Raw genomic sequence first — 57671 nt, forward strand, 5'->3', positions numbered from 1 at the left:
CAACCCGACGCAGACCTGAAAATAATGCTCGCCGATGCATCTGAATCGCCGCCGGAAGAAACTGAAAACTGATAAGGGGGCTTGTCCTATACAAAAAGTTAGCCCAACTTCTATATTTCAAGAAGTTGGACTCGACTTTTTATGGTTTAGCGGACAGTAATAATTTTGAAAGGCGTTTGCGAAGTTCCTCAAGTTCTTTATCCTTCTTTTTGAGCATCCGCTCAAGAGATTGAATTTTCCTGAGTTGAGCCTGTCCGTTCCGGTTAATCTGACATATTGTCGCATGCTGAGAGTCGATGGTTTTCTGCATCGACTCAATCTGGGCGGATAATCCGCGCAGCACTTCTGTTATGTCATTAACCGGCTGTTTCACAGATACAAAGATACAAAACTTATTTGACTTTACCAAATAAAATTGCAGCTAATTACTATAAAATCAGCAGGTTGAATTTACTTATAATGGTGATGTCTATTCCACATTATCGCCTTAGCGTGTCCGCTGAATAGTTACTAAATCAGCCGCTCATGCGAGTGATGCCTGTGCAGTGGCGGATACCTGCGGATGCCCATGCAGGGGTGACCGATTTATCCACTTTATCCACTGAAATAAAAAACTTTTGTTTCTTTTTAAACTTATGAAACTTTTGTATCCCCTTTTATAACTTTTGTTTCTTATTGAGCTTATGAAACTTTTGTATCTCCTCGGTTGTCTCTGAGGCAATTCGTTATTCTTAACTCTATTTATTTTACTTGTTGATTAAAAATTAGTAATTTTGCATTCTTGAACTATTGATACATTTTTCCGATGGACAAGGATTCTAAGATTTATGTGGCCGGTCATCGTGGTATGGTTGGATCGGCTATTGTAAGAGAACTTAAACGACAGGGCTATAACAATATCATCACTCGCACTCATGCCGAGCTTGATCTGGTGTCGCAGCAGGCGGTCAATGAGTTCTTTGAGAAGGAGAAACCCGAATATGTGTTTCTTGCCGCTGCAAAGGTTGGCGGTATCATTGCCAACTCGACGGCCCTGGCCGATTTTATGTATGACAATATGATGCTTGAGATGAATGTAATCAATGCTGCATGGCGCAATGGTTGCAAGAAGCTCGAGTTTCTCGGTTCGTCGTGTATCTATCCCCGTCTGGCACCTCAGCCTATGCCTGAGAGCTGTCTGCTGACCTCTGAACTTGAGAAGACCAACGAGGCTTATGCCTTGGCCAAGATTTCGGGTCTGAAGTATTGCGAGTATCTTAACAAGCAGTATGGCACAGACTATATATCGGTGATGCCTACCAACCTTTACGGCCCCAATGACAATTATCATCCCGAGCACTCACACGTGTTGCCGGCCTTGATACGCCGTTTTCACGAGGCCAAGGAGCAGGGTTTGACCGAGGTGACATGCTGGGGTGACGGAAGTCCGCTCAGAGAGTTTCTCTATGTCGACGATCTGGCCAACCTGTGTGTATTTCTCATGAATAATTATTCGGGTGACGAGACTGTCAATGCCGGTACCGGCAAGGAACTCACCATCAAGGCTCTCACCGAGCTTGTGGCAAAGGTGGTGGGTTACGAGGGCAAAATCCTGTGGGACACCACACGCCCCAACGGCACACCCCGCAAGCTGCTTGATGTGTCAAAGGCGGCCGCTTTGGGTTGGACTTACCGCACGGAGCTTGAGGACGGCATCAGACTTGCCTATGAGGATTTTCTCAATAATCCCATGCGAGCCGAACGTTAAAATACGATATTCAAAACCTTCTTATCCGGCTGATTCTTTATATGCCCACTACACCTTCTCACCCTCATAAGACTCCCGAAGCCACGCCCAGGCCTGAGAACAAACCTAAACCGAAGCGTAAACATCGCGGCCTGATAGCTACGATGTGGACCGTGTTTGTGCTTGGTGTTGTCGGTCTGTTCTTCTTTCTGTTTCTCGTCTATAACGGTGTGATTGGCTACATGCCGCCCGTAGAGGAACTGAAAAATCCCACCGACCGTTTTGCATCGGTGCTCTATTCGTCAGACGGCAAGGAAATAGGCCGCTATTTCTACGGCATGGGCAATAGAGTGTATGCTGATTTTGACGAGGTGTCGCAGCACGTCATCGACGCGTTGATTTCGACCGAAGATGTACGCTTTGAGGAACATTCGGGTATCGATATGCGCGGACTGGGCCGTGTGCTGTTCAAGACGGTGCTTATGGGCAACAAGAATGCCGGCGGAGGCTCTACGCTCACCCAGCAGTTGGCCAAGCAGCTTTACTCGCCTCAGAGTTCGGGACTGCTCACGCGTGCCATGCAGAAGCCTATCGAATGGATGATAGCCGTCAAGCTCGAGAGATATTACTCCAAAGAGGAGATTATAAAGATGTATCTCAACCAGTTTGACTTTCTCTACAATGCCGTGGGCATCAAGAGCGCGGCTAACATCTATTTCGGCAAAGCCCCCAAAGACCTGACTGTCGAGGAGGCCGCCACGCTTGTCGGCATGGTGAAAAATCCCTCCTATTATAATCCCGTGCGTCAGAACGAGCGCACCCGCCAGCGTCGCAACGTGGTGCTCGCCCAGATGCACAAGGCCGGCAAACTCACCGACGCCGAGCTCGACTCGCTGTCAGCACTGCCGCTGACCCTTAATTTCCACCGTGTGGATGTCAAGGACGGCATAGCTCCATATTTCCGTGAGGAATTGCGCCGCATGCTCCGGGCCAAGCGTCCCGAGCGGGCCAACTATCGAGGCTGGGAGGGGCAGAAATTCATTGACGACTCCATTGCCTGGGAGACCAATCCGCTGTATGGCTGGATTGAAAAAAATCCCAAGCCCGACGGCTCGAAGTATGACATATATAACGACGGACTGAAAATCTACACCACCATCGACTCGCGCATGCAGCAGTATGCCGAGGAGGCTGTGGCCGAGCATCTCGGCGGAGACTTGCAGAAAGCGTTCTTCCGCGAGAAACGCGGCACCAAGGGTGCGCCCTACACCACCGACCGTGCCGAGCTCTCGGAGATACGCCGCAACCATCTGATACGTAACGCGATGAAAAACACCGACAGGTATCGTGAGATGGTCAAGGCGGGGGCCTCGCGCGAGGAGATAGACCGTGCTTTCAACACTCCGCGCGAGATGAAGGTGTTTGCCTACGGAGGCTCGGTCGACACGGTGATGACACCGCTCGACTCCGTGCTCTATCACAAACACTTCCTGCGCACGGGATTCATGGCCATGAATCCGCTCAACGGTCATATCAAGGCCTATGTCGGCGGTCCCGACTTCAGCTACTTCCAGTATGACATGGTGTCGACCGGACGGCGTCAGATCGGTTCGACAGTCAAGCCGTTTCTCTATACTTACGCGATGGAGGAAGGCTTTACGCCATGTGACGAGTTTTCCAACACCCAGCCAGTGCTCACCGACGAGACCGGCCGAGTGTGGGCACCACGCAATGCCGGCAGTGCAAGGGTAGGCGAGATGGTCGATCTGCGCTGGGCACTCACCAACTCCAACAACTGGATATCGGCACGTCTCATATCGCAGCTCTCTCCCGCGTCGCTTGTCAGGACAATGCACAACTTTGGTATCACAGCCAATCTTCCGGCCGTGATGTCGCTGTGTCTCGGTCCGGCCGACGTGTCGGTCAAGGAGATGGTGACGGCCTACTCGGCCTTTGCCAACAACGGCATGCGCGTCGACCCGATGTTTGTCACAGCCATAGCCGACAACAACGGCAACATCATTTCGGAATTTTCGCCACGCCACACCGAGGTCATCTCGGAGAAAGCCTATTACCGCATCCTCTCCATGCTGCTCAACGTAGTCAACGAGGGTACGGCCCACAGGGTAAGGTCGCGCTTCGGCCTCACTGCCGAGATGGGCGGCAAGACGGGTACCACCAACTACAACGCCGACGGATGGTTTATGGGCTTCACGCCCGAGCTTGTGGCCGGTACATGGGTGGGCGGTGACGAGCGTAACATCCACTTCAACACGATGGCCTACGGACAGGGCGCGTCGATGGCTCTCCCAATTTACGGCCGCTTCATGCGCAAGGTCTACAACGACCCGTCACTCAAATATTCCCAGTCGACCCGTTTTAGCTTCCCTCCCGGCGTGGATCTCTGCGAAAAGGAGTTTTACGGGCTGTATGACGACGAGCCCGACGCCGACACAGACGCCGAAGAGTCGTCGATGGAGGGAGTGTTTGACTGAAAAAAGCCATAAGACGTTATTTCTCAGTGAAAATGACGGCCCGTCACAGCCGTCATTTCACTTATTTTCACGACTGATAGTTGTAATATATCTTAAAATATATTAATTTTGTGACATAATGTGCGGTATGATTGTTATTCATACGTATAAAGCTATAAAATTATCCTTTCAAGTCATCAATTCATGACTCTAAGTCACATGCGTTTCAACAATTTATTATTAGCTGTTTCCATTCTGTTAGCGATGGCAGTCGCTTCGTGCTCCACACCCAAGGATGTGGCATATTTCCAGGAAATGGCCATTCAGACGCCATCGCAGGTAGATGTGAAAAGCGTCGTCATCAAACCTAATGACAAGCTGTCTATCATCGTCAACTCGCGAGACCCGATGGTGGCCAATATGTTCAATCTGCCCTACACCAACCGTCTGCTCGGACAGACCTCGGTGTTGGCCAACAGTAACACATCACAGGGAGTAAGTGCCTACACAGTCAATCAGGACGGAGACATCGACTTCCCGGAGCTTGGCACGGTCCACGTCGAAGGGCTCACCCGCATGGAGGCGGCCGGAGTCATCAAGGGTATGCTTATAGGGCGCGACCTCGTGAAAGATGCAGTCGTGACCGTGGAGCTTGTCAATGCCCAGGCCTCGGTGCTCGGCGAAGTCAATAAGCCCGGCCGTTATCCGATAGACCGCGACGACATGACCATCCTCGACCTGCTCGGAAGTGCCGGCGACCTTACCATCTATGGTATGCGCGACAACATCAAGCTCATACGTACGGTCGACGGACAGCAGACCACCTATCAGGTAAGTCTCCTCTCGGGCAACGACCTCACGTCGTCACCGGCCTATTACATACAGCAGGACGATGTGGTGTATGTTGAGCCTAATCCCACACGCAAGCGTCAGTCACAGCTCAACGCCAATACGGTCCAGTCGACCTCGTTCTGGGTGTCGATAGCTTCGCTCGCGGTGACCATCACAGCTATAATTGTACGTTAAAAGTCAAAAAGTCCACTCTACATGCAGAACAATACACAGCAGCCTCTCTCTCAGCAGATGCCGGTCTATCAGGCAGCCCCTGTAGTGTCCGAAGAAGAGGATTCGATTAACATAAGCGACTTCCTGTCATTGTGTGTGCGGTGCTGGAAATGGTTTGCCTTTTCCGTAGCAGCCTGTCTTATCATAGGAGCACTGTATGTGCTCACCTCGCCTAAAATCTACACACGCACGGCCCAGGTCGTGGTGCAGGATGACGAGGCTGGTTCCAGTTCCCAGAGCATAACCTCGGCATTGAGCGATATGGGACTCTTCACCACATCGACCAATGTGGCCAACGAGCTTCTTGCTTTCCAGTCGCCGGCCCTCATAGGTGATGTGATAGAGCGTCTCGGGCTCAGAGCCAACTATGTATATAAGAAACGCCTCCGCCCAGTGTCGCTCTATGGCGACTCAATGGTGCTGTCGGTGTCATTGCCCGACATCTCGGTCAACCGTGGCCTGAGGATGAGGATGACGATACTCGAGGACGGCAAGGTGGAGGTGAGCGACATGTACGACCATCTCGGCAACGAGCTCGACGTCATGACCGTCACTCTCGGCGACACTGTCAGTACTTCTTTCGGACGTATGGTTATCTCGGCCGGCCCCAACTTCTCGCCCGATTTTGACCACGACATACGGTTTTCCTACTGGCCTATGCCTACAGCCATAAGCAAGTATCAGGCCAAGCTCACCGAGACCCTCTCCAACGAAGACGCCTCGGTCATAGACTTTGCCATCAAAGATGACAATGTGCAGCGTGGCGATGACTTCCTGTCGGCCCTCATAGACATATATAATGAAAAGTGGGTTGAGCAGAAAGCCCAGATGGCCGTGGCCACATCGGAGTTTATCAACGAACGTCTCAACGTCATCGAGAAAGAACTCGGCCATGTCGACGATAACATAGCCACCTTCAAGGGCGAACATCTGGTGCCTGACGTAGCCGCCGCCTCCGAGATGTATATGGCTAATGCCAACGAGAACACCAAGCAGCAGCTCGGAGTGATGACCCAGATGGAAATCACACGCTTTCTCATCGACTACATGCAGTCGCCCGCCAACAAGGGCAAGCTCCTACCCGGCAATCTCGGCATAGAGAACCAGGGTATCGTGGCTCAGATAACCGAATACAACAATCTTCAGCTCGAGCGTGACCAGCTCCTGTCGACCACCGGCGAGAACAGCCCGCTGGTCAAGGACCGCGACAACTCGCTTGCCAGCATCAGGGCCGCGCTCGCCTCTTCGCTCAACACTCAGTTGCGCATGCTCGGCACCCAGCTCGCAGCCCTTGAGCGCAGCGACCGCAAGACCAATGCCAAGATAGCCTCGTCGCCATCCCAGGCCAAGTATCTGCTGTCGGTAGAGCGTCAGCAGAAGGTCAAAGAGTCGCTCTATCTCTTCCTGCTCCAGAAGCGTGAGGAGAATGAGCTGTCGCTCGCCTTCACACCCTACAACACCCGCGTCATAACACCCCCGATGGGCTCGCTTAAACCATCGTCGCCCGTCACACGCAACATCATGCTTGTGGCACTGGTGATAGGTCTGCTCATCCCGGCCATCATACTCTTCCTCTCGGAGACACTCAACAACCGCCTGCGTAGCCGTGCCGACCTCGAGGGCGTCAAGGCTCCGTTTATCGGCGAAATACCCGAGGAAGTGACGAGCAAAAACCGCATCAACCGCTGGCGTCGCCGCTGGCGTGACACCATCGGCAAGGAATCGCGCATCGAGGAAGCCCCGACGCTCATTGTCAAGCCCCACGGCCACAGTCTGCTCAACGAATCGTTCCGCATGGTGCGTTCCAATCTCGAGTTCATGACCCGCGGAGGCAAAAACAAGATTGCCATGATTACATCGTTCAATCCCGGCTCGGGCAAATCGTTCGTGACTCTCAATCTCGGAGCCACCATGGCCATCAAGCACAAGGATGTGAAGGTGCTCATAATCGACATGGACCTGCGCAGAGCCTCGCTCTCCAAGGTGGTCGGCAACTATGCCCCCGGCGTCTCCGACTATCTGTCCGAGGCTACCGACGACATAAGGAAACTCATACGTCCCACCTCTCAGGAAGGTCTCTACATGATACCCGTGGGCACCATTCCCCCCAATCCCACCGAGCTCCTCTACTCGACCCGTATGCAGGAGATGCTCGACAAACTGCGTGAAGAGTATGACCTGATATTGCTCGACTGTCCGCCCGCCGACATCGTGGCCGACTCGACCATCATCACTCCGCTTGCCGACATGACAATATTCATCCTGCGTGCCGGACTGCTTGACCGCCGCTTGCTGCCCGAACTCAACAAGATGTATGACAACCATCGTTTCAACAATCTGATGGTCGTGCTCAACGGCACCACTTCGGTAGCTACGCCTTACCGCAGGTATGCCTACCGCAATAAGTATGTAACCGAGGATTAATCCCTTGATTATAAGAGGGTGTTTAATAACAAATGTTAAAGCCAAAGTCCATTGTCATGAGTCGTGTTTCGTCATGGAAAGAGGGAGCATAGCTGTAGCTATGTGACCGATTGACAGGGCGGAACACGGCCATGACAATGGATGCAAACAAGGTATTTTTATTATTACTTAATATGTATTATATTAAGGATTTATTAAGGCTTTACCACTCATGGGCGTCTTTTCATTTAACTTGTCCCTAATCATCGGTCACATAGCTACAGCTATGCTCCCTCTGATTATGAACAATTTAAATGAAAATACACCCACTTTGGCTTAACATTTGTTATGAAACACCCTCTAAAATAAACAGGAGTATCATAACGTTTGTTATGATACTCCCTCCTTATTAAAATCTAATAACCCCAAACACCAATCATCAAAAGGACCAAGCAATGGATCAAGAGCTTAAGAAAAAACTTTCCTACGACCCCGACGGCCTGCTGACGTATGAGTATATAGCCAATCACATAGGCCTGTGTGACGATATCATGGACGAACTCATTGACAATATGATACTTGTCGACGGTTCGGGCCAGTTTGTCGTATCGGCTGCGCGTTATCTACATGCCATTGACAGCGAGCGTTATGCCTCGGTGATTGACCGCCTTGTGGTCGCATCGATCGAGAAAGACCGCGAACACCGCTATCTGCCCGCGCTCATCGAGAGCCTCTACGGAGCCGACTATGCCGAGCGTGCCGCTGAGCTTTCGGCTACCGACAATAACTTCCGCCGCATCTACAAGCGGTTGCAACCGTCGGCCGAAGGGCTTTAGGACGGTCTCGCACAGTCATGAAGATATTGCAGATTATCCCCGGCAAGATATGGGGCGGAGCTGAGCAATATATCGTCGACCTTGGCCGGGAGCTTGAAGCACGCGGCCACGAGGTGACATATCTTGCCTATGACCGTGAGGCTGTGACCGCTCAACTGGAGCGTCGCGCCATTCCCTATCGGACACTCCCTTTCAGATGGTCGCTCGACCGCACCAGCATCAACGAACTGGCCGCAATGCTGCGCGCCACGCATTATGATGTGATACATGTCCACAGCACCCGCTTTGTGCCGATAGCCCAACTGGCCGTGGCTCGTGCCGGCTGTGACACACGTGTGGTCATGACCCGTCATGAGGCCCACCGCACCGGGGTCAACATCTTTTTGCGTCCTCTATTCCGACGCCTTCACCGCATCATATTTGTGTCAGACCTCGTGAAGCGTCGTTACCGCGGGGCCAACGGGTGGATTAGCGACGATATGTGCAGGGTGATACATAACAGCATCCCGCCCTATCCCCACAAGGATGTCGAGTCGCTGCGCGCGCTCTACGACATACCCTCCTCGGCACCCCTGCTGATGTTTGCCGGACGCGTCAAGAAGTCAAAAGGTTGCAGCGTCATACTCAAAGCCCTGTCGAGAATAGCCCACAAACCGTTTCACATAGTGTTTGTCGGCGCGCTCAAGTCGGAGAAATACCGCCGTCAACTCATGGACATAGCCGCAGCCGGAGGCATAGAGGAGCGCGTGCATTTCTATGGTTTTACTCCCGACGCCCGCCAGTTCATGCGTCAGGCCGACATAGCCATAGCCCCCTCGGTGACGCTCGACTCGTGCCCGCTGACCAATATCGAATATCTCCAGTTGGGCAAATGTGAGGTGTCGACCAACAACGGCGGCCAGGCCGAATATCTCGAGGACGGCCGCACGGCACTCCTTGTAGGTCCGGGCGACGACATGGCACTTGCCGATGCCATAGGCCGTGTGATCGACGACCGCGACCTGCGCGAGCGTCTCGCCAAGGCCGGGCGCGAGCATTTCGAGCAGCATATGTCCTACTCACAGTTTGTCGACAAAGTGCTTGAGGCCTACAGCAATACATAACCGACAATCAATATCATGAAACAATGAAAAAAGCATTATTAATAACCGTGCTCGTATTGCTCGCAGTGGCAATCGGCATATATGCGTATAACACTAAAAACTCACAAATGACACAGTTATCCGAGACTCCCGAGGCTCTTGACCCTCAGGCCGAAGCCGACACCATCTCACCCGACGACGTCAAGGTGCTCCTTCACACTTCGCTCGGCGACATCACCATCCTTCTCTACGGCGACACACCCCGCCACCGCGACAATTTCATCAAGCGTGTGGAGAAAGGTGACTATAACGGAGTGCTCTTTCACCGCGTAATCGACAACTTCATGGTGCAGACGGGCGATCCCGAATCGAAAAACGCACCCAAGGGCAAAATGCTCGGCGCAGGCGACTCGGGCACCGAGATAGAGGCCGAATTTGTATTTCCCAAGCATTTCCATCACCGCGGAGCCATCGCGGCCGCACGTCAGGGCGACGCTGTTAACCCCGAGAAGAAATCGTCGGGTTCGCAGTTCTATATCGTCACAGGCAAGAAATACACCGCAGGCCAGCTCGATCAGATGGAGCGTCGCGCCGTGATGCAGTATAAGCAGGATATGTTCAACTCGCTCGCCGCACAACACCGCGACAGCATCATGGCCCTGCGCCGCAACCGCGACACCGCCGGGCTGCAGGCTCTCCAGGACTCGCTCGCGCAGGAGACCGAGCGTCTTACTGCCGACCACAACACCATATATACTCCTAAGATGCGCCAGGTCTATATGACCGAGGGTGGCACTCCCCATCTCGACGGAGCCTACACCGTGTATGGCCGCGTGCTCGAGGGCATGGATGTGGTTGAGAAAATCGAGGCCGCCGAGACCGATGCCAACGACCGTCCCATTGAGGATATACGCATCATATCCGCCTCTGTCTTGTAGTTTAAAGAGTTAACAGAGTTTATAAAAACAAAAGGCAGGAGTCCCGGGGAGTTTAACTTCCGGACTCCTGTCTTTTGTTTTGAGGGGGAGAAACGAAACAGGCTGCGCCATCGGTGAGAGGACGCAGCCTGTTGAATTGATTTATCTGAATATTGTCGCTCCGTGGTCGGTTGATTAGGGGTTCTGCTTCTTTCATCCTAAGCCCTGCCCGTCATCATCCGTTGGCGGAGAGTGTCGGGAGGCGTTTACTGCTGGCTTTCGTCAAGAGTACAGATGGATACGCGGTTCCAGCTTTCCTCCTTGAACATGTGACCGATACCCTGGCCTTCAGCCTTGATGCGGCTGGCCTTGATACCATATTTCTTGATGAGAGCGTTCTTGACTGACTCGGCGCGGGCGGCGGCAAGACGTTCGTTGAGCTCCTTGGGACCATCCTGTGAGGCGTAACCCTTGATGATGACGGTCGATGAAGGATTGTGCTTCATATAGTCGGCGATCATCTCCACGTTAGGCATCTGGTCGGCAGTGATAGTGCTCTTGCCAATCTTGAAGAATACGAAGCGCACACTGCTGAAAGTGGTGTCGGACACAACCTTGGGAGCCTGGTTCTGGGCGGCGGCGAGGGCAGCAGCGAGAGCGGCGTTCTCGGCCTGAGAGGCTGCGAGGTCATCGGCAGCGGCCACTACGCCTGCACGCAGGGTGTTGACCTCGTCATTGAGGGCTGCAACCTGTGACGAATAGTCGGGAGGACATGTCACACACTGGAAGCCGGGGCCGAAATTGTAGTTGAAGCCGACCATGAGGTCAAAGTTGGCACGGTTGGCGTTGAACTGAGCCTTTTCGCCTTCGCCCGAGAGATTCCACGTCACGTCAGGCTTGACAGAGATAGAGAAGTTGTCGGTGACACCAAAGTTGAAGGCAAGGCCGGTCTTTGCGGCGATGTAATTGTCATCATGTGCGCCGGGATAGAAATTGTGGCCCCATCCCAAGCCTACTTTAGCGTCAATCCAGAATTTGCGCGGTTCGCACTGGAATCCGCCAAACAGATTGTTGAGATTCATCGTACCGTATGCTCCCACATACTGGGTGTCGAATGCGGTGCGGCTTGATGTGGTGTTGACACCCCATGCACCTTCTACGCCTATGCCAACGAGCGGAGTGAGCTGCTTTTCGATGTGCAGACCATAGTTCCCTCTCATGTTCTGGAAGAATGAATGTCCCTTGAGCGGAGTAGTGACTCCGGCGTCAAGTCCGATGGACCAGTTGTCGCGTAAGGTGGGTCGTTCGATGACGTTCTGCGCGCCGGCGGTAAGAGCACATCCGGCGATAGCGGCGGCGAATAAGACTTTTTTCATCGTGAATTACAATTAGATGTTATTATTTTTTATTTGTTGAATACGTGGCCGGCCCTACGTGATGCCCTGCGGGGATTGTAGAAGAGTGCGTGAGGAGCTTTCCCGCAGGCGACCTGAGTAGCGGCCTTCCACTTATACTAACACCTTCGGGCCAAAGAATGTTGGCGTGACCGACACCGTGACGCCCTATTTTATACAATTTTTTAAGTTTTAGGATATTAGCGACATATGTGTGATATTGTTAAAAGTAAGAAAACTAAAATTGTAGAATTTAATGTTTTATAACATCAAAAATATTTGTGGATATATAGAAAAGATTCGTATATTTGCCGGAGAAATTGTAAAACCTACTAAAAGACCTTGAAAATCATCCATGGCTCCTTTGGCGAATAATCACATATCCATCGACTGCGTAGTGCTCGGATTTGACGGTACCAATCTGAGAGTGCTTCTTGTGAAGCGTCGCGGCGAGGATCAGGCCGGAGAGTATAACGACATGAAGCTCCCCGGCAGTCTCATCTATCAGGACGAGGATCTCGACGAGGCCGCCATGCGTGTGCTTCATGAGCTTACGGGAGTCAAAGATGTGCCCCTGCAGCAATTCAAGGCCTTCGGTTCGCGCAACCGCACGAGCAATCAGCGCGATGTCGTGTGGCTCGAGCGTGCCCAGCAGGCCCATGTGGAGCGCATCGTCACCATAGCTTACTTCGCGCTCGTCAAGCTCGACGGCCCCATGCAGAAGATTGTCGACCGCGAGTCGGCCGTGTGGATGCCGGTAGGCGAGGTCGGCACTCTGGCCTTTGACCACAATCTCATCATCGAGGAAGCCCTCAAGGCCGTGCGCCGTGAGGTGGAAAACAACCGCTCCATACTCTTTGACCTCCTGCCCAAGAAATTCACGGCCTCGCAGCTTCGTCTGCTCACCGAGATAATCTACGGGCGCAGTCTGGATGTGCGCAACTTCCACAAGAAGATTTCCCAGATGCCCTACGTGATACCCCTCGAGGAGCGGCAGAAGGGAGTGGCCCACCGCGCCGCGCGTTACTTCAAGTTTGACCGCAAGATTTACAACATATCGCGTTGAGGTTGACCGACCGGATTAAACACACCTGTACGCACATACACACATACGAATCTAACCATTCATTATTATATAATATATGTACCTTTTAGGATATGACATAGGCAGCTCGTCGGTCAAGGCGAGTCTCGTCGACGCCGAGAGCGGCCGCACGGTAGCCTCGGATTTCTATCCCCGCACCGAAGCTGAGATCATAGCACTTTGTCCCGGATGGGCCGAGCAGCGTCCCCAGCAGTGGTGGGATTGTCTGAAACAGGCCACGGCCAGCGTTATGGCCACATCAAAAGTAGATCCCCGCGACATCAAGGCCATCGGCATCTCCTATCAGATGCACGGACTCGTAATGCTCGACAAGGATATGCAGCCCCTGCGTCCCGCCATCATATGGTGTGACTCACGCGGTGTGCCCTATGGCGAGAAGGCTTTCAGCGAGCTCGGCGAAGAGACCTGTCTGAGCCATCTGCTCAACTCGCCCGGCAACTTCACCGCCACCAAGCTGGCCTGGGTGAAGGAAAACGAGCCCGAGACATTTGAACGCATCCACAAAATCATGCTTCCCGGCGACTACGCAGCCCTGCGTCTCACCGGCCGCGTATGCACCACCATATCCGGTCTGAGCGAAATGATGCTCTGGGACTTTAAGGAGGGACGCCCCGCACAGTTCCTTCTTGACTATCTCGGCTTTGACGCCTCGATACTCCCCGAGATTGTGCCGACCTTCTCCATTCAGGGCACAGTGACAGCCGAGGCCGCCGCAGAGCTCGGTCTGGCCGAGGGAATCCCCGTGTCATACCGCGCCGGCGACCAGCCCAACAACGCTCTTTCGCTCAACGTATTCAATCCCGGTGAGGTGGCCTCGACCGCCGGCACTTCGGGTGTGGTATACGGTGTGCTCGGCGATGTCAACTATGACCCCCAGAGCCGCGTCAACACCTTTGCCCACGTCAACCATACCCCCGAGCAGACACGTCTCGGTGTGCTCCTCTGCATCAACGGCACAGGCATCCTCAACTCGTGGAGCAAGCGTGTGATGGCCCCCGACAGCATCTCCTATCCCGGCATGAACGACCTCGCCGCCACAGCCCCCATCGGAGCCGCCGGCGTGTCGGTGATACCGTTTGGCAACGGAGCCGAGCGCGTGTTGCGCAACAAGGAGGTGGGATGCTCTATCCACGGCGTCAATTTCCTCACCCACGACCGCTCCCACATGCTCCGCGCCGAGCAGGAGGGCATAGTGTTCTCATTCATGTATGGCATGGAAGTGATGGAACAGATGGGCATGAAGCTGAGCAAGATACATGCCGGACATGCCAACATGTTTCTCAGTCCGCTGTTCCGCAACACGCTGGCCGGCGTGAGCGGAGCCACCATCGAGCTCTACAACACCGACGGCTCGGTCGGCGCAGCCAAGGGTGCCGGTATCGGCGCAGGCATCTATGCCGACAACAACGAGGCTTTCGCTTCGCTCGAGAAGATTGAGGTCATCGAGCCGGTCGAGGCCGACCGTCAGGCCTATGCCGACGCCTACGCTTTGTGGAAGCAGCGTCTGCTCGCCCAACTGTAAATTTTTAAAAATCAACACATAATATATAATCTTAAATTTTTTATTTTATCTAACTATGGCAGTAAAGGAATATTTCCCTACCATCGGAAAAATCAAATTTGAGGGCAAAGACTCTAAGAATCCCCTCGCTTACCGTTACTATGACGCAGAGAAAGTAATCCTCGGCAAACCCATGAAGGAATGGCTCAAGTTTGCCATGGCATGGTGGCACACCCTCTGCGCTGAGGGCGGCGACCAGTTCGGCACAGGCACCAAGACCTTCCCCTGGAACGAGGGCAGCGACCCCATGACCATCGCCAAGCAGAAGGCTGACGCAGGTTTTGAGGTAATGGAGAAGCTCGGCATCGAGTATTTCTGCTTCCACGACACCGACCTCATCGGTGACCTCGGCGACATCGACGGTTACGAGGCCCGCATGAAGGAAATCGTAGAGTATCTCCAGGGCAAGATGGCCGCTACCGGCATCAAGAACCTCTGGGGTACAGCCAACGTATTCGGCAACGGCCGTTACATGAACGGTGCAGCCACCAACCCCGACTTTGACGTAGTGGCACGCGCTGCCGTTCAGATCAAGAACGCTATCGACGCCACCATCGCTCTCGGCGGTCAGAACTACGTGTTCTGGGGCGGTCGCGAAGGCTACATGAGCCTCCTCAACACCGACCAGAAGCGTGAGAAAGAGCACCTGGCCACAATGCTCCGCATCGCCCGCGACTATGCACGCAGCAAGGGCTTCACCGGCACATTCCTCATCGAGCCCAAGCCCATGGAGCCCTCCAAGCACCAGTATGACGTCGACACCGAGACAGTAATCGGCTTCCTCAAGGCTCACGGTTTGGAGAACGACTTCAAGGTCAACATCGAGGTTAACCACGCTACTCTTGCCGGCCACACCTTCGAGCACGAGCTCTGTGTAGCTGTTGACAACAACATGCTCGGCTCTATCGACGCCAACCGCGGTGACTATCAGAACGGCTGGGACACCGACCAGTTCCCCATCGACAACTATGAGCTCACCCAGGCCATGATGCAGATCATCCGCAACGGCGGCCTCGGCAACGGCGGTACCAACTTCGACGCCAAGACCCGTCGCAATTCTACCGACCTCGAGGACATCTTCATCGCCCACATCGCCGGTATGGACGCTATGGCCCGCGCACTCGAGAGCGCAGCCGCTATGCTCGAGGAATCACCCTACAAGGCTATGCTCGCCGAGCGTTACGCTTCGTTTGACGGCGGCAAGGGTAAGGAGTTCGAGGAAGGCAAGCTCACCCTCGAGGATGTAGTGGCTTATGCCAAGACCCAGCCCGAACCCAAGGTGACCTCAGGCAAGCAGGAGCTTTACGAGGCTATCCTCAACATGTATTGCTAATCGGGTTTGCCCCTCTGAAGGCAATCTGAAAGTTTAAGAGTCAGGGTGCATGATTCTCCACAGAATTGTGCCCCGGACTCCTAAACTTTTCGGCATATATATATACACTCAGCATAATCACAAACACATAACACTAAGTATTTTTCTAAAACCATGAATCATCCTCAAAACGGAAGCAAGGTCTACCTGTTCTCCATCGTGTTGGTGGCAGTGCTCGGCGGACTGCTTTTCGGATATGACACGGCCGTAATATCGGGTGCTGAAAAGGGTCTCCAGGCATTCTTCCTCGGAGCCAAGGACTTTGTCTACACCGACACCATCCACGGCATCACCTCGTCAAGCGCGTTGCTGGGCTGCATCATCGGCTCGGCTCTCTCCGGCTTCTTCGCCTCTTTTTTCGGTCGCAAGAAGTCTCTCGCCATCGCCGGCGTCTTCTTTTTCCTGTCGGCCCTTGGCAGCTATTATCCTGAATTTTTGCTCTTCGAGTATGGCAAGCCCACAGCTTCGCTGCTCGTAGTGTTTAACATATACCGTATACTCGGCGGCGTCGGTGTGGGTCTGGCCTCGGCCATCTGCCCCATGTATATCGCCGAGGTGGCACCCTCCAACATGCGAGGCACCCTCGTGTCGTGGAACCAGTTTGCCATCATCTTCGGTCAGCTTGTAGTATACTTTGTCAACTTCCTCATCCTCGGCGAGCACACTCAGCCTGTCATCGAGAAAATCTCCGAGACCATCTATCAGGTGAGCAGCCAGAGCGACCAGTGGACCATCACCACCGGCTGGCGTTACATGTTCGGCTCCGAGGCTTTCGTGGCCGGCATCTTCACCATCCTTGTGTGCCTTGTGCCCGAGTCGCCCCGCTATCTTGCCCTTGTCGGCAAGGACGAGAAGGCCCTCAATGTGCTCTCGCATATCAACGGTTATGAGAAAGCCAAGGAGATACTCCGACAGATTAAGGAGACCACCGAGGTCAAGAGCGAAAAACTCTTCTCGTTTGGCGTCATGGTCATCTTTGTCGGTGTCATGCTTTCAGTGTTCCAGCAGGCAGTCGGTATCAATGCCGTGCTCTACTACGCACCCCGCATCTTTGAGTCGATGGGCATGTCTGACCCGATGATGAACACCGTCTACATGGGCATCGTCAACATCACCTTCACACTCGTGGCAGTCTTTACAGTCGAGAAGCTCGGCCGCAAGCCGCTCCTCATATGGGGTTCGATAGGCATGGCTATCGGAGCAATGGGTGTCGCTCTCAGCAACCTTATCGACGGTGTGCCCCCGATATTCCCGGTAGTGTCAATCATGGTCTACTCGGCTTCGTTCATGTTCTCATGGGGCCCCATCTGCTGGGTGCTCATCGCCGAGATTTTCCCCAACACCATCCGCTCGGCTGCCGTGGCTATCGCCGTGGCCTTCCAGTGGATATTCAACTTTATCGTCTCGTCGACGTTTGTACCTATGTACAATATGTCGCTCGGCGATATGGGCGACCGTTTCGGACACATGTTTGCCTACGCGCTATACGGTGTGATATGCATCGTGGCCGCGTGGTTTGTCTATTCGCTTGTGCCTGAGACCAAAGGCAAGACACTCGAGGATATGACCAACCTGTGGCGCAACCGCAACAAGAGATAAAATCAATCGGAAATCCTATAATATTACTTAACAAAAACCGTACATATTAATATCTAATTACACTTTCGCAGGCCGCGTGATATTGCCGTCAGCCTATGTCCGTGGCAATATCGCGTCGGTTTGCGGGACTAAAATTATCTAAACAATGGCAAAATTTGATAAAATCGCCGTGCTCGCCAAGATGGGAGCTACCGGTGTGGTGCCTGTGTTCTATCACAAGGATGCCGAAGTAGCCAAGCAGGTTGTCAAGGCTTGCTATGAGGGCGGCATACGTGCGTTTGAGTTTACCAATCGCGGTGACTTCGCTCACGAAGTGTTTGCTGAGGTAGTGAAATTTGCAGCCGTGGAGTGTCCTGAAATGGCTATGGGTGTAGGTTCGATTGTCGACCCCGCCACCGCCGCTCTCTATATCCAGCTCGGCGCATGCTTCATCGTAGGCCCGCTGTTCAATCCCGAGGTTTCACGCGTGTGCAACCGTCGTCTTGTCCCCTACACCCCCGGTTGCGGTACAGTCAGCGAAGTGGGTGCCGCTCAGGAGACAGGCTGCGACCTGTGCAAGTGCTTCCCCGGCGACGTGCTCGGCACCAAGTTTGTCAAGGGTCTTCTCGCTCCCATGCCCTGGACCAAGCTCATGGTCACCGGCGGCGTAGAGCCTACAAAGGAAAACATCGAAGGCTGGATCAAGGCCGGTGTGTTCTGCGTAGGTATGGGTTCAAAGCTCTTCCCCGGCGACAAGGTGAAGGCTCAGGACTGGCAGTATGTTACCGACAAGTGCCGTGAGGCTCTCGGATACGTAGCCGAAGCCCGTAAGTAATTCTTAAAATTGCAGGGGCGGAGGCTTGCGGCCACCGTCCCTGCAATTCTTTTTACTTTTCCTAAATCATATAATTTTAAAAATAGGTACAGAATCAGTTATGGAAAAAACATGGAGATGGTTTGGGCCTAACGACAAAATTACTCTCGACATGCTCCGTCAGATAGGAGTCGAAGGCATCGTCACAGCCCTGCACCACATACCCAACGGTGAGGTGTGGCCTCTTGAGGAGGTCGAGAAGATGAAAGCTCTCATCGAGTCAAAGGGGATGAGGTGGAGCGTGGTGGAGAGTCTGCCCGTGTCGGAGTCGATAAAATATGCCGGTCCTGACCGCGACGCTCTGATAGAGCGTTACAAAGAGTCGCTCGCCAATCTCGGCAAGGCCGGAGTGACCACCGTATGCTACAACTTTATGCCTGTGCTCGACTGGGCACGTACCGATCTGGACTACCCCAATCCCAACGGCACATCCAATCTTTACTTCAATCTCGGCGAATTTGCCTATTTTGACATCCACATACTCAAGCGTGAGGGTGCCGAGGCCGACTATGACGCCTCTACTCTCGAGCGTGTGGCCAAAATCAAGGAGTCTATGACCCCCGAGGGCGAGAAACGTCTCGTCGACAATATCATTGTCAAGACCCAGGGGTTTGTCAACGGCAATATCTCCGAGGCCGATCTCGACCCCGTGCAGAAGTTCCGCGAGCTGCTCAAGCTCTATGACGGCATCGACGCCTCACAGCTACGCGCCAACATGGCTTATTTTCTCAACGCCATCATGCCCGTGTGTCGCGAATACAATATAAATATGTGTGTGCATCCCGACGACCCCCCGCGTCCCATCCTCGGACTCCCCCGCATAGTCACCTGCGATGCCGACATCGAGGCGTTTCTCAACGCCGTGCCTGACCCGCACAACGGTCTGACCTTCTGTGCCGGCTCGCTCAGTGCCGGACCTCACAACGATGTGGTCGCGCTGGCACGCAAATATGCCTCACGCACCCACTTTGCCCACATCCGCATCTGCAAGACCCTTTCGGGGGGCGACTTCAAGGAGTCGTCTCACCTCGACCCGCGTCTGATAGAGGTTGTGAAGATATTCCAGAAGGTCAATCCCAATATCCCGATGCGTGTCGACCATGCCGAACTGATGCTCGACGATGCCGACAAGGGCTACAATGCCGGCTACTCGTTTCACGGGCGCATGCTTGCCCTGGGACAGATAGAGGGCGTCATGGCAGCCTGTGTCAAAGGTTAATATCATAGATAGAAAAAGCAATATATCATGAACGAATTGTTTTCAGTAAAAGATCAGGTCGTTGTCATCACCGGCGGTACAGGTGTGCTCGGCCGCTGCATAGGCGAATATCTCGCCACACAGGGTGCCAAGGTGGTGCTCATGGGTCGCCGCAAGGATGAGGGCGACGAGATAGTCGAGGCTATCAAGGCCAAAGGTGGCGAGGCGATGTTTCTTGTCACCGACGTTATGAATCCCGAGGTCGTGCAGGCCAATTGTGATGAAATCCTCGCCCGCTATGGCCGCGTGGACGCCCTGCTCAACGGAGCCGGCGGCAACATGAAGGGTGCCACCATCGCGCCCGACGGCAACTTCTTCGACCTTGAGGTCGAAGCGTTCCGCACGGTGCTTGATCTCAATCTCACCGGCTCGGTAATCCCCACCCAGGTGTTTCTGCGCCCGATGGTCGAGGCCGGCCGCGGCACCATCGTCAACTTCTCGTCGATGGCTGCTTTCCGCCCCATGACCCGTGTGGCCGGATATGCCGCAGCCAAGGCCGGTATATCCAACTTCACCGCATTCCTCGCCAACGAGGTAGCCACCAAGTTCACCCCCGCCATACGTGTCAACGCCATAGCTCCGGGCTTCTTCCTGACCAATCAGAACCGCTCGCTGCTCACCAATCCCGACGGCTCATACACTCAGCGTGGAGAGGATGTGATACGCCAGACTCCGTTCAAGCGTTTCGGCAAGCCCGAAGAGCTGTGCGGCACCATACAGTATCTCATCTCCGACGCCTCGACTTTTGTGACGGGCACCGTGGCCGTAGTCGACGGCGGATTCAATGCTTTTGCCATGTAAAAAAGCCCTGAATTAACACTCAAACCTTAATTTAGGCCATTCCATTAGGGTTTTTTAATCACTTTTAGCGCAAACTGCCGTGCAAAAATGCATGGCAGTTTGTTTTAATCATGAAAAGTAAATAAAAGGCCCCCTGAACATGACACTAAGGGGTAAGGTAGAAAGATAAGACAAGATATAACATCCCTCGTCCTCTTTACCGAGTTGTGAAACTGGATACTGAGGCTCTCATAAATAAATAGTTGAAACGTGAGGAGCGGTGTTGCGGTTTGTCCGCAACACCGCTTTTTCGTATCTTTGCGGACATAAATAATGAAATTATGATACATTATCCCGACAGCGCAGACAATGTGCACATAATCGTGGCGGCCGGGAGCGGAAGCCGCTACGGAGGCAATCTGCCCAAGCAGTTTTGCGACCTTGCAGGCCGTCCGATGCTCATGACCACCATGGAGCGTCTTGCCGGAGCGACTCCCGGTGCACGCATTATTGTGGTGTTGAGTGCCGACATGACGGGTATGTGGGAGGAGATGTGTCGCGAACACTCTTTCACTCTCCCTCACACCATTGTCGCCGGCGGTCCGTCGCGCGCCCATAGCGTGAAAAACGCCGTCATGACCCTCGACCCCGACACCGTGGGGTGGGTGAGCGTGCATGACGCCGCGCGCCCGATGGTGACGCGCGCCATGATGGAACGTCTGCTCTCCGCGCTCTCCGACACATGCCGCGGAGCCATACCCGTGGTGGCTGTTACCGATTCGCTGCGTGTGCTTGAGCCCGACGGCGGCTCGAAGGCCGTCGACCGTTCGCTCTACCGAGCCGTGCAGACCCCTCAGGTGTTTGACGGACGCACGCTCATCGAGGCCAACCGTCAGGAGCTCCTCCCAACCTTTACCGACGACGCTTCAGTGGTCGAGGCCGCCGGTCTCGGCCCGCTCGCGCTCGTGGAGGGCGACACGGCCAACATCAAGGTCACCAATCCGGGCGACATCGAAAGAATAATGTTGAATCTCTGAACAATCTCTTGAGGAATACCGATATAAAATATTTGCGGGGGATAGGTCCCAAGCGTGCCGAGCTTCTTGAGAAGAATCTCGGCATAAGGACCTATCACGACATGCTCTATCATTTCCCGACTCATTATATAGACCGCACCACCATCAGGCGCATACGTGATTTTGAGGGCGAGGATATGGCCGCCGTGCAGGTGAGAGGACAGTTTGTGTCGTTCAACACCATAGGCGAGGGGGCCAAGATGCGTCTTGTCGGGCTTTTCAGCGACGGCTCCGGCACTATGGAGGTGGTGTGGTTTCAGCGCGTGAAGTCATTGCGCGAGCTGTATCATACCCACACCGAGTATACACTCTTCGGCAAGCCGTCGGTGTTCAACGGCCGCTGGAGCATGGTGCATCCCGAGATTGATCCGCCCGGCGCACCGTTGGCCTCGGGAGGATTTCGCGGAGTGTATCCGCTCACCGAGCAACTGCGCAACCGCGGCTTCTCGTCGCGCACATTCGCCACAGCCGCCGCCGAGATTCTTGCCGGTGCGCGTTACATACCCGAGACACTGCCCGAGCATATAGTAAACCGTTACGGGCTCCTGGACCTGCGCACGGCTCTCACCGTCATACACACTCCCCCCTCGATGGCCATGCTCGACAGGGCGAGACTCAGGCTCAAGTTTGAGGAGCTGTTTTATCTCCAGCTCGACATCCAGCGTTATGCTCGTCGCCGCTCGTCGTCGACCCAAGGCTTTATGTTCGGGCACATCGGGCAGTTTTTCAACAATTTTTACAGCCAGTTTCTCCCCTTCCCGCTCACCGGTGCGCAGAAACGTGTCATAAAAGAGATACGCGCCGACATGGGGACAGGACGCCAGATGAACCGTCTTCTGCAGGGCGATGTGGGTAGCGGCAAAACCCTCGTGGCCCTGCTCACCATGCTCATAGCCCTCGACAACGGTTATCAGGCATGTCTGATGGCCCCGACCGAGATTCTTGCCACTCAGCATTATGAGACCATACGCGAGATGGTCGCTCCGATGGGGATAAACGTGAGACTGCTCACCGGGTCGACGCGCAAAAAGGAGCGCGATGTCATCGACGCTCAGTTGCAGGACGGCTCGCTCCACATACTCATAGGCACACATGCCGTGATTGAAGACCGTGTGAAGTTTCACAACCTCGGCTATGTGGTCATCGACGAGCAACATCGGTTCGGTGTGGCGCAGCGTGCCCGCCTGTGGACCAAAAACGTCATACCTCCCCATGTGCTGGTGATGACAGCCACGCCCATCCCCCGCACGCTCGCCATGACTGTCTACGGCGACCTCGACGTCAGCGTGATCGACGAACTGCCCCCCGGCCGTAAGCCGGTGCAGACTCTGCTGCGTTATGACGAGAACCGCCTGTCGACTTATCAGGGCATAGCGCGACAGCTCAAGATGGGGCGGCAGGTCTATATAGTATATCCGCTTATCAACGAGAACGAGAAGCTCGACCTGCGTTCGCTCGAGGAGGGTTATGAAAACATCTGCGAGATATACCGCGACTATCGTGTGGCCTATGTGCACGGTCGTCTCAAGCCCGAAGAGAAAGATTATCAGATGAGTATTTTTGCCTCGGGCGAGGCACAGATACTTGTGAGCACGACGGTGATTGAGGTGGGTGTCAATGTGCCCAACGCCACGACGATGCTCATAGAGAATGCCGAGCGTTTCGGCCTGTCGCAGCTCCATCAGCTACGCGGACGTGTAGGCCGAGGCGAGGGGCAGAGCTATTGCATACTCATGACCAAACGCAAGATTGCCAAGGATACGCGCCGGCGTCTCGAACTGATGACGGCCACCACCAACGGTTTTGAGATAGCCGAGGCCGACATGCAGATGCGCGGTCCGGGCGATATAGAGGGCACAATGCAGAGCGGCATACCGTTTGACCTTCACATAGCCAATCTTGCCACTGACGGCCAGATAGTGCAGATGGCGCGCGACGCGGCCTGTGAGGTGCTTGACGCAGACCCCGACCTTACCTCTCCGGCCAATGCCATACTCCCGCGCCAGCTCGCCCTCCTCAACTCCCGCATCCGCGACTGGTCACGCATCTCGTAGTACTCTTATAGTTTATCTCTTATAGTTTAGAAAGTTTAGAGAGTTAAAAAAGTCAAGATAATAGCTCGGTTACATAAGCCGGACTATTATCTTGACTTTTTTAACTTGTGACTCTTTTAACTACAAGAATTAACTTGTGACTCTTTTAACTATAAGATATTAACTGAAAGAGAGATTAACGCTTTACAAACTTGTAGGTGCGGAGCTCCTTGCCGTCCTCGATGACGAGGATATAGATGCCCTGCTGGAGCGAGTCGACGATGTCGGTGCGGTCAGAACCCACTGCAGTGCGGAGGATGCGGCCGCTGAAGGCATCGACCACGGTGTAACGGGCGTTTTCCGACTCGGCCATGATGTCCTCGATTTCCGAGAGACGGAGCATATTGTATTGCTCCACTACTTCCTCGGGCGAGAGAGCCTTGGAATAGATGGTCAGCTCGTCGATGTCACCGTTGAATGTACGGTTTTCCTTGCCTGCTGTCGGCTCGTCATCACCGCCGATAAAGAAGAGCTCGGTGGCTGCGAAGTTGATGGCATTGGTGGCTACATTGGATGTCGAGGCAACCTCCACACCGTCGACATAGAGAAGGGTGGTCTTTTCGGCCACTTTGCGCACGCATACCACGTGGTGCCAGTTGCCGTCAAACACTCCGCTTGCATCCGTGAGGGTGCAGTCGGTCTTCTTGACATTGTCGTCGATAGAGAATCGCATCAGTGAGCCGGTGCGCTCGAGGCCGATCCAGTTGCCTGTGCCGCCCTCCACGTTGGTGGTGTTGTGTGTGCCGATGCAGAAGAGATAGCCGTCATCGTCGGTGGAACGCATCCACAGCTCGATGGAGAAGTCCTTGTCGCCCATCTGTATGGCGTCATATACGGGCTGGGTGAGGTAATAGCTGCCGTCAAACGAGATGGCACCGCCCTTCACGCCGTTGACCGATATGGGCTGGCCGTTTACGGCAGTGGCTTCGCCGTAGCTCATGTTGGGGGTAGTCTCGCTGATGTCATCCATGGGGAAGTAAGCCACATAGTCGGCACCCGAAGTCTCGTAGTGCTCCTTGACCTTGCTTGCACTCATCACACCGCGATAGATCGACAGTTCGTCGAGCATGCCGGTGTAGTTGTTGTTGAAGTCAAAGTTGACGTTGCCGATGACAAGTGCCTGGCCGTCGCTGTTGATGGCACCGGTCTTGTCGTCCGCACTGTTTTTGAGCTCACCGTCGACATACATGAGGAGTTTCTTGGCCACGACGTCGCGGGCAAGCACCACGTGATGCCATTGGCCGTCAAATATGGTCGAGCCTTCGGCCCACTGCACTTCGCTCTTGACCACGTCATCGTCTACGGCAAAGCGGAGTGCGCCGCTCTTGTATTCGAGGCCTACCCAGTTGCCGCCGTTGGACGATGCGATGGCTCCCTTGTTGAGTATGTAGGCGGCCTTATCCTCAGAGTTCATCCAGAACTCGATGGTGAACGATTTGTCGCCAAACTCTATCAGGTCGTAGGCTTCCTGCACGTAATAGTTGGAGCCGTTGAGACTGAGAGCATTGCCCTTCTTGCCTTCCACAGCCTCACCGTTGCCTCCGGCCGCGGTTGCTTTCTGGTTAGCGATGAGGTTGGGGGTGGTCTCGCCTACGGTCTCGAAGGGATAGTAGCCGATAAGCTCTATCGAGGTGTTGACGCGGACATTGATGGAGCCTTCGATGGTGGCGTTGTTGTCCTCTTCGGCACCTGTGGTGGTGATGGTGAATTTATATTCGCCGGCCTCTTTAACCGAGCCCGAGATGGTGCCGGTGAGAGTGGCGGGGTCGAAGTCATAGCCCACACCGTCGGGCAGACCCTTGATCTCTACGCCTGTGGCGCGAAGCACCTTGAACGAGATGTTCTGTATCGGATCGCCAGCATAGATGAGCTGGCTGAGGTTGCCGGCGGTGATGGTGATGGCTCCCTGGGTGTTGAACGACTCCTCAAGGTTATAGCCGAGGTGGGGAGGCTGGTTGTAGGCGCAGTTCTGCCATGCGATCGCAAGACGGTAATTGTGGTCTTCCATGAGAGTCGTCACGCGATATTTCGACTCAATGGTTGTTGAGAAGATGAGTAGATCGGATGAGTTAGAGCCGTCCCACATTATCAATTCTTCTCTCCAGTCACCATAGAGGTCGGCTTGAAGACAAGGTGTTGCCTTGGTAGTGTTGCATGCATATGCTTTATAGGTGTTGAAGTTCCACGTTTTGGAATCACTTTTGCCATCTGCGCTTCGTTTTGTTACGCGAGGGTTGTAGCTTTTTGTCGCTTTGTCGTAACGTCCGTCAAAAAATTCATCAAGCAAATCTCCGTCCCAATAAATGCGGAAATTGGCCGATGGAACTTTACCGTCTACAATAATGTTACCTTTGCAGTCAAATGTGGCGTTTGCGCGTGCTCCATTGACAAATCGTGAGCCTGGCCAGCATTCATATCCGCGCCATTTTTCAGAAAAGTTTCCTACGAGGCCGCGACCAATATCATTACCTGACTGTTTTTCGCCCCATATGATTTTGCCTGTCTTGGCGTCACGAAACTCACAATCCCACTTGTAGGCTTTATCTTTCTCCTCATGCACCATGAATATTTCGAGACCTTCGCGGTCGGGGTCGAAGTCGCCCAGATGTAGGGCATCGCCGTGGCCCGCGCCTGTGCGGTAAAGGAGTTTGCCATTATGGTCTACCGATGCTGAACCGAATACGATTTCATCACATCCGTCGCCGTCGACGTCGCCCACAGTAAGAGAATGCGCGCCTTCACCGTAGCATCCTTTTCCTTTTTCGTTGGATTCGTGCAGCCAATGTGTTTTAAGCTGTTTGCCATCAAAATCTACAGCCCAAAGGTAGGCATATGTATAATATCCTCGGCAGAACACCGCGCTCGGATTCTTGTCTTGTCCGTCGAGATAGGCCACGCAGGCGAGATAACGCTCAGAACGGTTGCCATAATTGTCTCCCCACTCCGACTTACTTTGTTCATGTACATTTCGTGAAGGCTGATAGGCTATGGTATGAATTTCAGCACCGGTCTGACCGTCAAATACAGTCAGATATTCTGAGCCTTTCAATATGGTGCCTTCGCTTTTGTTGCCGGTGCCGCGGTAGTCTGCTGTTACTTCATCGTTACCCATAAGTACAGCTTTGCCTTGTCCGTCGATGGTGCCTGGCGCGGTCTTGACCATCATTTCGGCTTTGCCATCCTGATTGAAGTCGTAGACCATAAATTGTGTGTAATGCGCGCCGGCGCGAATGTTGCGGCCTAAGTCTATTCGCCATAGTTTGGTACCGTCAAGTTTGTAGCAGTCAATATAAACATTTCCGGTATAGCTGGTCTCTATTTTATATTTGTTGCCATTCTCATCTATTGTCTCGGCTCCTTTTACTTCCGAGTTGTCTTTTGAATTTGAAGGATCCCATTTTACGAATATTTCATACTCTCCGTCACCATCAACATCGCCTACCGAACAGTCGTTAGGACTATAAGTATAGACCTCTCCTGTTGGAGTGGTACCACCGTCTGGCCTGTCAAGATGGATACGTTTGTACACATCGGCTTCCACAGTTGTCTCTTTGCTTGAGGTTCCGTCAGAGGCTACGATTTTATACTTGGATGAGGTGGTGCCGGCTGGGTCAGTCAGGTTTGTGCCGGCTGTGATGGGGGTTGCGTTGACTTTGACGCCGTCGCGATATACGTCAAATGTCATGTCTTTGGGGTCTGCTGTGAGCGAACGCCAAGATACGAATACACCGGAGGATGTTTTCATGGCGATTACGCCTCGGTCGAGGTTTTCGCCCATGGGTCCGGCTGCTGCACAAGTAATTCCGCCCGACGCTACAAGCGCGAGGCATGAAAGTAGAATTTTTCTCATGGTATGTTAATTAAATTACAAAACGGCTAAGATGTGAGGAGATATGGTCGTGTGTGTGAATTTATGATGCAAATTTAAGAATTTTTTCGTGTAAAAAGAGCCGATATATCCGAAAATTTTCATTAAGTTTGTAGAAAATTACTCATATCATAATTAAACAATAACATACAAACCATGAAACCTTACGTAGTAGGTATCGACATAGGCGGTACAAACACTGTGTTTGGCATCGTCGACGCCCGTGGCGTAGTGATAGCCAGCTCCTCGATCAAGACACTCAAGCATGCCGACGTCAACGATTATATCGAAGATCTTTATCAGGGTGTGATGCATCTGCTCGAGACCCACGACGCTGTGGGCAAGGTGCACGGCATAGGCATAGGTGCCCCCAACGCCAACTACTATAACGGCATGATCGAGTCGGCCGTCAATCTTCCCTGGCCCACTCCGCTGCCCCTGGCCAAAATGGTGAGCGAAAAGTTTGGCATCCCCGTAGCCATCACCAACGACGCCAACGCCGCCGCTATCGGCGAGATGACCTATGGCGCGGCCCGCGGCATGAAAAACTTTATCATGATCACCCTCGGCACCGGCGTCGGTTCGGGCATCGTAATCAACGGACAGCTCGTATATGGCCACGACGGATTTGCCGGCGAGCTCGGCCACACCATCATCAAGCGTAACAACGGCCGTCTCTGCGGCTGCGGACGCACCGGCTGTCTCGAAGCCTACTGCTCGGCCACAGGCGTGGCACGCACCGCACGCGAATTTCTCGAGCTGCGTCCCGACCCCTCTCTGCTGCGCAATCTCCCCATCGAGGCCATCACATCAAAAGATGTGTATGACGCAGCCGTCAACGGCGACAAGCTCGCCCTCGAGATATTTGAATACACCGGCACCATTCTCGGCGAAGCCTTTGCCGACTTCACCGTATTCTCCTCGCCCGAGGCCATCATCCTCTTCGGCGGCCTGGCCAAGTCGGGCGACCTGCTCATGAAGCCTCTGCGCGAAGCTATGGAGAAAAACATGCTCAGCATGTTTAAGGGCAAGGTCAAAGTGCTCCTTTCCGAACTCAAGGAAGCCGACGCCGCCGTGCTCGGCGCAAGTGCCCTCGGATGGGAAGCCAAGCCGTTGGAATCTTAATAGTTTATCTCTTGTAGTTTAAAAAGTTTACAGAGTTTAAAAAGTTAAGATAATAGTTCGTGAGGACAATCAGATACCCTCAGAGCTATTATCTTAACTTTTTAAACTCTGTAAACTTTCTAAACTATAAGAGAATAGTTAATAATTCTTAATGGGGCTTGGTAAACCGCGCAAAAGTCCTTAACTTTGCAGTCGAAATTCGTGGCACCTCGTGTAAAAGCTAATCGGAAATGATGCGCCGTGCAGCGATATGAGGCATGTTATGGTGGCCCACGCATCCCGTCAATAAACAATAAATCAAAGAGATAAAAACCAACAGCCATGTCAAAAATTTGTCAGATTACCGGCAAGAAAGCAATGGTGGGCAACAATGTGTCGCACTCGAAGCGTCGCACCAAGCGTAAGTTTGACGTAAATCTCTTCAACAAGAAATTCTTCTGGGTTGAGGAGCAAGCTTGGATCACACTTACCATCTCCGCCGCAGGCCTCCGCACCATCAACAAAAAAGGCCTCGACGCAGCTATCAAAGAAGCTGCAACCAAGGGTTACATCAACGAAATCAAATACTTAGACATTATTTAAGAAGATGGCAAAGAAAGCTAAAGGAAATCGCGTTCAGGTCATCCTCGAATGCACTGAGCACAAGGCAAGCGGTATGCCCGGCACATCACGCTATATCACTACCAAAAACCGCAAAAACACTACCGAGCGTCTGGAGTTGAAGAAATACAACCCCATTCTCAAGAAGGTCACCGTACACAAAGAAATTAAATAATCTCACTGACTCATGGCAAAGAAAACCGTTGCATCTCTCCAGAAGGGAGAAGGCCGCACCTACAGCAAGGTCATCAAGGTCGTTAAGTCGGCGAAGACCGGTGCATATACTTTCCAGGAACAAATGGTTCCCAACGATGCTGTAAAAGATCTTCTCAAATAAATCAGTCTATAACATCGCGCCACGCCCCGCGGCGTAATCGCGCAAAAGTTATAAAAAATAACCATCTGACCCCACGACGGGCCGGATGGTTATTTTTTATCCCTCCCATCGTGGAGATACAAAAGTCTCATAAGCTCAATAAGAAACAAAAGTTTTTTTATTGCAGTGCATAACTCAGTCACTCCCTCAAAGTCGTCCACAAGCATCCCCCTCCCGCACAGGCATCCCACGCATTCCCCCCCTTACGATAACCGATGTCCTGTCGGACATCATTTCTTTATATCGTGCCACTCCGGGCACACCTCCGCTGCGCTTCGGTGACCCCGGTTACTACTAAATCTGCGTCCTACGGACGCCCTTGCGGGATATAGAGATGCATCCCACGCATTCCCTCCTTCCCGCATGGGCGTCCATAGGTATCCGCCTCTCGCACAGGCATCCTACGCATCCCACACCCCATCCCGCATGGGCGTCCGCAGGTATCCGCCTCTCGCACAGGCATCCCACGCATTCCACACCCCATCCCGCATGGGCGTCCGCAGGACGCAGATTATTTAGTAACCGGGTACACCGAAGCGCAGCGGAGGTGTGCCCGGAGTAGCATGCAATAAAAGAAAAAGATGTCCGCCAGGACATCGGTTATCGTGAGAGGGGGTTGTATAGCAATCACGCCAGATAATCTTTGAGGGTGTTGCAGAACACCCGAAAGCAGATAATTTGCAGACTGTTGTAGCAAGGAAAGGCCCGTAGGGCCTGTGCGAACTTAGGCCATGGCAAGCATCCGCACAAGCGGTGCGTAGCCATGGTACAGAATAATTATCCACAGCATGTGCCGCGTAGCGGTACAACAATACAAGCGTGTCAAGACGTTAAGTTGCAGTTAGTTATCATCATGACATTTTGTAGCACCGCTACGCGGCGCACCTTCTTATTTCTGTCTTTATACCATGGCAGCGCACCGCTTGCGCGGGTGCTTGCCATGGCCTAAGCTCGCACAGGCCCTACAGGCCTTTCCTGGCGGTAACTGATTAAATCATCAGTTTTGCAACACCCTCCGTCTATCAGGTAGGGTTGGGGCAAGGAAATTCAGCATGACATCATTTTTGTGTTTTGACACATGTGCTTTTTTTCTTAACTTTGCATCCGCGAAACATTTGTAACATCCAATCATTAAACAGCACTTATGGGAGGCTTCTTCGGCGCGATTTCACGCCAGCCATGTGTCAACGACCTGTTTTACGGCACTGACTATCATTCTCATCTCGGTACAAAACGTGCCGGTATGGTGACCTTCGACCCCGAGAAGGGATTCAACCGCACCATCCACAGTCTCGAACGCGATTATTTCCGCTCAAAATTTGAGGACGAGCTCGACCGTTTTGTCGGCAACCAGGGCCTCGGAGTAATCAGTGACACCGACCCTCAGCCCATCATTGTCAACTCTCACCTGGGCAGATATGCCGTGGTGACCGTGGCCAAAATCAACAATCTGCGCGAGATTGCCGCCGAATTGCTCGAGCAGAAGATGCATCTGAGCGAGCTGTCGGCCAACAATATCAACCAGACCGAAGTAGTGGCCCTGCTCATCAATATGGGCAAGACATTTGTCGACGGCATCAACCTCGTCTTCCGCAAGGTCAAGGGCTCGTGCTCGATGCTCATACTCACCGAGGACGGCATCATAGCCGCGCGCGACTATCTGGGCCGCACCCCGATAGTGCTCGGCGAGAAAGAGGGAGCCTATGCCGCCGCCAGCGAGACCTCGGCTTTCCCCAACCTTGACTACAAACGTCTGCGCGACGTGGGGCCCGGCGAGATAGTACGCCTCAGGGCCGATGGCGTCGAAGTGCTTCAGAAAGCCGCCACACGCTGTCAGATATGCTCATTCCTGTGGGTCTACTACGGATTTCCCGGCAGTGACTACGAAGGCATCAACGTCGAGGCTGTCCGCGAGGAAGCCGGCCGGCAGATGGGGCACGAAGACCCCACGGTGGCCGACTGTGTGTGTGGCATCCCCGACTCGGGCGTAGGCCACGCTCTCGGTTATGCCGAAGGCCGCGGCATCCCCTATCAGCGCGCCGTGCTCAAGTACACCCCCACCTGGCCCCGCAGCTTCACGCCGGGCAACCAGTCGCGCCGCTCGCTCGTGGCCAAGATGAAACTCATCCCCAACCCCGCCATACTCAAAGACAAGAGCGTAGTGTTTTGCGACGACTCCATCGTGCGCGGCACCCAGCTCCGCGACAATGTGCGCACATTCTATGAATGCGGAGCGCGCGAAGTGCATGCACGCATCTCATGTCCGCCGCTCGTCTATGGCTGCCCCTTCATCGGCTTCACCTCTTCCAAGAGCGACATGGAGCTCATCACACGCCAGATAATCAAAGACTTCGAGGGTGACCCCGACAAAAATCTCGAGGCTTATGCCACGACCGACACCCCCGAATACAAGCGCATGGTGGCCGAGATAGCCCGCCGCCTCGAACTGTCAACCCTCCAATTCAGCAAGATAGAGACCCTCGTCGACAGTATCGGTCTGCCCAAAGAATCCATCTGCACCCACTGCTTTGACGGTACAGGCATGCAGCCCGACGAAGCCTACCGCCTCGACCACGAGTAAAATCAGAGGGATACACAAGGACAAAAGTCTCAAAAGAAACAGAAGTTTTTTTATTTTCATGGCTGTAAATCATATAGCCTGTATAAAATAAAAAAACTTCTGTTTCTTTTGAGACTTTTGTCCTTGTGTATCTCCCTTTCGGGAGGTATATAGCCGTTTTTTCTACAAAATCGCCCGTTTGTATCGTTTACCACCATTGATTCAGGTTTCCATGTCGGTTATTCCTACAAAATCTTTATTTTTAGAAAAATTTATTTAATTTCACATAATATTGTAAAAATATAAAAATTGTTTATAACTTTGCTGGCGTAGTAACTCACATTTTATTAATCTATAAATCTAAACCTCAACCAGCTATGTTTAATTTAACAACATTTAACAAATCGGGGGGGTATTTTTGGACTATCGCTTATATCCGTTAGTCTGATTGCCTCATTCCCGCAGACATTAAGTGCTAATGCGGTTGATGCAGAGTCAAGTATGCCGAGCGCGTCGGTCGCGCCGGCTCCTGCAAAGGGACGTACAGTCACAGGCTTCGTTTCCGATGAGTCCGGCGATCCGTTGCCGGGTGCGTCAATCGCTCTGAAGGGGACAAAAATCGGTACAGTCACCGATCTCAACGGTCTCTTTTCGCTGGTGATACCTGCCGATTTTACCAATCCTCAGATAGAGGTTAGTTTTGTCGGAATGGTCAGTCAGACCATCTCCGTACGAGGCGACAAGCCGCTTAACATAGAACTGTCATACAACTCGAGCGACCTCGACGAAGTGGTGGTGATAGGCTACGGCACCTCCAAGGTGCGCGACCTCACCGGCTCGGTGTCGCGTCTGACGGCCCGCGACGTTGAGCACTCTCCGATGACTTCCAATGTGGCGAGTATGCTTCAGGGCAAGGCCGCCGGTGTGAATGTGATGATTTCGAGCGCGTCGCCCACATCGCCCATCTCGGTAGTGATACGCGGCCAGTCGTCGCTCTCGGGCGACGGTCAGCCCCTGTGGGTCATCGACGGAGTGCCCCAATATTCGAGCGGAGTCTCGGGCGACGTATCCAATACGCTCTACAATCTCAATCTCAACGATGTAAGCTCCATCGATATTCTCAAGGACGCCTCGGCCACAGCCATCTACGGCTCGCGTGCGGCCAACGGTGTGGTGATAGTCACCACCAAGAGCGGCAGCGAGGGCATGAAGCCGACCATCGAGTTCAGCACTCGCCTGGGCTGGCAGAGCATCAACTCCAACGACTTCAAGACCATGGACGCCGATCAGTATAAGGCGTTTTCCAAGCAGGCCAATCTGCTCGAGGCATTCCGTAGCGGCGGACTCAGCTATTTCAACAAGAAATACATGGATCAGGATAAGTTCAATCTTATCACCACCAGCCAGTGGGATATGTCGGACATCGCCGACATGTGGCTGCCCAATGCCTATTATGACGGTCATGACAATTATTGGGACGCGATGACCCAGAGCGCGCTCGCACAGGACTACAATGTGTCGTTGCGCGGCGGCTCCAAGACCACTTCATATTATGCCTCGGTCAATTTCAAGGACCAGGACGGCATCGTGAAGGGCAGTCGCTCAAAGTATTTCGGCATGAGATTCAACTTCGAGACCTTGGTGAGCGAAAAACTCAAGTTTGGCCTCAATATGGACGCCTCGACCCGGCGTGCCGACAATAAGGACAACATGATCGACAAGCTCATCGGCATGCGTCCCGACTATCCGATGTATAACGAGGACGGCGAAATCAACACCATCGACTTCTACACCAAAAATCCTCTCGTCGAGCTCCAGGACAAGAATCACAGCGACTCGAAGAACTTTACCGGCATATCGTTTCTTGAATACAACATTATGCCCTGGCTGAAATTCCGCACCACGCTCAACGCCACTTATTCCAACTCGGATTACGATCGTTTCAACCGCCGTTATTACAGCGATGACACCAACTCGGGTTCGCGTTCCAACTCGCAGAACTATGTCATCGTGTGGGACAACCTGCTCACCTTCTACAAGACCATGGGGCTTCACGACGTGCAGGCCATGATAGGCAACTCGATGGAGCGTCAGTCGGCCAAGTCGTTCTCAGCCTCAGGCTCCAACTTCCCCGACGACGATGTGCTGACCAACCTCGGCAGCGCGGCGATCAAAAACTCCATCGCCAGCAGCAAGTACAACTCCTCGCTCGTCTCGGCTTTTGCCCGCGTGCAATACAAGTTCAACGACCGCTACCTACTCACGGGTACATTCCGTGCCGACGGTTCGTCAAAATTCGGCAAGGACAAACGCTGGGGCTACTTCCCCTCGGGAGCCGTCGGCTGGATTATGTCAAACGAAGAGTTTCTCAAAGGGTTAGCCCCGACACTCACCTATCTCAAGTTGCGTGCTTCCTATGGCCGTACAGGTTCGCAAAACCTCGGTTACTATGACTTCATAAGCGGCATAGGTTCCAATAATTACAACGGCGAGCCGGGCTCTTATCCCACCTCGCTCGGCAACAACACCCTCCAGTGGGAGTCGCAGTCGCAGACCGATGTCGGTGTCGACTACGGATTTTGGGACGACCGCGTGCGCGGCTCCATAGGCTGGTATCGCAAATATGTCGACAACCTTATCACCTCGCGCCCGGTGCCCACATCTTCATCATTCACTTCCACCAACCAGAATGTCGGAGCCATCAGCAACACCGGTCTGGAGTTTGACATCACCGTGTCGATACTCCGCAACCGCAATCTCTCGTGGGAGGTCAATTTCAACGCCGCCCACAACAAGGGCCGCCTTGAAAAACTCAACGGCATCACTACCTTCCTCGGCGGCGGAGCATATGAAAACTTCAAGCTCACCGAAGGCAGCGAGCTCGGCACATTCTATGGCTACGTCGATGCCGGCCGACTCTATCAGAACTATGAGGAAGCCCTGGCCACAATGCCAATCAATCCCACCACAGGTCTGCCGATGAACTATCGCGTGACCTCCTGGACCGAGGGTGCCGGTGACGTCTATCTCGTGGACCTTGACGGTGACGGCAAGATTACGGCCGACGACCGCACATATCTCGGCAACTGTAATCCCGATGTCTTCGGCGGATTCGGCTCCACACTCATATGGAAGGGTCTGATGTTCAACATGACCTTCTCCTATGGTCTTGGCGGCAAACGTTACTGGGTGGCCGAGGCCTCGAAGTTTGGCGGAGTCAACGTCTACAACGCTCCCACCTTCATCCTCGACAGTTGGACCATGAACCAGAGCGGCAAATATCCCGTGTCGACCCACTACGGCATGGGCCAGAACAGCACCTTCTCCAATCGCTGGCTTCACGATGCCTCCTATCTGCGTCTCACCGCACTCAACGTCTCCTACAAGTTGCCCCAGAAATGGTTCCGCAAGTTCCTTGTCAAAGGCATCGAGGCTTCATTCCAGGCCACCAATCTCTTTACCATAACCAAGTATCCGGGCATGGACCCGCAGGGCAACTTCAACTCGCCTACCGCCCTCTATGGCGTGGGTTATGACTACAGCTCTTATCCTCCGGCCCGCACCTACAACTTCGGTCTGAAATTCACAATCGATTAAACACAAGCAACAGTTATGAAAAAGAGTTATATACTGACGGTGTGTGCGGGACTCATGCTCGCCACGTCATCCTGCAACGACTTTCTCACCGAGCTGCCCGAGAACGCCTACACGCTCGAAAACTCGGTCACCGATTATAAAAGCGCGCAAAACAGCGTAAACGGCATCTATGGCGTCTATGCCAAAAGCACATCACTCGGAGGATACTTCTACGGTTTCGCCCACTGCATGGCCGGCATCTGGGACTACTCTCCCGAGATGGTCAACATGGGTTACAAGCAGTCGTCGCCCAACAGCAATCTTGACAATATGTGGAAGGGGCTTTACAGCACAGTCAATGCCGCCAATGCTGCCATCGAAGGCATCACCCGCCTGTCGGACGATAAGTTTCCATCGGCCGAGGAGAAGGCCCGTCTGCTTGCCGAGGCCCGCTGCTTTCGCGGCTATGCCAATCTTCATCTGCTGTGGTTTTTCGCCCGCTGGTTTGACCCCGCTGAGTCGCCCTATGGCATCATTTACCGCGACAAGACCGCCGAGCTTTCCAATCTCATGGTCGACCGCAGCACCGTCGGTCAGAGCTACGACCTGATTATCGACGACCTGCGCTATGCCGGCGAGCATCTCGGTGACTACACATCGGGCAAGTACATGTCGCGTCAGTTGGCCAAGGCCATGCACGCCAAGTTGCTGATGGTGCGCGGATGGGACGGCGACTATGCCGAGGCCCTGACTCTCGTCAACGATGTGCTCTCGCGTCCGGGCAGCGCGGCTATCGAGCCCGACATAACCAAGCTCTACGAGGATGCTTGGGATTCGGGCGAAGTGCTTTTCTCACGCTACATTGGCGATATGTCCAATCTTTCCTACAGCGAGTTTATCTACTCCTATGGTCTCTACTTCAACCCCACCTTCACCGACATCGTGCAGGAGTGGCTCGAGGCCGACGAGCGTTACCCCTACATCACAGGCGAGGCCCGCTCGCCCGAGACGTGGCAGGACCAGCGCAAGGACAATATCCTCACCAAGCTCTATCATCGTGGCCGCTATGAGGGCATGAATGACAAATACACCTCCTACAATCTCCGTTTTGCCGAGTTGTATCTCATGAAGGCCGAGCTGCTTGCTCGCACCAGTCCGACCGATATCGACGGCGCGCTAGCCGAGCTCAACAGGATGCGTCAGTCATATACCAATCCCGTGCTCGCGCCTGTGACCGGCATCGCGACACATCAGGAGCTGATGGACGCGATATTCAGGGAGTATGTGGTGACGCTGCTCATGGAGAATGAGACACCGTGGTTTGCCTCGCTGCGTTTTGAGCACGACGGACGTCCGTGGATACGCACACTCAAGCCCGAAGTCGATTTCTCCGAAAACCAGTATTGCTGGCCCATACCCGACGCTGAGATTATAGCCCACCTTAACAAGATAGACCAGAATCCCGGTCTGGAATAATAAAACAATGCAAGTTATGATTAAGAAATATTCAACATATCTCGCGGCCGCTTTCGTGGCGGTGGCGTCAGCCTGCTCCGACGACCTTGATGTCATCATCCCCGAGCCTGACAATATCACATTCAATGAGATTCAGATGCCCGACCGTTTCACCCATGTGATAACCGACGGCGGATTTTCGGTGTCGGGAGTCAATTTCAATGCTGTCAAGTCGGGCTCGCAGCTCGCCGGTGGATTCTGTGTCAGCAACCGCAGCTACCGCCAGTTTGCCGCGGCAGGCGATGAGGTGTCGGTCGACTCCATGCGTTACAGTGTGTGGACTCCGCGCCCCAACACCACAGGCAATTATCTTGTCGGACATGCCAACGGCGACGATGCTTACTTTACGCTCGACCGTCCGTCGGTAATTGAGTATACACTCGTGGCCAACACTACCTGGAATTTCCTGGCCATGTATTATGGCGACACCTATTCGGGCAAGGACGGCGAGCCGGTGGCCAATATCAATGTGCCGAGCAAACCTATGGGTGTATGGCACACCTATGTGCCGGGTGGTGTCAATAAGTTTGGCGACAACGATTATCTGACCCTTACCGCCACCGGTTACCGCGGCGGACAGCCTGTCGGCACAGTGTCGGTCGACCTTGCATGCAAGAAGGGCCATAATGTTGAAAATCCTGCCTGGGATTACATTCTCAACAACTGGCGCAGATTTGACCTCTACACTCTTGGCGAGGTCGACAAAGTGGTGTTTCATCTCGACTCGTCCGACAAGGACGCCTCGGGCCACATGCGCACTCCCGCCTACTTCTGCCTTGACGGTCTCCAGTTGAGGAAATAAGCAGAGCGTCTGATAACTGTAAAAAAGTCTCAAAAGAAACAGATTAAACGACTTCTGTTTCTTTTGAGACTTTTGTCCTTGTGTATCTCCCTGACAGGTCTGTTTTGCTTACAAAAACGCGCGGTCGTTGAGTATGCGGCCTTGCAGGGCGCGGGCGTGGCGGCGTGCGTCGGAGGTGGTGAGATAGCGGTCGATGATGTCGGCGTGGCGGTGGTTGTGGAGGTCGGTGCCGAGAAAATCGACATAGCCGCGCTCTATAAGCTCTTCGGCCACTTTCTTTTCAATCTTGCTGTAGGCTCCGGCGAGCGAGAGCACATTGATCTGAAACAGTGTGCCCGCATCATGAAGCTGCTCATAGCGGTGATTGTCGCGTCCGTGATAATAAAAATATCGTTCGGGATGGACCATGATAGGGCGGAAGCCTTTAATCTTCAGGTCGTAGAGAAACTGGTCGATCTGCCACGGCTCCTGTATGAACGAGCACTCCACCAGCAGATAATCGTTGGGCAGCGGGACTATCATCCCCTTGCTGAGCATCTCGCGGAAGAAGTCGTCGATGCGGTTTTCCGACGAGCGTGACACCGGTATGTCGTTGCCGCGTCGAGCCAGCTCGGTCTGGAGTTCATCGAGAGCCGGGTCAAGGATGTCGGGAGTGTTCTCGAAAGTAGCCTCGGTGACATGCGGGCTGGCTATGATGCGTCTGATGCCCCATGTCTGCATGCGCTCCACGAGCGACACCGAGGTCTCCACGTCGGGCGAGCCGTCATCGACTCCGGGCAATATGTGGCAGTGTATGTCGGTGGCAAAAGGGAGCTGTATGGGTTCTTTTTTGGAAAATATGTTGAAAAGTGACATGTATATCTATTATGTTTTACTTATAACGTTTGAGCGGGGCTTTTAGTATTTCGTTACACTTCGATAAGTTGCAGGAGTATTGAGTCGCTTGTCAGCCACTTGTCTTCGGGTATGAGCATCCGGCCCGAGGGGGAGAGTGTGAGCAGTCCGCTGTCACACAGTCGTGTGGTATTGGCCTGAAAACTATCGGCAAACTCTTTCGGCACCCTCTCGGGGTCAAGTCCGAGCGACGTGCGCAGCGAGGTGATGAGCATGTCGTTAAATCGGTTTTTGGCATCCTCCTCCTCGATTATTCTCACGTCGCGACCGTGACGGTCGATGTAGAGCTTGAGATTGGAGGGATTGTACCATCTCACGCCTCCGGCCATGGAGTGGGCTCCGGGTCCGAGGCCTATGTATTCGCTTCCGTTCCAATAAGACGAGTTGTGTATGGCCCTGCGTCCCGGCAGTGCGAAATTGGATATTTCATAATGCTCATATCCGGCGTCGCGTGTGGCCCGGCACAGGTAGGAGTACATATCTTCGGCCAGAGTGTCGGCGGCTTCTTCGACTTTGCCTTTCGACAGCATCACGCCGAGCCGTGTGCGCGGCTCATAGCTTAGCAGATAGGCCGATATATGCTCGGGGCGCAGTGATATGAGGCGGTCGAGGTCGGCCTGCCATGCCTCGAGAGTCTGACCGGGGAGTCCGTAGATGAGGTCACACGAGAGGTTGGCCACACTGGCGGCACGAAGTGTCTCCACGGCCCTCACGGCTTGTGCTGACGAGTGGCGGCGGCCGATGAAGCGGAGAGTCGCGTCATCAAATGTCTGTATGCCCATGCTCACGCGGTCTATGCCGGTGTGTCGGGCGATATGGCCGGCCCACTCGGGTGTCACGTCGTCGGGATTGGCCTCGATGGTAAATTCACGCAGCGATGAGGGATTCTCACCGCGTATGTGGGCTATGAGTCTGTCGAGCAGCGGCAGCGGCAGACTCGACGGGGTGCCTCCGCCGAGATATATGGTGTCGGGTATGCAGCCGGCAGGCGCAATGTGTCGCCATTCCTCGCCCGCGGCTTCCACATAATCGGCCATCAGCTCGCGCCGCGGCGTGGAATAGAAGTCGCAGTAGGCACACTTGGAGTGGCAGAAGGGGACATGCACGTAGACTTTCATCGGCGTCGACACAGGGTTTTGAACAGGCAGAAGGTGCAGCTTTCCTCCTTCTCGGCCTGGGTGAACGGTTTGTCGGAGAGCAGCATCTCGCGCACCAGAGCCTCGAGCCGCTCCATGTAGCCATCGATGATTTCGTGATAATCCTTCAGCGGTTTACCGCAATATTTCAGCGGGTTGAGTCCATCGGAATAGATGGTGCGCATGCGGTAGATAAAGGGCTGCACGGGACCCTCGTAGCGGAATTTTTCGGCATAGGCGCGTGAGTAGAACATCAATTGCAATATAGCCTTGCGCCGATCGCGGGCCGTGGGCTCGAAAAGATCGTCGAGGCTTTTGAACTCGATGTTGTCGACTCCCGTCTTGTAGTCGATAATGCGTATTGTGCCCTTGGTGGGGTCACCGTAGTGATCAGGGGGAAATACGCGGTCTACGCGGTCGAGATATTGCTTGATGTTGATGGTCAGGTCGGGGGCCAGACGCATGGTGCCGGTGATGAGGTGTTCGGCATCGATGAAATCAAAGGGGGCATGCTTCTTCTCGAGCTCAAACATGCGCGTGAGGAAATATTTGATAATATTTCCCATCACTTTGGCCTCGCCTGTGAGCGATGTCAGGTCGTCCTTGGGACGGCGGTTGAACAGCTCGTTGACCGTGGCCGTGATGAGACGGTCGAGCAGCGTGGGCGAGTTGATGATGTCGTCGAGCATCTCGGCCGTGATCTTGACCGACGGGGCGTTGCCGCGCAGGTCGAGATACACGCGCTGGGCCACCGTGTGGACTATCGAGCCATAGGTCGCGCTGTCCATATAGTCGGGAGCCTCGTCGTCGGTGTTGAGGCCGCAGAGATTCTTGAGATAGAACTGTAGCGGACAGTTGATATAGTCGTTGATCGACGATGCCGACAGCGGTTTGCCTCCGGGCGTGCAGTAGGTGAGCAGTCTCTCCTTGATTTCGGGCGTGCGTGGGATGCTTATGACCGGAGTCTCGGAGGGATTGATTTCATATGACCCGAGCGTATGCGTGATGTGACACTCGGGATGCAGATAGAGCAACTGCGTGATGTAGCGCGACATCTCGCTCGTATAGGTCGGACCGTTGCGCGAGTCGTAATATATGGTCACACGTTCGGCTCGGCTTATCAGGCGGTAGAAATAATAGGCGTAGATTGATTCCTGAAAGTCGGTGGTGGCCATGCCGTAGCTCTGGCGCAGCGAGTCGGGGATGAATGAGCGTGTGTAATGCTTGCGCGGAAATATACGCTCGTTCATCGAGAGGATTATGAGATTGTTGAAGTCGAGTGCGCGGGTCTCGAGTACGCCCATTATCTGGAGTCCGCGCAGAGGCTCGCCCGTGAAGCTCACCGAGGCTCCTGAGATGGCCTTCTGGAGCAACTGTATGAAGGTCGAGTCGGAGAGTTCTATCGACCATTTCGACGCCGCGTCTCTCAGCTCGTCGAGAGCGTCGAGATAGGCGTTGATGAAGAATGTCTCCACGCGTCTCACCTCGTCGCCCGCCAGCGCGTCGCGCAGGGTCACGAGGAGTGTGTGAAAGTAGCCATACACCTCTTCGAGCGAATCGGGATTGCTCACCGGGGCAAAGATAAACGACAGTCCCGGAGCAGCCTCTATGGCTTCGGAGGCCTGGAGCATATAGATGCGGCGTGTCATGAACATGCGCGTCAGAGCCTCGCACTCGGCGGGATAGATGGCCGTGAGCAGAGGATGGGTTATGACATTGCGCACATCGTCGTAAAAGTAGCACCACTCGCCGCGCATCTCGGTGGCGCGCAGGTGCATCGACACGAGCAGACCTATGAGCGAGGCAAATGAGGTGGTGCGCATGGGCAGACCCATCGTCACGTTGAGCTGTGCCATCGACTCGGGCACGGAGTGTATCATCGGGATGAGCATAGAGTCGTCGGGAAGCACTACCGCCGTGTCGAGCGACTCGGCCGAGGTGGAGGTGATGCCCTCCTTGATCCATTCCCTCAGTTGTGTGCCGGCCATCTTGGCCTGGCCGGTCGACGATGGGATGCCCATGAGATGTATCTCGGGAAACCGGTCGTCGGCCATGGGGTAGAGCGCGGCGAGGTCATAGCGCGAGTGAAACCGGCTTATGTTGCGGTCGATGAAGCGTGAGGCGGCGTTGCCCTTGACATGCATGGCGGGCGAGGCGTTGTCCCAGTAGAAGTCGGCCACTCCGCGCACATCGAGATTTTCAAACAGTGACAGCTCGGAGAGCGTGAGCACATTGAAGCCCACGAAGATATATCGGCGGTGGGTCAGGTCGGAGGTGGCGCATGTGCGTAGCCGTGTCACGGCCTCGCGCGCTATCATGCCCTGTGTGCCCATGCCGTTGCGGCGCAGTGTGTCGGTGAAGTCGTGATAGAGTCGGGCGAGCACCTCCCAGAGTTTCAGAAACTTCTGTTCCAGCTCGGTGGGGGTGTCATAGTGAAGATGTGCCCAGAAGTGGTCGGGTGACGGGTAGGCAAACTGTTCGCCCCAGTAGCGTTGCAATATCTCGCGCTGCTCGTCGGTGAGATAGTTGGCACTCACCTCGCGGTAGCGTTTGAGGTTGACAAACAGTTTGTCGGGGTCGACGAGATAGAGGTCCACGTCGTTGAAGTCGCTCAATATCATCTCGCCCCAGAAGAGAAAACGGTCAAAGTCGATGCTTTCGCCCCCGATAAGGCGGTAACGGTCATAGAGCACAAACAGTTGCTCGAGCCTCGGGGCTTCGACCAGCGATGTGAGCCGGGCGGTGAGGTCGCCGATGGTGGCTATCTCGGGCATGCCGAGCGGTTTTCCTTTCGACAGGAGCTGGAGATAGTGGCGGAAGAATGTGCCGCTTCGTTTGTTGGGAAATACGAAGCAATAATCCATCATCGCCTCACGCTCATTGTCGAGATATACCTGCGCTACCTGCTTTAGAAACGGAACCATCTTTTTTCAATTAGTAATCTTTTTTCAATTAGTAATTAGTAATTAGCAATTAGTAATTTTTTGCTTGCTTATTTATTTTTGCTTGCCTTGCTTATTTATTATAAAGGGTTTTGGTGATTGATTGCAGCAGTTTTATTATTTCTCTGCAATCGTAGAGCATGCTTTCAGATTGTTTGTCGTTTATATATTCTGATGCTTCAAGTAATTCAAGCCAATATTCTGTCTCGCCGGCTTCTTTTTGGGCTATGCTTAATTTGGATGCGAAGTCTGATCTGCTTTGGCCGAATATCGCCTCTCTTACATTGGCACCGATGCTCGTACCGCTTCTAAGAAGCTGTTTTGACAATACAAATTCTCTTTTTTCTTCGGTGAGATATTTGTATAGCCGTATGCATCTGATGGCAAAAGCCTTGCTTTTGTCTCTGATAGCATTCTCATCTTTCATCGATAGCTTAAAAGTTGATGGTTAATTGAAAGTTGATTGGTAAAATATTAGCGATTAATTACTAACTACTAATTGCTAATTGCTAATTACTAATTACTAATTGCTAATTACTAATTGCTAATTACTAATTGACCAGGAGTATGATCATTTTTATGGCAAAGTCAAAGTTGACGATTTTGCCGTTGGCGTTGCCGGCTATGTCGGCCGAAGCCTGATTCATGTGACGTATTATCGCCTCGGCGTTGCGTTCGGTGATAAAGCGTGCGAAACGTTCGCTGAACTGAGCCTCCGTGCGGTTGAGATAAGAGATTTCGGGGACGTGCAGATTGTAGACAAAATTTTCGCGTATGAGCCGCTGGGCATAGTCGTAAAACTTCACCGACTGCTCGCGCCCGAGCGATGTGACATCGTTGCTCCACTCGAGCAGACCCTTGACATCGCGCTGATAGGCCAGACGCATGAGCCGCACGAAGTAATCGAAAAACATCCGGCTCACACTCGTGGCGTCGACCGACCGCAGAGCCGCATTGACATTGCCCGCGGCTATATGTGCCGAGGCCATGGCATCCTGACGGTCCATCGACAGGCGTGAGCACAGATAGTCGGCCACCGAGGCGTCATCGAGCCGCGTCACCTCTATCGGACGGCAGCGCGAACGTATGGTCGGAAGTATGGCCGAGGCGTCATTGCTCACGAGGATGAATATGGTGTCGGGATAAGGCTCCTCGATGAGTTTGAGCAGCTTGTTGGCCGCCTGTTCGTTCATCTTTTCGGGCAGCCACATCACCACGATTTTGTAGCGCGAGGCCGAGGCCGACACCGCGAGCCGACGCTCCAGATGTGCACTCTCGTAGACATAGATTATAGGCTGGGCGTTCTTCTTGTCAAACATTGCCGCCCAGCGGTCAAAATCCATATACGGACTTGCCGACATGAAGTCGCGGAAATCGTCGATATAGTCGCCCGACACAGGCTCCTTCAGTTTCTCGGTCTTGACCACGGGATAGACATACAGCGTGTCGATGTGGCTCATCGACTCGTGGGCCAGACATGCACGGCATGCGCCGCACGGCTCACCGTCGGGCGTAGGATGTTCGCAATGAAGATATTGCGCAAACGCGCGTGCGAGCATAAACTTACCCGACCCGGCCGGCCCGTGAAGCAACAGGGCGTGGGGCACACGCCCGTCGGCCACCATGTCGCGCAGTTGACGCTTGACATTTTCATGTGAGGGGATGTCGCTGAATTTCATATTGCAAATGTACGCATATAAATCAACTTTCGCAACCTCTCGACTCGTTCTTGCTTATGCGTTATAAATAACCGCCCGACACCGTGTGTCGCTAAACTCAAGACATATATTTCGGGTATCTTATTTGTCTCCGTAAAGCCCTTAGAGCGACACAGCGTTTACAATCACTTTGTCATCTTCAATGCTGTAAATCATTCGGTCACCGTTGGTAATACTTCGACAGCTATGGAGTCAGCCTTTGAAATTAGAATTGTTTAGATGAAGTTCTTTAAGCTCCTGCCATAATGGAGAGCTTTTGCAGAGTATCGACGGGAAGGTCGATGTTTTTATACACAATGTATACACATGTGCCTGTTGAAAAGTTTTTCTTTTGCTTATATAGCGGAAAAAGCGTAATTTTGTAGTGTTATGCTTGATATGTTAAGATTTTCACGCAAGCCCTATAAGCTGGGCCTCGTCCTCAGCGGGGGCGGGGCGCGCGGTTTTGCTCATGCCGGAGCGTTGATGGCTCTTGAGGAGATGGGGATTCGTCCCAACATCATCGGTGGTGTGAGTGCGGGCTCGGTCGTGGCGGTTATGTATGCCGCGGGCATGAGTCCCGAGGCGATTATCAAAGCGTTTTCCGACATCAAGTTTGGCGACTTTGCCGAGCTTGCCGTGCCGCGCGACGGTTTTTTCTCCATGGACGGCTTCCGTAAATTTCTACGCAAGCAGATACCCTACGACGATATTTCCCAACTTCCGCTCCCCACGGTAGTATGTGCCACCGACCTGCTCGACAGCAAGGCCGTGGCATTCAGCGAGGGCAGCATCGTCGATTGCGTGTCGGCCTCGTGCAGCATACCCATCGTATTCAAGCCGGTCAAGATTGACGGCGTGACATATGTCGACGGCGGAGTGGTGGCCAATCTCCCCGCCTGGGCCCTGCGTGAAAAATGCAAATATCTCATAGGCATCAACTGCTCGCCCATGCCCCGTCGAGGCAAACCAAAGTCGATACTCGACATCGCTCAACTGACCTACGACTCGCTGGTCAAAAACAACGCTCAGGCTCAGATGGAGATGTGCGACCTGGCAATAAGCATCAACGACATCGCCACATATAAAGTATTCAATCTCAAAGAAATCAACAAGGTCTTCCGCTCGGGCTACGACTCCACGATGCTCGCTCTGCTCAATGCAGGCTTCGTCAGACCGGCCTCTGTGCGCAAGACCTGAAAAACACACTATATATTCTATATTTCCTTACCTGAAATAATTATGGATCGTAAGCCAATCATCTATCAGTTGTTTCCTCGTCTTTTCACTAATACCAATCCCAACTGTGTGCCCAACGGCACCCTCGCGCAGAACGGCTCGGGCAAGATGAACGACATCACCGACCGCGTGCTCGCCGGCATCAAGGAGCTCGGCGTGACTGCCGTGTGGTATACAGGCGTCATAGAGCACGCCACCAAGACCGATTATAGCGACAAAGGCATCACGCCTCCCGACAATCCCCACGTGGTCAAGGGCGAGGCCGGCTCGCCCTACGCCATCAAGGACTATTATGACGTGGACCCCGATATTGCCGTCGACGTAGACAACCGTATGGCCGAGTTTGAGGCTCTCGTGGCCCGCACCCACGACGCCGGCATGGAGGTAATCATCGACTTTGTACCTAACCACACCGCCCGCTGCTATCATTCCGACGCCGCACCCGCCGGCATCGAGGATTTCGGTGCGCACGATGACACCAACATGTTTTTCTCTCCCTCCAACAATTATTATTACATCACCCGCCAGCTTTTCGCCCCCTCCATCGACCTGGGCACCGGCAAGAAGGCCTATATAGAATTTCCGGCCAAAGCTACGGGCGACGACTGCTTCTCGGCCTTCCCGGGCGTCAACAACTGGTATGAGACAGTGAAGCTCAACTATGGCCGCGACCCTCTCAACGGCAGCGGTCACTACGACCCCATACCCGACACCTGGTTCAAGATGCTCCACATACTCCGCTTCTGGGCATCGAAGGGCATCGACGCCTTCAGATGTGACATGGTGTTTATGGTGCCGCTCGAGTTCTGGCAGTGGGCCATCCCCAATGTCAAGGACCGCTATCCCCACGTCAAGTTTATCGCCGAGATTTATGACGTGCATCTCTATCGCGACTTCATCTTCACCGGCGGTTTTGACTACCTCTATGACAAGGTGAATCTCTACGACACCCTGCGCGGCATACAGTGTGCCAACTACTCCGCGGCCACCATCACCAACTGCTGGCAGACAGTCGAGGGCATACAGCCCCATATGCTCAACTTTCTCGAAAATCATGACGAGCAGCGTTTCGGCTCCAAATTCTATGCCGGCGACCCTGCCAAGGTGATACCCTCGCTGGTGGTAAGTTCAATGCTCTCGACCGGCCCCATGATGATTTATGCCGGACAGGAGCTGGGCGAGCAGGCCACCGACTCGGAGGGATTCAGCGGATATGACGGCCGCACCACCATCTTTGACTACTGGAGCATCCCCACGCTGCGCCGCTGGTATAACGACGGCAACCCCGACGGTTCGCTCCTCACGCCGCGCGAGCGTTGGCTCAGAGCCAAATATGCGAGCATCCTGAAGCTCTGCAATACGGAGAAAGCCATTTCGCAGGGCCGGTTCTTCGACCTCATGTATGTCAACTATCAGAATCCCACGCTCAACCCCCACCGTCAGTATGTGTTCATGCGCTCCTATGACGGCGTGACCCTCCTGATAGCCGTCAACTTCTCGGCCGACTCGTGTGATCTCGCCATAAACATACCGCTTCACGCCCTCGAGATGCTCAACATCCCCGAAGGCCGCGTGAATGCTCGCGAACTCCTCACCGGCGACACCGATGTCAAGTCAATATCGTCCACCGAACCATTCTCGACAATGATACCCCCCTACAATGCCGTCGTGTGGCGAATCCGTCACAAAGACGTGAAATAACCCCCTGGGAGGGGATACAGAAGGACAAAAGTCTCAAAAGAAACAAAAGTTTTTTTGTTTTTCATGGCTATATAATTTACAGCCTATAAATAAAAAAACTTTTGTTTCTTTTGAGACTTTTGTCCTTCTGTATCCCCTCCCTCCGAGAGAGATTATCGTCCTGTCATTCGCAGGAGTGTGGGGAAGAATCCGTGACGTGACTCGCCGAGCTTGGCGAGAATCAGCTTCTTGCGTATGAAATAGGGTATTATGCGATATTTGCGACGCAGACGTATATATTCGGGAGTGTTGCGTATCTGCCACGTGCCGGCAAAGTAATGTATGGCATGCGTGCGCTCGGTGATACATCCCGGATTGCGCGAGTAGGCATACGAATCCTTGGGGCAGAAATATTCGCGGGGATACACTGTCACCAGTTCGGGAAAATCCTGATGAGTATTGTCAGGGCGCAGTCCGCGCTCAAGCATATAGTCAGTCATTACGGCCACATTGGTAGTGGTGTCATGTGAGCCGTCAGACTTCACAAACCGGCGCGAGGCATAGGCCTCGAGGTTTTCGCGAGCATAGCGCGCACCCTTTCTCGCACCCATGATACCGGTGGTGACATGGCGTGTGTCCTCAAATCCCGTAAAGGCCGTGTGTCGGAGAAACGCGTCGAGCGGACGCACTATCTCAACATCCGTGTCGAGATACACGCCTCCCTCGGTGGCGAGTGCGTAGAGCCGCGCCACGTCCGACACGAAGGCATATTTGCCCGCGTCGTAGGCCTCGCGGACATAAGGATAAAGGTCGAGGTCAAAGTTGCTCTCGTTCCACTCTTTTATCTCATAGTCGGGGCAATGTCTCTTCCATGTCTCGATATAAGCGAGCGTGTCGGCAGGAAGCGGACGGCCGCCAAACCAGCAGTAATGTATCTTCTTGGGTATCAACGTGAGGTTTATATTAAAATCGGATGATTACCGGGGCCGGAATCAATAAATCGCGATGTGCCCCCGGGGGTGTTGCGGAGAAGTTGGTTGCAAAATTATAAAAAAAGAATGGGAAATCGGAGTGATTGGCCCCTTTGCAGGCCAATTTTTACCGTTTCCCATTCTATATTATGTCAGACTCTTGTCTTAGTCGCGGGGTTCGCGGCGGGGGCGATCACCGCCTTCACGACGGGGACGGTCGCCTTCGCGGCGGGGACGACGCTCACCGCGGTCGCCGCCCTCACGACGGGGACGCTCGCCACGGGGTGCGCGCTCGCGCTCTACGTAGCCTTCGGGCTTGGGCTGGAGCGCACGCATCGACAGGCGATACTTGCCGGTCTTCTTGTCGATTTCGATGAGCTTGACCTCTACCTCGTCGCCTTCCTTCAGGCCCGAAGCCTCCATGTTTTCGAGACGCTCCCATGAGATCTCAGAGATGTGGAGCAGACCGTCGCGGTTAGGCATAAACTCGACAAACGCGCCAAACTCGAGTATCGAGCGCACCTTGCCGCTGTACACCTTGCCCTCCTCGGGCAGCTCTACGATAGCGTTGATCATCTCGAGAGCCTTGTCGATCGAGGGCTTGTTGGCTGCGGCCACCTCGATATATCCGCCTTCGGGGATTTCGTCGATGCTTACGGTCGCGCCGCTGGCCTCCTGGATGCCCTGGATTACCTTTCCGCCCGGGCCGATTACAGCACCGATAAGCTCCTTGGGTATGAGCATGGTGACGATGCGGGGCACGTGGGGCTTGTAGTCCTCGCGGGGTGCGGGGATGGTCTCCTCGATTTTGTCAAGGATGTGCAGACGTCCTTCCTTGGCCTGGTTGAGAGCCTTCTCGAGTATCTCATAGCTCAGACCGTCCACCTTGATGTCCATCTGTGTGGCGGTGATACCCTTGCGTGTACCGGTCACCTTGAAGTCCATGTCGCCGAGGTGGTCCTCGTCACCGAGAATGTCGGAGAGCACTGCATACTTCTCGCCGTCAGAGATGAGACCCATGGCGATGCCGCTGACCGGACGCTTCATCTTCACGCCTGCGTCGAGCAGCGAGAGAGTGCCGGCACATACGGTGGCCATCGACGAGGAGCCGTTGCTCTCGAGGATGTCGCTCACGATGCGGCATACGTAGGGGAAATCATCGGGGAACATGCGCTTGAGGGCGCGGTGGGCAAGATTGCCGTGACCCACCTCGCGACGGCCTACACCGCGGGGTGCGCGGGCCTCGCCGGTCGAGAAGGGGGGGAAGTTGTAGTGAAGGAGGAAACGCTCGCGGCCCTGGTTGAGCACATCGTCGAGTATCTTCTCGTCGAGCTTGGTGCCGAGGGTCACAGTGGCGAGCGACTGGGTCTCGCCGCGGGTGAAGACGGCCGAGCCGTGAGGTCCGGGCAGATAGTCGGTCTCACACCAGATGGGGCGTATCTCGTTGGTCTTGCGGCCGTCGAGACGGATGCCCTCGTCGAGCACACAGCGGCGCATGGCCTCTTTCTCGACGTCGTGATAGTAACGCTTCACCAGTGCGGCCTTCTCTTCGCGCTCTTCTTCGGGGAGCGAGTCGATATATTCGTCGCAGATGGCGTCAAAGCTCTCCATGCGCCAGTGCTTGTCGGCACATCCGGCCTTGGCCACTGCATAAGCCTTGTCATAGCATTTCTCGCGCACGTCCTTGCGGAGCTCTTCGTCATTGACCTCGTGGCAATATTCGCGCTTTACGGTCGCGCCGGCTTCCTCGGCAAGCTCCATCTGAGCCTTGCACTGCTCCTTGATGGCAGCGTGAGCCACACGCAGTGCCTCGAGAAGATCGGCCTCGCTCACTTCGTTCATTTCACCTTCCACCATCATGATGTTGTCATAGGTGGCACCGACCATAAGCTCCATGTCGGCCTTGTCGCACTGCTCGAAAGTGGGGTTGATGACAAACTCGCCGTCAACGCGGGCAACGCGCACCTCCGAGATGGGGCCGTTGAAGGGGATGTCGCTCACTGCCATGGCTGCCGATGCGGCGAGTCCGGCCAGAGCGTCAGGCATATCTACACCGTCGGCCGAGTACATGGTCACCTGCACGATGGTGTCAGCATGGTAATTGTCGGGGAAAAGGGGGCGCAGAGCGCGGTCTACAAGACGTGAGGTAAGAATTTCGTAGTCACCGGCACGGCCTTCACGCTTGGTGAAACCACCGGGAAAACGTCCGTTGGACGAGAATTTTTCTTTATACTCGACAGTAAGAGGCATAAAGTCAACACCTTCGCCGGCCTCCTTGGCCGAGCATACTGTAGCGAGGAGCATGGTGTTACCCATGCGGAGTTCTACCGCTCCATCGGCTTGCTTGGCCAGCTTACCCGTCTCAAGGGTGATTGTACGGCCATCGGGCAGCGCGATGGTTTTTTTGATTGGATTCATAAAATGTTTTTAATTCAGCTTTTGTAATTTCTTCGTTTTTGCAGCTTAAGGGGGTGTGGAGGCGGCCTTGGCGCGGTCAATGTCTCATGCCTCACCGTCGGGCGAGTCCACACGGATTTTGCAAAGTTAACAATTATTTTTCAAATATTTAACAGGCAAAGGCTTAATAATTCAAAAAATCCACATGCGAATAAAGCCGATCATAATAGTTATTGTTGAAAAAAACAGATCTATCCGGCACAGGAGCGTCCTCATCACAGGAATACATGATATTTCTTACTGTTCCTTTTGGAACTTTATCCCTTACATCCGGGAAATGAGTCATTATTGTGGAAAGATGATAGGGAAACATCATTACCTTTGCGTTTTCTTCATTAAAGATATTGTTTACTATTTTGCTGGTTTAAGTATTTCGTCTACTGTGCTTATGAGTCTGCATCCTCGAAGTTCTCGCTCTAAGATTGTGCCGTCGGGACCAATAAGAATGATCATAGGTATGCCATCAAATCCATATAGCTTCATTGGAGTCTGTCCTGTATCTATAATCTGAGGCCATGGATATTTTAGTTTTTCTATAGCTGCCATTGTCCTATCATGATTATCCCATGTAACCACACCTAAGATCATGAACCGCTCATCATCCTTGTATTTCTCATAGATTGGACGGAGCGTCTCTTCTGCCTCTTTCTTACAGGGTCCACACCATGATGCCCAGAAATCAAGAAGAACGTATTTCCCCTTGCCAACATAATCTGAAAGCTTCACATCTTTGCCGTCTACCGTTTTTGCATCGAAATCAATGAATGGTTTTCCCGGCATGGCATTCCGTAATGCCGTAAATCTTTTATTGAAACGCTCTGTTTGCGATTTGTCCTTAAGATAAAGAGGAATAGATTCGTACATCTCCTCCCATTCTTCAGGGGTAAGACCAACAAAGCTACCAAAATGCATTACACCATATTCCCCAATCCCATTTGGATTATCAGCAATCGCTTGTTTATAAATCAGCAAACGCTTAGGGCGAAGCTTATAAAATAAATGACTGTAGATTTCTCCTAACTCCGGTTGTTCAAAACCATGGCTTCTTAGTTCATCGCCAAATTTTTCCAATTCATCTTCCATCTTTTGCTCCTCTGAAAATAATTCCAAAAACTTATTGGTTAGATTGGAACCGGAGGAAGGAAGATGGGTGTCAAAATCGATAACCACCAAGGAGTCAAGAACGCAATTGGCATAATTTCTTCCATTTTCGATTCTGACGTAGGCCGGACGCTCATAACTTCCTTTAAATTGAAAGATACCATTTGCCACCAATGTCGAGTCTATTGTTTTATTATTATCGTAGTCATACATATAAAGCATCTTGCCATCCAAGCCGTCAACTTGACCTTTCACTATATAGTCTATTTGTGAATTTTCTAGGTTCACTTGGATCTGAGATGAAGCCATGCATGTTATGGCAACAGAGATAAAACATCCCGCCGATGTTAGCTTAACGATATTCATATTAATTGATTATTTAGATGGCAAATTAATTATTATTGAACATCTAAATTTAAAGTATTTAATTTTGTAAAAATCCGAAAGTGTGGTTTGTCACCTTTATTGTATATTAAAAAGTCAAGAGTACAGGTGTCGGTGAAAATCCGACACCTGTACTCCTGTCTTTATTTAAATACTTGTCTTATTTCCCGGTCAGGGCGGTGGTGAGGCGGGTGAGGGCTTCGGTGAGGATGGCGCGGGGACAGCCTACGTTGAGGCGCATGAAGCCTTGGCCGCCGGGGCCGAACATCTCGCCGTCGTTGAGTGCCAGGCGTGCCTTGTTGACAAAAAGGTCGATGAGTGCGTCGTGGTCAAGACCGAGTGAGCGGCAGTCGAGCCATACGAGGAAAGAGGCCTGGGGACGCAGCGGACGGATGGCGGGCAGATGCTCGCGGCAGTAGTCGATTACGTAGTCGATGTTGTCCTGCACATATGAGAGCATGGCGCGACGCCACTCGTCGCCTTGGGTGAAGGCCGCCACTGTGGCGATGGGCGAGAAGATGGTGGGCTCGTTGAGCTCGTTGGCCTGAAGCCAGCCGTAGAACCGTTCGCGCAGCCCTGCGTCGGGCACGATGGCATAGGAGCTGACGATGCCGGCTATATTGAAGGTCTTGGAGGGTGCGCCAAAGGTGATGCTGCACGCGGCGGCCTCGGGTGAGACGGATGCGAATGGTATGTGACGGTTGTCCCACAGAGCCATGTCGGAGTGTATCTCGTCGGAGATGACTATGATGCCGCGGCTGTGGCAAAATTCGGCCAGCCGATGCAGGGTGTCGCGGTCCCAGGTGATGCCGGCGGGGTTGTGGGGATTGGAGAGGATGAGCATGCGGCATTTCTCGTCGGCCACCCGGGCGAGATGGTCAAAGTCCATGGAGTAGGTGCCGTCGGGGTTCTCGCGCAGGGGATTCATCACCACCTGGCGGCGGTTGCCTTCGGGGGTAAGGCGGAAGGGATGGTAGACCGGCGGCTGGATGATGACTTTCTCGTCCTCTTTGACAAACACGTTGATGGCCATGCCGATGCCCTTGACAATGCCGGGGATATAGGTGAGCCATTCGCGCTCCACCTGCCATCCGTGACGGTCGGCGAGCCAGCGCATCACTGCGGGCCAATATTCCGGAGGCTCGACGGTGTAGCCGAAGAGCGAGTGGTCAAGGCGGCGGCGCAGGGCGTAGGTGATAAACGAGGGGGTCTCGAAGTCCATGTCGGCGACCCATAGGGGTAGCAGATCGGGACGGCCGTAACGTTCGCCGAGCACATCGACTTTGAGTGCTCCGGTGTCGCGGCGGTCAATTATTTTGTCGAAATCGTATGTCATGATGTCGCTTGCTTAGAGGGTTGGGGTTAGTGCCTGCACGATGTCGTCATAGAGGTCGTCGGGGTCTTCGAGACCTATTGACAGACGTATGGTGGTGTCAAGTATGTCCATGCTGTCGCGCTGCTCCTGAGTGAGCGGGCCGAAGATGGTGCTGGCCGGGTGTATGGCGAGGGTCTTGTTGTCAAAGAGGTTGGTGGCGCGGCGTATGAGTTTCAGACGGTTGATGAAGTCATAGCATGCGGCCTTGTCGGCAAGGTCGATGGTGAGCATCGCGCCGCCCGTCGGACCAAACTGCCGCACGGACAGGTCGTGATAAGGATTGTCGGGCAGACCGATGTAATTGACCTTCACGATGGCGTCGACCGACCGTAGGCGTCGGGCCAGTTGGAGGGCGTTGGAGGCCTGTATGCGGTAGCGGGCGTCGAGAGTCTCGAGACCTATGGTCTGCATGTAGGCCACATGGGGGCTCATATAGGCACCGAGGTTGAGGAGCAGCTCTTTACGCATGCGTTGGGCAAATCCCTGACAGGTGCCGTAGTCGATGACGAGTCCGCCGAGCGATGTCGCGCCGCCCGAGATGTATTTGGTGCTCGACACCACCTCGATATCCACGCCTAGTGCGCGGGCGTCAAACTGAGTGAACGGTATGGCCGTGGTGTCGGCTATGAGCGGCACACCGTGGCGGCGGCATATGGCTGAGAGCGCGCCCAGGTCGGCCACCTCCATCTGTGGATTGGTGACAATCTCGAGATACACGCAGCAGGTGTCGGTGTCGATGGCGTGCTCCACTTCGTCGGGACGGGTGAGGTCACACAGGCGTGCTCCCACACCGAAGCGGCTCAGTGTCGAGGTGATGAGCAGATAGGTGTTGCCAAACATGTGGCGTGACGTGACAATGTTTTTGCCGGCTCCGGCGATGGCCATGAGTGTGTTGCTGATGGCTGCCATGCCCGAGGTGAAGGCGATGACGTCGGCCGCTCCGGTGAGGGCTTTGACCTTGTTTTCAAAATAGATTACCGTGGGGTTTGTCACGCGCGAATAGTCGGGAGCGTCGATGCGGCCGCAGAAAGCGTCGGCCATGACTTCGGCATCGTCAAATTCGTAGGCCGCAGTGTGATAGACCGGCATGCTCAGCGCGCTGTAGGCGTCGGGGCTCTGAAAGGCCGTGTGTATGGCAAGAGTCTGTTTTTTCATTACAATGTGATATATAATGGACGCAAAAATAGCAAAAAATTTCATGAATTTGCGTATTTTTGCGCTATGAATAATTCCAAGGATAAAATCAACAAGACCAATGCGGCCCGTCTGCTCGACAAGGCCGGCATAGACTATGGTCTGATACCCTATACGGTCGACCCCGACAATCTTGCGGCCGAACACGTGGCTGAGGAGCTGGGCGAGGACATCAACTGTGTGTTCAAGACCCTCGTGCTGCACGGCGACAAGACCGGCTATTTCGTGTGTGTCATCCCCGGCAATATGGAGGTTGACCTCAAGAAAGCCGCCAAGGTGGCCGGGGCCAAGAAAGCCGAGATGATACCGATGAAGGATCTGCTCGGCGTGACCGGTTATATACGCGGAGGCTGTTCGCCCATCGGCATGAAGAAGCCTTTCCCGACCTATTTTCACTCCACCGCGCTCGATTACACCGATATTTATGTGTCGGCCGGAGTGCGCGGCCTGCAAATCAGGATTGCACCTCAGACACTCATAACTTTCTGCAACGCCACGGCGGCGGACATAGCCGTAGAGAAATGAACGGATTTGGTAAGATATTTACCTTCACCGGCTTTGGCGAAAGCCACGGTGAGGCCATCGGCGGCGTGATCGACGGCATGCCGGCCGGAGTGAGGATTGACCTCGGTGCTGTGCAGCGCGAGCTCGACCGCCGCCGTCCGGGCCAGTCGGCAGTGACCACGGCCCGCAAGGAGAGCGACACGGTCGAGGTGTTGTCGGGGCTTTTTGAAGGTGTCACCACAGGGTGCCCCATAGGATTTATAATACGTAACGAAAACCAGCATTCCAACGATTACGAGCAGTTGCGCACGGCTTTCCGTCCCTCGCATGCCGATTATACCTACACGGCCAAATATGGTCTGCGCGACCATCGCGGCGGCGGACGCTCGAGCGCGCGTGAGACTGCCACCCGTGTCGTGGCCGGAGCCTTTGCCCGTCAGGCGTTGGCTCATTACGGCATCACCGTCCAGGCCTACACCTCGCAGGTGGGCGACATCTGTGTCGGAGAGGACTACACCGCGCTCGACCTCGGCCTCACCGAGTCCAACCCCGTGAGATGTCCCCATCCCGCCAAAGCCGCCGAGATGGAGCGGCTCATTCTTGATGTAAAGCGCGAGGGCGACACCATAGGCGGCATCGTCACATGTGTCATAAAGGGTGTGCCCGCCGGACTCGGCGACCCCGTGGGCGGACGCCTCGGCGCACGTCTGGCCTCGGCCATGCTCAGCATCAATGCCGCCAAGGGTTTTGACTACGGCATGGGATTTGCCGGAGTGGCCATGAGGGGCAGCGAGGCGATTGACCGCTTTGCACGCGACGGAGCCATGCCTCCCCGCACTCTCACCAATCATTCGGGCGGCATACAGGGCGGCATATCCAACGGCGAGGACATATATTTCCGCGTGGCCTTCAAGCCTGTGGCCACGTTGCTTCAGGATGTCCCGACCATCGACACCGAGGGCAATCCCGTGGTGTGGAAAGGGCGTGGCCGCCATGATCCCTGCGTTGTGCCCCGCGCGGTGCCCATAGTCGAGGCCATGGCCGCCATAGTATTGCTCGACGCTCTGCTACTCAACCGCGCAGCCAGGATCTGATGAAATATTACAGGGATTTTTCTGATTTCCTTGCCGAGCATTTTGACGGCAAGATGCAGAAGCTCTCGGTCGACGCCGGCTTCACCTGCCCCAACCGCGATGGCACCGTGGGGCGCGGCGGCTGCACCTACTGCAACAATGTCTCCTTCAGTCCCGGCTATTGCCGCGACCGTAAGGGAGTCACCGCCCAGCTCGAGGAGGGCAAACGGTTTTTCGGCCGCAAGTATCCCTCGATGCGCTATCTGGCCTATTTTCAGTCCTACACCTCCACCCACGGCTCCGACATCGACCGCCTCATGGCTCTCTATGAGGAAGCGTGCGGGGTCGAGGGGGTCGACGGGGTGATTATCGGCACGCGTCCCGACTGCATGCCCGACCGGCTGCTCGCCCGTCTGAGCCGGCTGCCGTGGGTCATGGTGGAGTATGGGGCCGAGTCGGCCTGCGACGAGACCCTCGCGCGAGTCAACCGTTGTCACACCTGGGCCGACACGGCCGATGCCGTCAGGCGCACTCACGATGCCGGTCTGCCGGTGGGTCTGCACCTTATCAACGGTCTGCCCGGCGAGGACGAGGAGAGGATACTTGCGACGGTCGATGAGGTCAACCGTCTGCCCGTCGACGTGGTGAAGTTTCACCAGTTGCAACTCATACGCGGCACCCGCATGGCCCTTGATGTGGAGCAGGGTGTCTATGACATACACCGCTTCACCCCCGAGAGCTATGCGGCCCTGTGTGCCCGGCTCGTCAGGCGTCTGCGCCCCGACATAGCCGTCGAGCGGTTTGTATCGCAGTCGCCCCCCGACCTGCTCATATATCCGCGCTGGGGCCTCAAAAACTACCAGTTCACACAGCTTGTTAATAAGATATTATCGGTTACACCTTAAATAATGTATTATGGAAATAATCAATTTTGCCGACAGGCCCTCTCTCGTGAGCCAATATATGACCGAACTGCGCGATGTCAACGTGCAGGGCGATATGATGCGT

Annotated in this window: 43 protein-coding genes (1 of these 43 running past the window's edge); 30 read left to right on the forward strand and 13 right to left on the reverse strand. The window is 53.9% G+C overall.

Going from position 1 to position 57671, the window contains the following annotated elements:
• Positions 1-139: 139 nt before the first annotated feature.
• Entirely contained in the window at positions 140-373 is a 234-nt protein-coding gene (locus QGT73_RS03525; RefSeq protein WP_280121440.1) for a hypothetical protein, read from the reverse strand.
• Positions 374-805: 432 nt separating this feature from the next.
• Here QGT73_RS03525 and QGT73_RS03530 point away from each other — a divergent pair, with 432 nt between their 5' ends.
• The 7 genes from QGT73_RS03530 (at position 806) to QGT73_RS03560 (ending at position 10524) form a co-directional block, all read left to right on the forward strand.
• Entirely contained in the window at positions 806-1747 is a 942-nt protein-coding gene (locus QGT73_RS03530; protein ID WP_280121441.1) for a GDP-L-fucose synthase family protein, read from the forward strand.
• Positions 1748-1890: 143 nt separating this feature from the next.
• Positions 1891-4221 (forward strand): transglycosylase domain-containing protein, encoded by a 2331-nt coding sequence (locus QGT73_RS03535; RefSeq protein WP_425278380.1) that lies wholly within the window; start codon positions 1891-1893, stop codon positions 4219-4221.
• A 243-nt stretch (positions 4222-4464) separates the two neighbouring features.
• The gene (locus QGT73_RS03540) at positions 4465-5226 is read left to right on the forward strand and encodes a polysaccharide biosynthesis/export family protein (RefSeq protein ID WP_280121443.1); all 762 of its coding nucleotides are present in this window, start codon (positions 4465-4467) and stop codon (positions 5224-5226) included.
• Positions 5227-5247: 21 nt separating this feature from the next.
• Positions 5248-7689 carry a GumC family protein gene (locus QGT73_RS03545; RefSeq protein WP_280121444.1) on the forward strand — a complete coding sequence of 814 codons (2442 nt, stop codon included), beginning with the start codon at positions 5248-5250 and terminating at the stop codon, positions 7687-7689.
• 434 nt (positions 7690-8123) lie between these two features.
• Positions 8124-8504 carry a hypothetical protein gene (locus tag QGT73_RS03550; RefSeq protein WP_123618134.1) on the forward strand — a complete coding sequence of 127 codons (381 nt, stop codon included), beginning with the start codon at positions 8124-8126 and terminating at the stop codon, positions 8502-8504.
• Between the two features lie 17 nt (positions 8505-8521).
• Positions 8522-9607, forward strand: coding sequence for a glycosyltransferase family 4 protein (locus tag QGT73_RS03555; RefSeq protein ID WP_280121445.1), 1086 nt, complete (start codon positions 8522-8524; stop codon positions 9605-9607).
• Between the two features lie 23 nt (positions 9608-9630).
• Positions 9631-10524, forward strand: coding sequence for a peptidylprolyl isomerase (locus QGT73_RS03560; RefSeq protein ID WP_280121446.1), 894 nt, complete (start codon positions 9631-9633; stop codon positions 10522-10524).
• A 245-nt stretch (positions 10525-10769) separates the two neighbouring features.
• Here QGT73_RS03560 and QGT73_RS03565 read toward each other — a convergent pair whose 3' ends face one another.
• On the reverse strand, positions 10770-11879 hold the full coding sequence (locus tag QGT73_RS03565) for an OmpA family protein (protein ID WP_280121447.1): 1110 nt from the start codon (positions 11877-11879) through the stop codon (positions 10770-10772).
• A gap of 373 nt (positions 11880-12252) precedes the next feature.
• Between QGT73_RS03565 and QGT73_RS03570 the strand changes: the two genes are divergently transcribed.
• From QGT73_RS03570 to recG, 9 genes are all read left to right on the forward strand, one after another.
• Entirely contained in the window at positions 12253-12963 is a 711-nt protein-coding gene (locus tag QGT73_RS03570) for an NUDIX hydrolase (RefSeq protein ID WP_280121448.1), read from the forward strand.
• A 76-nt stretch (positions 12964-13039) separates the two neighbouring features.
• Positions 13040-14524, forward strand: a complete 1485-nt coding sequence (locus QGT73_RS03575; RefSeq protein WP_280121449.1) for a xylulokinase — start codon at positions 13040-13042, stop codon at positions 14522-14524.
• A gap of 55 nt (positions 14525-14579) precedes the next feature.
• Positions 14580-15896: a xylose isomerase gene (xylA, locus tag QGT73_RS03580; RefSeq protein ID WP_280121450.1), complete on the forward strand. Its 1317-nt coding sequence runs from the start codon at positions 14580-14582 to the stop codon at positions 15894-15896.
• A 153-nt stretch (positions 15897-16049) separates the two neighbouring features.
• On the forward strand, positions 16050-17534 hold the full coding sequence (gene xylE, locus QGT73_RS03585; protein WP_280121451.1) for a D-xylose transporter XylE: 1485 nt from the start codon (positions 16050-16052) through the stop codon (positions 17532-17534).
• 145 nt (positions 17535-17679) lie between these two features.
• Positions 17680-18348: a bifunctional 4-hydroxy-2-oxoglutarate aldolase/2-dehydro-3-deoxy-phosphogluconate aldolase gene (locus QGT73_RS03590; protein ID WP_123618127.1), complete on the forward strand. Its 669-nt coding sequence runs from the start codon at positions 17680-17682 to the stop codon at positions 18346-18348.
• A gap of 100 nt (positions 18349-18448) precedes the next feature.
• A complete protein-coding gene (uxuA, locus tag QGT73_RS03595) occupies positions 18449-19606 on the forward strand; it encodes a mannonate dehydratase (RefSeq protein ID WP_280121452.1) in 1158 nt (385 codons plus the stop codon).
• Positions 19607-19633: 27 nt separating this feature from the next.
• Entirely contained in the window at positions 19634-20446 is an 813-nt protein-coding gene (locus tag QGT73_RS03600; protein WP_280121453.1) for an SDR family oxidoreductase, read from the forward strand.
• A gap of 320 nt (positions 20447-20766) precedes the next feature.
• Positions 20767-21462 (forward strand): 2-C-methyl-D-erythritol 4-phosphate cytidylyltransferase, encoded by a 696-nt coding sequence (ispD, locus tag QGT73_RS03605; RefSeq protein WP_280121454.1) that lies wholly within the window; start codon positions 20767-20769, stop codon positions 21460-21462.
• Between the two features lie 8 nt (positions 21463-21470).
• Positions 21471-23555 carry an ATP-dependent DNA helicase RecG gene (gene recG, locus QGT73_RS03610; RefSeq protein ID WP_425278378.1) on the forward strand — a complete coding sequence of 695 codons (2085 nt, stop codon included), beginning with the start codon at positions 21471-21473 and terminating at the stop codon, positions 23553-23555.
• 175 nt (positions 23556-23730) lie between these two features.
• Here recG and QGT73_RS03615 read toward each other — a convergent pair whose 3' ends face one another.
• A complete protein-coding gene (locus QGT73_RS03615; protein WP_280121455.1) occupies positions 23731-27444 on the reverse strand; it encodes a rhamnogalacturonan lyase family protein in 3714 nt (1237 codons plus the stop codon).
• Between the two features lie 174 nt (positions 27445-27618).
• On the opposite strand from QGT73_RS03615, the gene QGT73_RS03620 reads away from it, so the two are divergent.
• From QGT73_RS03620 to QGT73_RS03655, 8 genes are all read left to right on the forward strand, one after another.
• Positions 27619-28587 (forward strand): ROK family protein, encoded by a 969-nt coding sequence (locus QGT73_RS03620; protein WP_280121456.1) that lies wholly within the window; start codon positions 27619-27621, stop codon positions 28585-28587.
• Between the two features lie 321 nt (positions 28588-28908).
• Positions 28909-29169, forward strand: coding sequence for a 50S ribosomal protein L28 (rpmB, locus tag QGT73_RS03625; protein WP_123618118.1), 261 nt, complete (start codon positions 28909-28911; stop codon positions 29167-29169).
• 4 nt (positions 29170-29173) lie between these two features.
• Positions 29174-29362: a 50S ribosomal protein L33 gene (gene rpmG / locus QGT73_RS03630; protein ID WP_107033239.1), complete on the forward strand. Its 189-nt coding sequence runs from the start codon at positions 29174-29176 to the stop codon at positions 29360-29362.
• Between the two features lie 12 nt (positions 29363-29374).
• Positions 29375-29524, forward strand: coding sequence for a DUF4295 domain-containing protein (locus QGT73_RS03635; RefSeq protein ID WP_123618117.1), 150 nt, complete (start codon positions 29375-29377; stop codon positions 29522-29524).
• A 1183-nt stretch (positions 29525-30707) separates the two neighbouring features.
• Positions 30708-32144 carry an amidophosphoribosyltransferase gene (locus QGT73_RS03640; protein WP_280121457.1) on the forward strand — a complete coding sequence of 479 codons (1437 nt, stop codon included), beginning with the start codon at positions 30708-30710 and terminating at the stop codon, positions 32142-32144.
• Between the two features lie 480 nt (positions 32145-32624).
• Positions 32625-35720 carry a SusC/RagA family TonB-linked outer membrane protein gene (locus QGT73_RS03645; protein ID WP_280121458.1) on the forward strand — a complete coding sequence of 1032 codons (3096 nt, stop codon included), beginning with the start codon at positions 32625-32627 and terminating at the stop codon, positions 35718-35720.
• 15 nt (positions 35721-35735) lie between these two features.
• Complete coding sequence (locus QGT73_RS03650; protein ID WP_280121459.1) at positions 35736-37175, forward strand: RagB/SusD family nutrient uptake outer membrane protein; 1440 nt, start codon at positions 35736-35738, stop codon at positions 37173-37175.
• 16 nt (positions 37176-37191) lie between these two features.
• Complete coding sequence (locus QGT73_RS03655) at positions 37192-38016, forward strand: DUF4465 domain-containing protein (RefSeq protein WP_280121460.1); 825 nt, start codon at positions 37192-37194, stop codon at positions 38014-38016.
• A 108-nt stretch (positions 38017-38124) separates the two neighbouring features.
• On the opposite strand, the gene QGT73_RS03660 is transcribed toward QGT73_RS03655, so the two are convergent.
• The 5 genes from QGT73_RS03660 to QGT73_RS03680 form a co-directional block, all read right to left on the reverse strand.
• Positions 38125-38871 carry a tyrosine-protein phosphatase gene (locus QGT73_RS03660; RefSeq protein ID WP_280121461.1) on the reverse strand — a complete coding sequence of 249 codons (747 nt, stop codon included), beginning with the start codon at positions 38869-38871 and terminating at the stop codon, positions 38125-38127.
• A gap of 53 nt (positions 38872-38924) precedes the next feature.
• A complete protein-coding gene (hemW, locus tag QGT73_RS03665; protein WP_280121462.1) occupies positions 38925-40028 on the reverse strand; it encodes a radical SAM family heme chaperone HemW in 1104 nt (367 codons plus the stop codon).
• Positions 40025-42970, reverse strand: a complete 2946-nt coding sequence (locus QGT73_RS03670; protein ID WP_280121463.1) for a PD-(D/E)XK nuclease family protein — start codon at positions 42968-42970, stop codon at positions 40025-40027. Before QGT73_RS03670 ends, hemW begins: the two co-directional genes overlap by 4 nt.
• A gap of 91 nt (positions 42971-43061) precedes the next feature.
• Positions 43062-43415, reverse strand: coding sequence for a four helix bundle protein (locus QGT73_RS03675; RefSeq protein ID WP_280121464.1), 354 nt, complete (start codon positions 43413-43415; stop codon positions 43062-43064).
• A 124-nt stretch (positions 43416-43539) separates the two neighbouring features.
• Positions 43540-44667, reverse strand: a complete 1128-nt coding sequence (locus tag QGT73_RS03680; RefSeq protein WP_280121465.1) for a DNA polymerase III subunit — start codon at positions 44665-44667, stop codon at positions 43540-43542.
• Between the two features lie 408 nt (positions 44668-45075).
• On the opposite strand from QGT73_RS03680, the gene QGT73_RS03685 reads away from it, so the two are divergent.
• Entirely contained in the window at positions 45076-45885 is an 810-nt protein-coding gene (locus QGT73_RS03685) for a patatin-like phospholipase family protein (protein WP_280121466.1), read from the forward strand.
• A 42-nt stretch (positions 45886-45927) separates the two neighbouring features.
• On the forward strand, positions 45928-47625 hold the full coding sequence (locus QGT73_RS03690; RefSeq protein WP_280121467.1) for an alpha-amylase family glycosyl hydrolase: 1698 nt from the start codon (positions 45928-45930) through the stop codon (positions 47623-47625).
• A gap of 152 nt (positions 47626-47777) precedes the next feature.
• On the opposite strand, the gene QGT73_RS03695 is transcribed toward QGT73_RS03690, so the two are convergent.
• From QGT73_RS03695 to QGT73_RS03720, 5 genes are all read right to left on the reverse strand, one after another.
• Positions 47778-48554, reverse strand: a complete 777-nt coding sequence (locus tag QGT73_RS03695) for a glycosyltransferase family 32 protein (protein WP_280121468.1) — start codon at positions 48552-48554, stop codon at positions 47778-47780.
• Positions 48555-48740: 186 nt separating this feature from the next.
• On the reverse strand, positions 48741-50993 hold the full coding sequence (pnp, locus tag QGT73_RS03700; RefSeq protein ID WP_280121469.1) for a polyribonucleotide nucleotidyltransferase: 2253 nt from the start codon (positions 50991-50993) through the stop codon (positions 48741-48743).
• A 390-nt stretch (positions 50994-51383) separates the two neighbouring features.
• On the reverse strand, positions 51384-52442 hold the full coding sequence (locus QGT73_RS17490) for a redoxin domain-containing protein (protein WP_425278379.1): 1059 nt from the start codon (positions 52440-52442) through the stop codon (positions 51384-51386).
• Positions 52443-52677: 235 nt separating this feature from the next.
• Positions 52678-53853, reverse strand: coding sequence for a MalY/PatB family protein (locus tag QGT73_RS03715; RefSeq protein WP_280121470.1), 1176 nt, complete (start codon positions 53851-53853; stop codon positions 52678-52680).
• 12 nt (positions 53854-53865) lie between these two features.
• On the reverse strand, positions 53866-55047 hold the full coding sequence (locus tag QGT73_RS03720; RefSeq protein WP_280121471.1) for a trans-sulfuration enzyme family protein: 1182 nt from the start codon (positions 55045-55047) through the stop codon (positions 53866-53868).
• Positions 55048-55113: 66 nt separating this feature from the next.
• On the opposite strand from QGT73_RS03720, the gene ybaK reads away from it, so the two are divergent.
• The 4 genes in view from ybaK to upp are tightly spaced (at most 10 nt apart) and all read left to right on the forward strand, a layout consistent with a single transcriptional unit that may run on beyond the window.
• Positions 55114-55611 carry a Cys-tRNA(Pro) deacylase gene (gene ybaK, locus QGT73_RS03725; RefSeq protein ID WP_123617513.1) on the forward strand — a complete coding sequence of 166 codons (498 nt, stop codon included), beginning with the start codon at positions 55114-55116 and terminating at the stop codon, positions 55609-55611.
• Positions 55608-56684, forward strand: a complete 1077-nt coding sequence (gene aroC / locus QGT73_RS03730) for a chorismate synthase (protein ID WP_280121472.1) — start codon at positions 55608-55610, stop codon at positions 56682-56684. Before ybaK ends, aroC begins: the two co-directional genes overlap by 4 nt.
• On the forward strand, positions 56684-57568 hold the full coding sequence (gene mnmL / locus QGT73_RS03735; RefSeq protein WP_280121473.1) for a tRNA modification radical SAM protein MnmL/YtqA: 885 nt from the start codon (positions 56684-56686) through the stop codon (positions 57566-57568). Before aroC ends, mnmL begins: the two co-directional genes overlap by 1 nt.
• A 10-nt stretch (positions 57569-57578) precedes the next feature.
• Positions 57579-57671, forward strand: the start of a protein-coding gene (gene upp / locus QGT73_RS03740) for a uracil phosphoribosyltransferase (protein WP_280121474.1). It continues 561 nt past the right edge of the window; the window shows 93 of its 654 coding nt (coding positions 1-93); its start codon is at positions 57579-57581; its stop codon lies off the right edge, out of view.

This window comes from Duncaniella muricolitica (assembly GCF_910574735.1).
Taxonomy (GTDB): domain Bacteria; phylum Bacteroidota; class Bacteroidia; order Bacteroidales; family Muribaculaceae; genus Duncaniella; species Duncaniella muricolitica.

What these genes read in the sequence shown, in the direction of transcription:
- QGT73_RS03530 (WP_280121441.1), top strand. Translation starts at nt 806, where the DNA reads ATGGACAAGGATTCTAAGATTTATGTGGCCGGTCATCGTGGTATGGTT.
- QGT73_RS03535 (WP_425278380.1), top strand. Translation starts at nt 1,891, where the DNA reads ATGTGGACCGTGTTTGTGCTTGGTGTTGTCGGTCTGTTCTTCTTTCTG.
- QGT73_RS03540 (WP_280121443.1), top strand. Translation starts at nt 4,465, where the DNA reads ATGGCAGTCGCTTCGTGCTCCACACCCAAGGATGTGGCATATTTCCAG.
- QGT73_RS03545 (WP_280121444.1), top strand. Translation starts at nt 5,248, where the DNA reads ATGCAGAACAATACACAGCAGCCTCTCTCTCAGCAGATGCCGGTCTAT.
- QGT73_RS03550 (WP_123618134.1), top strand. Translation starts at nt 8,124, where the DNA reads ATGGATCAAGAGCTTAAGAAAAAACTTTCCTACGACCCCGACGGCCTG.
- QGT73_RS03555 (WP_280121445.1), top strand. Translation starts at nt 8,522, where the DNA reads ATGAAGATATTGCAGATTATCCCCGGCAAGATATGGGGCGGAGCTGAG.
- QGT73_RS03560 (WP_280121446.1), top strand. Translation starts at nt 9,631, where the DNA reads ATGAAAAAAGCATTATTAATAACCGTGCTCGTATTGCTCGCAGTGGCA.
- QGT73_RS03565 (WP_280121447.1), bottom strand. Translation starts at nt 11,879, where the DNA reads ATGAAAAAAGTCTTATTCGCCGCCGCTATCGCCGGATGTGCTCTTACC.
- QGT73_RS03570 (WP_280121448.1), top strand. Translation starts at nt 12,253, where the DNA reads ATGGCTCCTTTGGCGAATAATCACATATCCATCGACTGCGTAGTGCTC.
- QGT73_RS03575 (WP_280121449.1), top strand. Translation starts at nt 13,040, where the DNA reads ATGTACCTTTTAGGATATGACATAGGCAGCTCGTCGGTCAAGGCGAGT.
- xylA (WP_280121450.1), top strand. Translation starts at nt 14,580, where the DNA reads ATGGCAGTAAAGGAATATTTCCCTACCATCGGAAAAATCAAATTTGAG.
- xylE (WP_280121451.1), top strand. Translation starts at nt 16,050, where the DNA reads ATGAATCATCCTCAAAACGGAAGCAAGGTCTACCTGTTCTCCATCGTG.
- QGT73_RS03590 (WP_123618127.1), top strand. Translation starts at nt 17,680, where the DNA reads ATGGCAAAATTTGATAAAATCGCCGTGCTCGCCAAGATGGGAGCTACC.
- uxuA (WP_280121452.1), top strand. Translation starts at nt 18,449, where the DNA reads ATGGAAAAAACATGGAGATGGTTTGGGCCTAACGACAAAATTACTCTC.
- QGT73_RS03600 (WP_280121453.1), top strand. Translation starts at nt 19,634, where the DNA reads ATGAACGAATTGTTTTCAGTAAAAGATCAGGTCGTTGTCATCACCGGC.
- ispD (WP_280121454.1), top strand. Translation starts at nt 20,767, where the DNA reads ATGATACATTATCCCGACAGCGCAGACAATGTGCACATAATCGTGGCG.
- QGT73_RS03615 (WP_280121455.1), bottom strand. Translation starts at nt 27,444, where the DNA reads ATGAGAAAAATTCTACTTTCATGCCTCGCGCTTGTAGCGTCGGGCGGA.
- QGT73_RS03620 (WP_280121456.1), top strand. Translation starts at nt 27,619, where the DNA reads ATGAAACCTTACGTAGTAGGTATCGACATAGGCGGTACAAACACTGTG.
- rpmB (WP_123618118.1), top strand. Translation starts at nt 28,909, where the DNA reads ATGTCAAAAATTTGTCAGATTACCGGCAAGAAAGCAATGGTGGGCAAC.
- rpmG (WP_107033239.1), top strand. Translation starts at nt 29,174, where the DNA reads ATGGCAAAGAAAGCTAAAGGAAATCGCGTTCAGGTCATCCTCGAATGC.
- QGT73_RS03635 (WP_123618117.1), top strand. Translation starts at nt 29,375, where the DNA reads ATGGCAAAGAAAACCGTTGCATCTCTCCAGAAGGGAGAAGGCCGCACC.
- QGT73_RS03640 (WP_280121457.1), top strand. Translation starts at nt 30,708, where the DNA reads ATGGGAGGCTTCTTCGGCGCGATTTCACGCCAGCCATGTGTCAACGAC.
- QGT73_RS03645 (WP_280121458.1), top strand. Translation starts at nt 32,625, where the DNA reads ATGCCGAGCGCGTCGGTCGCGCCGGCTCCTGCAAAGGGACGTACAGTC.
- QGT73_RS03650 (WP_280121459.1), top strand. Translation starts at nt 35,736, where the DNA reads ATGAAAAAGAGTTATATACTGACGGTGTGTGCGGGACTCATGCTCGCC.
- QGT73_RS03655 (WP_280121460.1), top strand. Translation starts at nt 37,192, where the DNA reads ATGATTAAGAAATATTCAACATATCTCGCGGCCGCTTTCGTGGCGGTG.
- QGT73_RS03660 (WP_280121461.1), bottom strand. Translation starts at nt 38,871, where the DNA reads ATGTCACTTTTCAACATATTTTCCAAAAAAGAACCCATACAGCTCCCT.
- hemW (WP_280121462.1), bottom strand. Translation starts at nt 40,028, where the DNA reads ATGAAAGTCTACGTGCATGTCCCCTTCTGCCACTCCAAGTGTGCCTAC.
- QGT73_RS03670 (WP_280121463.1), bottom strand. Translation starts at nt 42,970, where the DNA reads ATGGTTCCGTTTCTAAAGCAGGTAGCGCAGGTATATCTCGACAATGAG.
- QGT73_RS03675 (WP_280121464.1), bottom strand. Translation starts at nt 43,415, where the DNA reads ATGAAAGATGAGAATGCTATCAGAGACAAAAGCAAGGCTTTTGCCATC.
- QGT73_RS03680 (WP_280121465.1), bottom strand. Translation starts at nt 44,667, where the DNA reads ATGAAATTCAGCGACATCCCCTCACATGAAAATGTCAAGCGTCAACTG.
- QGT73_RS03685 (WP_280121466.1), top strand. Translation starts at nt 45,076, where the DNA reads ATGCTTGATATGTTAAGATTTTCACGCAAGCCCTATAAGCTGGGCCTC.
- QGT73_RS03690 (WP_280121467.1), top strand. Translation starts at nt 45,928, where the DNA reads ATGGATCGTAAGCCAATCATCTATCAGTTGTTTCCTCGTCTTTTCACT.
- pnp (WP_280121469.1), bottom strand. Translation starts at nt 50,993, where the DNA reads ATGAATCCAATCAAAAAAACCATCGCGCTGCCCGATGGCCGTACAATC.
- QGT73_RS17490 (WP_425278379.1), bottom strand. Translation starts at nt 52,442, where the DNA reads ATGGCTTCATCTCAGATCCAAGTGAACCTAGAAAATTCACAAATAGAC.
- QGT73_RS03715 (WP_280121470.1), bottom strand. Translation starts at nt 53,853, where the DNA reads ATGACATACGATTTCGACAAAATAATTGACCGCCGCGACACCGGAGCA.
- QGT73_RS03720 (WP_280121471.1), bottom strand. Translation starts at nt 55,047, where the DNA reads ATGAAAAAACAGACTCTTGCCATACACACGGCCTTTCAGAGCCCCGAC.
- ybaK (WP_123617513.1), top strand. Translation starts at nt 55,114, where the DNA reads ATGAATAATTCCAAGGATAAAATCAACAAGACCAATGCGGCCCGTCTG.
- aroC (WP_280121472.1), top strand. Translation starts at nt 55,608, where the DNA reads ATGAACGGATTTGGTAAGATATTTACCTTCACCGGCTTTGGCGAAAGC.
- mnmL (WP_280121473.1), top strand. Translation starts at nt 56,684, where the DNA reads ATGAAATATTACAGGGATTTTTCTGATTTCCTTGCCGAGCATTTTGAC.